General features: G+C 44.9%; 34 protein-coding genes and 1 pseudogene. 18 read left to right on the top strand and 17 right to left on the bottom strand.

The window, feature by feature from the left end:
• Nucleotides 1–130: 130 nt before the first annotated feature.
• From KSW37_RS09255 to KSW37_RS09245, 3 genes are all read right to left on the bottom strand, one after another.
• On the bottom strand, nucleotides 131–337 hold the full coding sequence (locus KSW37_RS09255; RefSeq protein ID WP_022111675.1) for a helix-turn-helix transcriptional regulator: 207 nt from the start codon (nucleotides 335–337) through the stop codon (nucleotides 131–133).
• Between the two features lie 220 nt (nucleotides 338–557).
• Nucleotides 558–2,495, bottom strand: coding sequence for a membrane protein insertase YidC (yidC, locus tag KSW37_RS09250; RefSeq protein ID WP_217315037.1), 1,938 nt, complete (start codon nucleotides 2,493–2,495; stop codon nucleotides 558–560).
• Between the two features lie 55 nt (nucleotides 2,496–2,550).
• Complete coding sequence (locus tag KSW37_RS09245) at nucleotides 2,551–4,155, bottom strand: CTP synthase (RefSeq protein ID WP_217315035.1); 1,605 nt, start codon at nucleotides 4,153–4,155, stop codon at nucleotides 2,551–2,553.
• A gap of 138 nt (nucleotides 4,156–4,293) precedes the next feature.
• Here KSW37_RS09245 and KSW37_RS09240 point away from each other — a divergent pair, with 138 nt between their 5' ends.
• Nucleotides 4,294–5,577, top strand: a complete 1,284-nt coding sequence (locus KSW37_RS09240) for a DUF3078 domain-containing protein (protein ID WP_217315033.1) — start codon at nucleotides 4,294–4,296, stop codon at nucleotides 5,575–5,577.
• 69 nt (nucleotides 5,578–5,646) lie between these two features.
• Here the strand turns inward: KSW37_RS09240 and KSW37_RS09235 are convergent, their stop codons facing one another.
• Both KSW37_RS09235 and rlmD read right to left on the bottom strand, forming a co-directional pair.
• On the bottom strand, nucleotides 5,647–6,864 hold the full coding sequence (locus KSW37_RS09235; protein WP_217315031.1) for a porin: 1,218 nt from the start codon (nucleotides 6,862–6,864) through the stop codon (nucleotides 5,647–5,649).
• 25 nt (nucleotides 6,865–6,889) lie between these two features.
• A complete protein-coding gene (gene rlmD / locus KSW37_RS09230) occupies nucleotides 6,890–8,341 on the bottom strand; it encodes a 23S rRNA (uracil(1939)-C(5))-methyltransferase RlmD (RefSeq protein WP_217315030.1) in 1,452 nt (483 codons plus the stop codon).
• A gap of 877 nt (nucleotides 8,342–9,218) precedes the next feature.
• Between rlmD and ppdK the strand changes: the two are divergent.
• The 3 genes and pseudogenes from ppdK (at nucleotide 9,219) to KSW37_RS09215 (ending at nucleotide 13,099) form a co-directional block, all read left to right on the top strand.
• Nucleotides 9,219–11,939, top strand: a pseudogene (ppdK, locus tag KSW37_RS09225) (pyruvate, phosphate dikinase).
• 173 nt (nucleotides 11,940–12,112) lie between these two features.
• Nucleotides 12,113–12,340 (top strand): hypothetical protein, encoded by a 228-nt coding sequence (locus KSW37_RS09220; protein WP_217315205.1) that lies wholly within the window; start codon nucleotides 12,113–12,115, stop codon nucleotides 12,338–12,340.
• A gap of 90 nt (nucleotides 12,341–12,430) precedes the next feature.
• Complete coding sequence (locus KSW37_RS09215) at nucleotides 12,431–13,099, top strand: DUF3256 family protein (protein ID WP_217315207.1); 669 nt, start codon at nucleotides 12,431–12,433, stop codon at nucleotides 13,097–13,099.
• Nucleotides 13,100–13,306: 207 nt separating this feature from the next.
• Here the strand turns inward: KSW37_RS09215 and KSW37_RS09210 are convergent, their stop codons facing one another.
• Both KSW37_RS09210 and KSW37_RS09205 read right to left on the bottom strand, forming a co-directional pair.
• Nucleotides 13,307–13,879: a chromate transporter gene (locus KSW37_RS09210; protein WP_022121159.1), complete on the bottom strand. Its 573-nt coding sequence runs from the start codon at nucleotides 13,877–13,879 to the stop codon at nucleotides 13,307–13,309.
• Nucleotides 13,880–13,903: 24 nt separating this feature from the next.
• Nucleotides 13,904–14,437 (bottom strand): chromate transporter, encoded by a 534-nt coding sequence (locus KSW37_RS09205; protein ID WP_217315209.1) that lies wholly within the window; start codon nucleotides 14,435–14,437, stop codon nucleotides 13,904–13,906.
• A 173-nt stretch (nucleotides 14,438–14,610) separates the two neighbouring features.
• Between KSW37_RS09205 and KSW37_RS09200 the strand changes: the two genes are divergently transcribed.
• The 8 genes from KSW37_RS09200 to KSW37_RS09165 all read left to right on the top strand — a co-directional run bounded on the left by KSW37_RS09200 (nucleotide 14,611) and on the right by KSW37_RS09165 (nucleotide 27,878).
• Nucleotides 14,611–15,912: an MFS transporter gene (locus tag KSW37_RS09200; RefSeq protein ID WP_217314367.1), complete on the top strand. Its 1,302-nt coding sequence runs from the start codon at nucleotides 14,611–14,613 to the stop codon at nucleotides 15,910–15,912.
• 85 nt (nucleotides 15,913–15,997) lie between these two features.
• Complete coding sequence (locus KSW37_RS09195) at nucleotides 15,998–16,558, top strand: hypothetical protein (RefSeq protein ID WP_217314368.1); 561 nt, start codon at nucleotides 15,998–16,000, stop codon at nucleotides 16,556–16,558.
• Nucleotides 16,559–16,618: 60 nt separating this feature from the next.
• Nucleotides 16,619–17,374 carry a 16S rRNA (uracil(1498)-N(3))-methyltransferase gene (locus KSW37_RS09190; RefSeq protein ID WP_217314369.1) on the top strand — a complete coding sequence of 252 codons (756 nt, stop codon included), beginning with the start codon at nucleotides 16,619–16,621 and terminating at the stop codon, nucleotides 17,372–17,374.
• Nucleotides 17,375–17,430: 56 nt separating this feature from the next.
• Nucleotides 17,431–18,828 carry a DUF4836 family protein gene (locus tag KSW37_RS09185; RefSeq protein WP_217314370.1) on the top strand — a complete coding sequence of 466 codons (1,398 nt, stop codon included), beginning with the start codon at nucleotides 17,431–17,433 and terminating at the stop codon, nucleotides 18,826–18,828.
• A 121-nt stretch (nucleotides 18,829–18,949) separates the two neighbouring features.
• The gene (locus tag KSW37_RS09180; RefSeq protein ID WP_022121165.1) at nucleotides 18,950–19,594 is read left to right on the top strand and encodes an ATP-binding cassette domain-containing protein; all 645 of its coding nucleotides are present in this window, start codon (nucleotides 18,950–18,952) and stop codon (nucleotides 19,592–19,594) included.
• Complete coding sequence (locus tag KSW37_RS09175) at nucleotides 19,591–20,790, top strand: FtsX-like permease family protein (RefSeq protein ID WP_217314371.1); 1,200 nt, start codon at nucleotides 19,591–19,593, stop codon at nucleotides 20,788–20,790. The genes KSW37_RS09180 and KSW37_RS09175 overlap by 4 nt, the downstream gene beginning before the upstream one ends.
• A 276-nt stretch (nucleotides 20,791–21,066) precedes the next feature.
• Nucleotides 21,067–24,399, top strand: a complete 3,333-nt coding sequence (locus tag KSW37_RS09170; protein WP_217314372.1) for a TonB-dependent receptor — start codon at nucleotides 21,067–21,069, stop codon at nucleotides 24,397–24,399.
• Nucleotides 24,400–24,671: 272 nt separating this feature from the next.
• The gene (locus KSW37_RS09165) at nucleotides 24,672–27,878 is read left to right on the top strand and encodes a TonB-dependent receptor (protein WP_217314373.1); all 3,207 of its coding nucleotides are present in this window, start codon (nucleotides 24,672–24,674) and stop codon (nucleotides 27,876–27,878) included.
• An 82-nt stretch (nucleotides 27,879–27,960) separates the two neighbouring features.
• On the opposite strand, the gene KSW37_RS09160 is transcribed toward KSW37_RS09165, so the two are convergent.
• Nucleotides 27,961–29,274, bottom strand: coding sequence for a serine hydrolase domain-containing protein (locus KSW37_RS09160; protein ID WP_217314374.1), 1,314 nt, complete (start codon nucleotides 29,272–29,274; stop codon nucleotides 27,961–27,963).
• A gap of 130 nt (nucleotides 29,275–29,404) precedes the next feature.
• On the opposite strand from KSW37_RS09160, the gene KSW37_RS09155 reads away from it, so the two are divergent.
• Nucleotides 29,405–30,538 (top strand): metallophosphoesterase, encoded by a 1,134-nt coding sequence (locus KSW37_RS09155; RefSeq protein WP_217314375.1) that lies wholly within the window; start codon nucleotides 29,405–29,407, stop codon nucleotides 30,536–30,538.
• Nucleotides 30,539–30,800: 262 nt separating this feature from the next.
• The gene (locus tag KSW37_RS09150) at nucleotides 30,801–31,406 is read left to right on the top strand and encodes an epoxyqueuosine reductase QueH (protein ID WP_217314376.1); all 606 of its coding nucleotides are present in this window, start codon (nucleotides 30,801–30,803) and stop codon (nucleotides 31,404–31,406) included.
• Nucleotides 31,407–31,470: 64 nt separating this feature from the next.
• Here KSW37_RS09150 and KSW37_RS09145 read toward each other — a convergent pair whose 3' ends face one another.
• Nucleotides 31,471–33,135, bottom strand: a complete 1,665-nt coding sequence (locus KSW37_RS09145) for a formate--tetrahydrofolate ligase (protein WP_217314377.1) — start codon at nucleotides 33,133–33,135, stop codon at nucleotides 31,471–31,473.
• A gap of 192 nt (nucleotides 33,136–33,327) precedes the next feature.
• On the opposite strand from KSW37_RS09145, the gene KSW37_RS09140 reads away from it, so the two are divergent.
• The 4 genes from KSW37_RS09140 (at nucleotide 33,328) to pflA (ending at nucleotide 37,852) form a co-directional block, all read left to right on the top strand.
• Entirely contained in the window at nucleotides 33,328–34,017 is a 690-nt protein-coding gene (locus KSW37_RS09140; RefSeq protein WP_217314378.1) for a thiamine phosphate synthase, read from the top strand.
• Between the two features lie 376 nt (nucleotides 34,018–34,393).
• On the top strand, nucleotides 34,394–36,640 hold the full coding sequence (pflB, locus tag KSW37_RS09135; protein ID WP_217314387.1) for a formate C-acetyltransferase: 2,247 nt from the start codon (nucleotides 34,394–34,396) through the stop codon (nucleotides 36,638–36,640).
• A gap of 161 nt (nucleotides 36,641–36,801) precedes the next feature.
• On the top strand, nucleotides 36,802–37,020 hold the full coding sequence (locus tag KSW37_RS09130) for a DUF6722 family protein (RefSeq protein ID WP_118062908.1): 219 nt from the start codon (nucleotides 36,802–36,804) through the stop codon (nucleotides 37,018–37,020).
• Between the two features lie 103 nt (nucleotides 37,021–37,123).
• Nucleotides 37,124–37,852 (top strand): pyruvate formate-lyase-activating protein, encoded by a 729-nt coding sequence (gene pflA, locus KSW37_RS09125; RefSeq protein ID WP_217314379.1) that lies wholly within the window; start codon nucleotides 37,124–37,126, stop codon nucleotides 37,850–37,852.
• Here the strand turns inward: pflA and KSW37_RS09120 are convergent.
• The 8 genes from KSW37_RS09120 to KSW37_RS09085 all read right to left on the bottom strand — a co-directional run bounded on the left by KSW37_RS09120 (nucleotide 37,849) and on the right by KSW37_RS09085 (nucleotide 50,420).
• The gene (locus KSW37_RS09120) at nucleotides 37,849–38,232 is read right to left on the bottom strand and encodes a response regulator (protein WP_217314380.1); all 384 of its coding nucleotides are present in this window, start codon (nucleotides 38,230–38,232) and stop codon (nucleotides 37,849–37,851) included. The two genes, pflA and KSW37_RS09120, sit on opposite strands and share 4 nt — an antisense overlap.
• Nucleotides 38,233–38,275: 43 nt before the next feature.
• Nucleotides 38,276–39,532, bottom strand: coding sequence for a nucleotide sugar dehydrogenase (locus KSW37_RS09115; protein ID WP_217314381.1), 1,257 nt, complete (start codon nucleotides 39,530–39,532; stop codon nucleotides 38,276–38,278).
• Nucleotides 39,533–39,619: 87 nt separating this feature from the next.
• Nucleotides 39,620–40,936 (bottom strand): glycosyltransferase family 2 protein, encoded by a 1,317-nt coding sequence (locus KSW37_RS09110; protein ID WP_217314382.1) that lies wholly within the window; start codon nucleotides 40,934–40,936, stop codon nucleotides 39,620–39,622.
• A gap of 26 nt (nucleotides 40,937–40,962) precedes the next feature.
• Complete coding sequence (locus KSW37_RS09105) at nucleotides 40,963–42,582, bottom strand: hypothetical protein (protein WP_217314383.1); 1,620 nt, start codon at nucleotides 42,580–42,582, stop codon at nucleotides 40,963–40,965.
• A 3-nt stretch (nucleotides 42,583–42,585) separates the two neighbouring features.
• Complete coding sequence (locus KSW37_RS09100; protein ID WP_217314384.1) at nucleotides 42,586–43,767, bottom strand: multidrug transporter; 1,182 nt, start codon at nucleotides 43,765–43,767, stop codon at nucleotides 42,586–42,588.
• A gap of 18 nt (nucleotides 43,768–43,785) precedes the next feature.
• Nucleotides 43,786–45,189 carry a hypothetical protein gene (locus KSW37_RS09095; RefSeq protein WP_217743443.1) on the bottom strand — a complete coding sequence of 468 codons (1,404 nt, stop codon included), beginning with the start codon at nucleotides 45,187–45,189 and terminating at the stop codon, nucleotides 43,786–43,788.
• Nucleotides 45,190–45,309: 120 nt separating this feature from the next.
• Entirely contained in the window at nucleotides 45,310–47,808 is a 2,499-nt protein-coding gene (locus KSW37_RS09090; protein ID WP_217314385.1) for a hypothetical protein, read from the bottom strand.
• A 143-nt stretch (nucleotides 47,809–47,951) separates the two neighbouring features.
• Nucleotides 47,952–50,420: a hypothetical protein gene (locus KSW37_RS09085; RefSeq protein ID WP_217314386.1), complete on the bottom strand. Its 2,469-nt coding sequence runs from the start codon at nucleotides 50,418–50,420 to the stop codon at nucleotides 47,952–47,954.
• Nucleotides 50,421–51,640: the final 1,220 nt, after the last annotated feature.

The raw sequence follows: 51,640 nt of genomic DNA, 5'->3' as shown, positions 1-51,640 counted from the left end.
TATGCAACTTTTGGGTACACTATTTCAAAGATCGAATGTTAAACTAACATAACCCATGAAGGGACTTTTTCAGTGCCCTCCCTGGGCTAGGAGCTTCTGCCCTTTCAGGGCGTGTGGGGCATACCTAGTTTTATTCTTTTTTGATAGGAACGGGTCCTATTTCCTGACCAAACAGCAGGAGGACCTGGTTTACCTTGTCGAGTCGTAGTGTTTCCTTTCCCTGTTCCAGTTCTCTTACGAATCTGAGTCCTACGCCCGATTTCGCCGCCAGATCTACTTGCGTCAATCCGAATTGCTTGCGCATTTCCTTAACGTATGATGATAATGTATTGCTCATGTTCTTGTTGTTTTATACCCTATCGGGTAATATTATATATGGAATAATATTATATTATACCCTTTCGGGGGCAAATATACGAATAAAAAATGAAAATACCCCCGAAAAGGTATAATTTATAATATCATTTAACTAATTATACCTTTTCGGGGGCAAAAAAAGCGTAACGAATACCTTTACTGGTGGTAATCATTACGCTTTCATTTTTATCTGGTGATCTTTATTTTCCGAGATTGTTCTTTTTCTCGTTCAGTTCTGCCTGCTTGCGCATCATCTCAGCCTGCTGCTGGCGCTGCATCTCCTGGAGAGCCTGCATTCTTGCCATCAGGCCGCTTGCCTTCTTAGGGTTGTTCTTGTTCTCCTGATAGCGCTTCTCAAGGATGGCGAGGAGTTTCTCGTCGTCGGTAGTCTTGCGCAGGGTCCACATGATAGCGGCACTGAAGAACAATGAGATGAAGTAGTAGAAGTTCAGACCGGCTGAGTAGTCATTGAACATGAAGAAGAACATCAATGGCATGAGATACATCATCCACTGCATCATCTTCATCTGCTCTGCCTGCTGACCTACCATCTGGTCGCGCTGCTGGCGCATGGTCATCCAAGAGTACAACAGGTTGGCTACACAGAACAGGATACAGGTCAAACTCAAATGGTCGCCAATCAGCCAGATGTTGGTGTTCCATTCGAAGATTGGGTCGAAGGTACTCAAGTCGCTCATCCACAAGAACTTCTCACCACGAAGCTGGATGGCATTAGGCACGAAGTTGAACATCGCAACCCAAACCGGCATCTGAATCAGCATAGGCAAGCAACCGGATAATGGGCTTACACCATACTTGGCATATTCTGCCATCATTGCCTGCTGCTTCTGCATCTGGTCCTCAGGCTTGTTATATTGAGCCGTAGCTGCTTCGAGTTTTGGTTTCAGCACGCGCATCTTGGCTGAACTCATATAGCTCTTCTTTACCATAGGGTAGGTGATGAGCTTCAGGAGCAAGGTGATGAGAATCAATACGATACCCATTGGGAATATCTTGCTCAACCAGTCGAATACGTAGAGTGTGAAGAAACGGTTGATCCAGCGGATGACAGGCCATCCCAGGTATACGAGCTTCTGAAATTCCAAGTCCTTGCCAAAGGTACTTTCCTTCTCGGTATTCTTCAGGATCTGGAAGTCGTTAGGACCGAAGTAGAACTCAAACTCAGATGCCTTCTTACCGGTTGGGTCGAAAGCTGTCTTCATCTTAGCCTGGAACTGCTTCAGATAGCCAGAACCCTTCTCCTGAGGGATAGAGGTCATGAAGGCATCCTTCTCGAAGTTATCCTTTGATACGATGATGGCAGAGAAGAACTGGTTCTTGAATGATACCCAGTCGATGGCTTCTTCTATTTTCTCGTCAATCTTCTCGCTGCCCTCGCTCAGATGGTCGGTACCGCCTTCTGCATTATGGTAGGTGAGGGTAGTGTAACGGTTTTCGAACATGAAACCACGTTCCTGCTGGCGTGCCTTGTCGCTCCAGTCAACATCCATCTTATTATAATTAGGTGAGAACAGACCAGCCATACCATTTGCCTGCAGGCTCATGTGCAGCATGTAGTCATCGCCCAATGTATAAGTCAGGGTGAGCGTCTTGCCTTCACCAGCCACAGCGGTCATGGTTACAGACTTGTCGGTCACGTTGGATGGAGTGAAGTAGAGATCGCTGGTGATGATGTTGGCCTCCTTAGCCTCGAGCATGAACTTGAGGCTCTGGTCGTTACCGTCGAAGAGGGTTACGTCCTTGGCATCAGCCGAACCATCTTTCACCTGCAGGTTGTGTCCCACATAGCCCTTGATGACAGCCTTCTCTACAGTAGCACCCTTGGTGTTGAGTGTTAATTCTACCTTCTTGTTTTTCAATACAATCTTCTTAGCCTGGCCTTTGAGTGCCGAATAGAAGAGGGCGGTTGAGTCTGCCTCAACCTTTGCTTTGGCATCAGTCTGGCGCTTAGCAGCGGCAGCCTTGCTAGCCTTTTCCATCTCGGCATGTTTAGCCTTGGCGATGGAGTCCTGAACGAATGCCGTTCTCTGTTCTTCGGCAGATGGCTGGTTGTACCAGCTAAAGCCAATCAGCACTACGGCAATCAGGAGGAAAGCGATAATGTTGTTCTTGTTCATTTTTAAAATTTGAAATTAAAGGAGTAAAGGGGATCACTCCTTTAACTCCTAATATTTACTTTTTGTTTTCTATTGCTGTCTTTACGAAATCCATGAACAGTGGATGTGGTTTCAGCACCGTACTCTGGTATTCCGGATGATACTGTGTACCTACGTACCACTTCAAGCCTGGGATTTCTACGATTTCTACCAGGTCGCTCTCAGGGTTTCTGCCTACGCACATCATGCCGTTCTTCTCGAATTCCTGCTGGAACTCGTTGTTGAACTCATAGCGGTGGCGGTGGCGTTCCTGAATATGCTCCTTCTTATAGATATTGAACACGCGTGAACCCTGTTTCAGCACACACTCGTAAGCGCCGAGACGCATGGTTCCACCCATGTTTGATATGTTCTTCTGCTCCTCCATGATGTCGATGACATTGTGTGGAGTCTTCTCGTCCATCTCGCGTGAGTTGGCATCCTTGTAACCCAATACGTTGCGGGCAAACTCGATGACTATCATCTGCATACCCAGGCAGATGCCGAAGGTAGGGATGTCGTGGGTGCGGGTATAGTGGGCGGCGATAATCTTGCCCTCGATGCCTCGCTGGCCGAATCCTGGGCAGATGACGATGCCGTCCTGTCCCTTCAGCTGTTCAGCCACGTTCTCTTCTGTGAGATATTCTGAGTTGATGAAGGTAATCTTCACCTTATGGTCGTTGTAGGTGCCGGCATGTGAGAGACTCTCGCGGATACTCTTGTATGCATCCTGCAGGTCATACTTGCCTACGAGACCGATGTTTACCACCTCTGTAGCCTTGTTTCTGCGGTCGAGGAATGTCTTCCAAGGCCCCAGCGCTGGTGTCTCGCCGATAGGCTCGCCCATCTTGCGGAGGATGGCGGTGTCGAGGCCCTGGTTCTGCATGTTTACAGGCACCTCGTAGATGCTAGGAAGGTCTTCGCTCTGAATCACGCAGTCCAAGTCTACGTTACAGAAGCTGGCTACCTTCTTCATGATTCCTTCTTCGAGATGTTTCTCGGTGCGGAGGATCAGAATATCTGGCTGAATACCTACGCTCTGCAGTTCCTTCACAGAGTGCTGTGTAGGCTTTGTCTTCAACTCGCCTGCTGCCTTCAGATAAGGCACATAGGTAAGGTGAACGTTGATGGCGTTCTTGCCCAGTTCCCATTTCAGCTGTCGGATAGCCTCCATGTAAGGGGCGCTCTCGATGTCGCCGATGGTTCCGCCAATCTCGGTAATCACGAAGTCATAGTGATACTTCTTGCCGAGCAGCTTCACGTTGCGCTTGATCTCGTCGGTGATGTGAGGCACCACCTGGATGGTTTTGCCGAGATAATCGCCACGACGCTCCTTGTCGATGACTGCCTTGTAGATACGACCAGTGGTGAGAGAATTCGCTTTTGTAGTCTGAATGCCGGTGAATCGCTCGTAGTGTCCGAGGTCCAGGTCGGTCTCCATACCATCTACCGTTACGTAGCACTCACCATGCTCATACGGGTTCAGCGTACCCGGGTCGATGTTGATGTATGGGTCAAACTTTTGGATAGTAATGTTGTAACCTCTTGCTTGAAGAAGTTTACCGATGGATGAAGATATGATTCCTTTACCCAAAGAAGAAACCACACCACCAGTTACGAAGATGTACTTTGTTTCAGCCACGATATTTATAATTTAAATTAGAATTATTTGGGTGCAAAGTTACGACATTTTTGTGAAATGAGCAAAAATATTCCTAATAAAGGGCTGAGATTTATGAATTATTTATTACCTTTGTGCCCAAATTTATAAAATTAAGGTATGAAAATAAAATTTGGATTACTCGTTCTTGCGTTCCTTTCGGCTCTGACGCCTGTTTCGGCCCAGCGCAAAGTGAAAAAGGTTGAGGTGGAAAAAGTGCCGCAGAAAACGGTGGCTGACATCTATGCTGATTCGCTTATGAAGACCCGGCAGCGCATCGATTCCATGAAGATGGACTCTAAGGACATCAGATATGCCCAGCTCTTTACGCCGCTCACGTTCTATCATGGGCCGGCAGCCCGCATGTTGCGGCTTAAACCTCAGGATGGGGTGAAGGATTCGCTCGGTACAATGCTCGACCAGACTCTGATGGAGGTTTATCTCACGCGTCCCGACCTGGTGCGCGATACCGAGACTCATCTCAAAGAGGTGGGAGCACCGCTGGCTACTCAGAGCAAACCGAAGAAGAATCATCCTGACATCGTAGAGCTGGTGGCTCCGAAGGCGATTGAGGTGGATGCGGCACCGATGGATATCATCATCACCCGTCCTAACTTCTGGACCATAGGTGGCGATTATTATCTCCAGTTCCTGCAAAACTATGTTTCTGACAACTGGTATAAGGGTGGTGAGAGTAATTATTCGGTGCTCGGAAGAGTGACGATGTTTGCCAACTACAATAACAAGCAGAAGGTTAAATGGGAAAATAAGGTGGAGATGCGCCTGGGTTACCAGACTTCGAAGGGTGATACGGTTCATACGCTGAAGACGAGCGATGATATGATCCGATACACCGGAAAACTCGGTCTGCAGGCTTCAAAGAAGTGGTATTACACCATCCAGGTTGTCGGCCAGACCCAGTTTACGCATGGTTACAAGAACAATGACAAGAAGGTTTATTCCGATTTCTTCTCGCCATTCAATCTGAACCTCTCTGTCGGTATGGATTATAATGTAGACTGGTTCCATCATCGCCTGAAGGGTAGTGCTCATCTGGCTCCTCTGGCTTTCAACTGGAAGTATGTGGGCAGAGAGTCGCTGGCTACGCGATACGGACTGGAAGAGGGACAGCATGGTATGACCGATTATGGTTCTGAGTGTACCTTCGACCTGTCGTGGCAGATAGCGGATAATATCAAGTGGAAGACCCGTCTCTGGGGATACACCACTTACAAGCGTGCTGAAATAGAGTGGGAAAACACCATCACCTTCCAGTTTAACCGTTATATTTCTACCAACATCTTCCTCTATCCGCGTTTCGATGATGGTGTGAAGCGCAAGGATGATAAGAGCTATTGGCAGTTTAAGGAATTCATGTCAGTAGGTTTCTCTTATTCGTTCTAGTATAAGCTGTTGACTGTAAACACAATGAAGGCTCGTTCCTGTAGTAGGAGCGAGCCTTTGTTGTATCTGTTAGAATCGGAAGCAAACCTCGGCATCTGCCATGGAGTAATTATGCTTCGCAAGTGTCTTGTCGTTGATAAGTGCATACTCGGTAAGGATAGAGATTCGCTTGCCGATGTGGAAGTTCAGACCAGCCTCATACTGGGTTCTCTGCATGTTGCTCTTGCCGTTAGGCTGATACATGTCGTAACGTGCCTTGATGTCGATTCGGCTGTTCTTTGGCAGCTGAGCCAATGGGGCGATAACCAGTCCATATACACCCTGTGCCTTATCGCCTATTTTTGCATTCAGATTGCAGTCCTTGGCGTTGGCATCGTTGAAATTGGTGATGCTCTTGGCAAAAGCCTTGCCGGTAGAGTGGATATACTCAGAACGTACGGTCCAGCCGTCTTTCTTATATTCGAAAGAGAAGGCGTAGCGGTTTTGGTTCAGGCTGCGGGTGCCGCTGAATGTCTCTTTTACAGGTTTTCCTTCCTTGTCAAGAACGGAATTTCCAGCAGCATCTTTCTTGTAGATGATGTTTCCCTGTTCATCATCGGTCCAAGTTCCCTTTCTTGCATAAGAACCGGTCCATCCGAAGGCACCGATGCGCATGCCGCTTACAGGCATTACCCATACACCACCAATCACATTCTTCTGCTGGTCAACGTCCTTGGTATTGATTCCCTGTCCGTTGAACACACCAATCTGATAGTGCAGCAGGTTTCTGCCATTGGCATTCTTGAGGAAATCGCCCTGGAACTGAAGACCGATGTCACGGCCGTTGGATGCATGTTCTCCGGCACGGTCGCTGAAACCAGCCAGCTTGCTCACGTTCTGTGAATATCCCATGAAGCCCTGGTCGATAGGGTGCATCGGATTCTCAAAGGTGAACGGGTTCTTGAACTGACCGATCTTCACCTTGAAGTATTCATATTTCTGCCATTCAGCAAACAGATCCACCATTCTCGGACTGGAACCGAGGGTAGAGGTGTTGCCGTTGAATTGAATCTGAGTCTTCCAGTAGAAGTCGCCTGCTATGCGACCTTCGAGAGAGATACGCGCCATACGGATGTTGAATGAGTTGGATTCAGCATCTTTCTGTCCGTTGTACTGATACTGGGTCATTCCATAACCCGACAATTTCACGTTGCTCAACCATGATGGTATTTCGATGGTCTGCTTCTGCTGGGCGCTGGCTGAGACCGAAGCTACAGCCATGAGCGCCATGATGATGGTTTTCTTCATCTTGTTTCTATTTTGATTTCTAGGTTTATCTCTTTTCGAGCAATACCACGTTCTCTACGTGAGGGGTATGAGGGAACATGTCCACCGGCTGTACGGCAGCTACCTTATACTCCGCATCCATCAGCTGCAGGTCGCGTGCCTGGGTAGCCGGGTTGCAGCTTACGTATACGATGCGCTTTGGTGCTGCATTCAGGATGACGTTTATTACGTCTGGGTGCATGCCGGCACGTGGAGGGTCGGTGATGATGACGTCAGGACGACCGTGCTGCGCGATGAAATCATTGGTCAGGATATCCTTCATGTCGCCTGCATAGAAGAGGGTATTCTCGATGTTGTTCACCTGAGAATTCACCTTGGCATCCTCTATGGCCTCTGGCACATACTCGATACCGATAACCTTTTTTGCCTTGTGAGCCACGAAGTTGGCGATGGTTCCGGTTCCGGTGTAGAGGTCGTAAACCAGCTCGTCTCCGGTGAGGTCGGCAAACTCGCGGGCCACGCAGTAGAGGTGGTAAGCCTGCTCGGTATTGGTCTGGTAGAAACTCTTAGGACCCACCTTGAATTTCAGGTCTTCCATCAGTTCGTAGATATGGTCGTTGCCCTTGAAGAGGCTGAGTTCCAGGTCGTTGATGGTATCATTTCCCTTCTGGTTGTCCACGTACATGAGTGATGTAATCTGAGGGAACTTGTCAGCCACTTGCTGCATCAGTTCCAATGCTCTCTGCTCATCGCCCTCCTCATCATAATGGAACTGGAATACGAGCATCCACTCTCCGGTGTTCGAATTGCGGATCATCATGTTGCGGAGCAAACCGTGCTGCTCACGCAGATCGTAGAAGGTATAGTCGTGAGAATCAGCGTATTCGAAGACGAAGTTGCGGATTTCGTTGCAGAGGTCATCCATCAGCCAGCACTTCTTGATAGGATAAATCTTGTCGAAGGCTCCGGTGATATGGAAACCGATGGCGTTCTGGGCGTGGCGCTCCTTGAGTGATGTTACGGTATCATCCTCTTTCTGAGGGAGCTGAGCCAGTTCCTCGGCGGTGAACCATCGCTTGTTGCTGCATCCGAACTCAATCTTGTTGCGGTACTCCTGGGTCTTCACGCTACCCATGATAGGGCGAAACTCAGGGAGTTCAATCTTTCCGATGCGAGTGAGCTGGTCTTCCACCTGCTTCTGCTTCGCCTTGATTTGCTCCTCGTAAGGCAGGTTCTGCCATTTGCATCCGCCGCAGATGCCGAAGTGCTCGCACATAGGCTCCTGTCGCACCTCGCTCTTCTTGATGAAGCGAACCACCTTGGCTTCGCAATACTTATGTTTCTTCTTTACTACCTGCAAGTCGACAACATCTCCTGGCACACAGAAAGGTACGAAGATGACCTGTTCATCTACGCGTGTGATGCACTTACCCTCGGCTGCTACTGCCTCGATGGTGATGTTCTCTAACAGAGGTAATGGTTTACGTTTTCTTGCCATAATAATGTTTTGTATTTTTTTATGGGTGCAAAGATACGGCAATTTTATGAGAAATGCAAGAGTTGTCCCAAATTATTTTCATCCTTGTCCTGAATCACGTGAAGGTGAAAAGGCTTTTGAAGGTAAAAAAGTAAAAAGGTAAAAAAGTAAAAAGATTGTGAGGCGATAACAAAAGTAACAGAAGTAACAGGTAATATTCTGTGGTTGTAAAGGGATGAAATGTGAATGTGAATGTGAATTTGAAATGTAAGTGAAGAAAACGGACTGTCATGTGTATCCTTTTGTCAAGGCTGTTTATTGATGATTTTTGATAGTATATATTTTAATTGTTCGTACGCGCGTACCTTATTATATATGAATTAAATGATATTAATATCATTACATGCATTCTTTTTTCTTTGCATTTACATTTCAAATTCACATTCACATTCACATTTTTACATCAGAAGTCACCTGTTACTTTTGTTACTTTTGTTATCGCCTCGCAATCTTTTTACCTCTTTACCCTTTAACTTTTTTACCCTTAAATTACGTCCCGACGCAGCCGTTGCTACATCGCGACGCAATCTTTCGTACGTCCCGACGTAGCCATCGCTACGTCGGGACGCAGTTTCAGATGCATCGGGAGGGAGTAAAAAACACCGAAAATCCAGGCTGCAATTCCGAGAGACGCACTTTCAGATTCGTCAAATATCTTCTTGTCGTATTCGGGATTGTTAATTTTCTGCCCGTGTGTGCGTCAACAGTATAAAATGTAATCTCGGGATAGCAAAAAAGCGTATAAAAGTTTGGTGGTATCAAATAAAAATCGTATCTTTGCATTACAATTAATAATTAACAACGTTAAACGGAATAAAATATTATACCTATAATAATTATGAACGAAAAAAGAGTTTATACATTCGGAAACGGAAAAGCAGAAGGCAATGCCCAAATGCGAGAAGTACTTGGTGGTAAAGGCGCAAACCTTGCCGAAATGAACCTGATTGGTGTACCTGTTCCTCCAGGTTTCACCATTACTACAGACACTTGTAATGAATATTATGAAGTGGGTGAGGAAAAAATCAAAGAACTTCTTCAGGACGAAGTGATGGCTGCAGTGGCTCATACAGAGGCATAGATGAACAGCAAGTTCGGTTCTGTTGAGAATCCACTCCTCGTATCAGTACGCTCAGGTGCACGCGCATCTATGCCTGGTATGATGGATACCATCCTCAACCTCGGTTTGAATGACGAAGTAGCTGAGGGATTGGTCAAGAAGACCGGTAACCCTCATTTCGTATACGATTCATATCGCCGTTTCGTACAGATGTACGGTGACGTCGTTATGGGACTGAAGCCTGTAAACAAGGAAGATATCGACCCATTCGAGGCTATCATCGAAAAGGTAAAGGAAGAGCAGGGCGTTACACTTGACAAGGACCTCTCTGTAGAGTCGCTCAAGAAGCTCGTTGAACTCTTCAAGGCTGCCATCAAGGAGCAGACCGGTCAGGATTTCCCTACCAACCCTATCGATCAGCTCTGGGGCGCTATCTGCGCTGTATTCCGTTCTTGGATGAATGAGCGTGCTATCCTCTACCGCAAGATGGAAGGTATTCCTGATGAGTGGGGTACTGCCGTATCTGTCATGGCGATGGTATTCGGTAACATGGGCGATACATCTGCTACAGGTGTTTGCTTCTCACGTGACGCTGGTAATGGTGAGAATCTCTTCAATGGTGAGTATCTTATCAACGCACAGGGTGAGGACGTGGTAGCTGGTATCCGTACTCCGCAGCAGATTACAAAGATTGGTTCTCAGCGCTGGGCTGAGCGTGCCGGTATCTCTGAAGAGGAGCGTGCTGCCAAGTATCCTTCTATGGAAGAGGCTATGCCTGAGCTTTACAAGGAGCTCGACGCTCTCCAGGATAAGCTGGAGCACCACTATCACGATATGCAGGACATGGAGTTCACCGTACAGGAAGGCAAGCTCTGGTTCCTCCAGACTCGTAATGGTAAGCGTACTGGTACAGCCATGGTGAAGATCGCTATGGACCTCCTTCACGAGGGTATGATCGACGAGAAAACTGCTATCCTCCGCTGTGAGCCTCAGAAGCTCGATGAGCTTTTGCACCCAGTATTCGATAAGTTGGCTCTCTCTAGAGCTAAGGTCATCACACAGGGTCTCCCTGCTTCTCCAGGTGCTGCCTGCGGTCAGATTGTATTCCACGCTGACGATGCTCAGGAGTGGCATGATGACGGAAAGAAGGTTATCATGGTTCGCATCGAAACATCTCCTGAAGACCTCGCTGGTATGTCAGCTGCCGAGGGTATCCTTACCGCTCGTGGTGGTATGACTTCTCACGCTGCCGTTGTAGCCCGTGGTATGGGTAAGTGCTGTGTATCAGGTGCCGGCTCTATCAACGTTGACTACAAGACTAAGACTGTTGAGATTGAGGGCGTTGTTTACAAGGAGGGTGATTACATCTCTCTGAACGGTAGTACAGGTCAGGTTTACGCAGGACAGATTGAGACAAAGGCTGCAGAACTTTCAGGCGACTTCAAGGAGTTGATGGACCTCTGCGACAAATATACAAAGATGGAGATCCGTACCAATGCAGATACTCCACATGATGCTGAGGTAGCTCGTGCATTCGGTGCCAAGGGTATCGGTTTGACACGTACAGAGCACATGTTCTTCGATGATCAGAAGATTGTAGCTATGCGTGAGATGATTCTGGCAGACTCAGTAGAGGGTCGCGAGAAGGCACTTGCCAAGCTCCTTCCATATCAGAAGGCTGACTTCTACGGCATCCTCAAGGCTATGGATGGCTGCCACGTGAACATCCGCTTGCTCGACCCACCTCTCCACGAGTTCGTACCTCACGATTTGGCTGGTCAGGAGACCATGGCTAAGGAGATGGGCGTAAGCGTAGAGGAAATCAAGAAGCGTGTAAACTCTCTGGCAGAGAACAACCCAATGCTCGGTCATCGTGGTTGCCGTCTCGGTATCACATTCCCTGAGATTACAGCTATGCAGACCCGTGCCATCCTCGGTGCAGCTTGCGAGTTGAAGAAGGAAGGTTACAACCCATGTCCTGAAATCATGGTTCCGCTCATCGGTACCGTTCAGGAGCTCAAGCAGCAGAAGGCTATCATCCTCGCTACTTCTAAGGAGGTATTCGCTGAGTATGGTGTAGAGGTAGAATTTGAGATTGGTACTATGATTGAGATTCCTCGTGCTGCCCTTACAGCAGGTCAGATTGCAGAGGAGGCTCAGTACTTCTCATTCGGTACTAACGACTTGACACAGATGACCTTCGGTTATTCTCGTGATGATATCGCTTCATTCCTCCCTGCATACATGGAGAAGAAGATCTTGAAGGTAGACCCATTCCAGGTTCTCGACCAGGAGGGTGTTGGTCAGCTCATCAAGATGGCAGTAGAGAATGGTCGTGCTACTCGTCCTAACCTCCGCACAGGTATCTGCGGTGAGCATGGTGGTGAGCCATCATCTGTTAAGTTCTGCGCTAAGGTTGGCATGAACTACGCTTCATGCTCTCCATTCCGCGTGCCAATCGCCAGACTTGCGGCGGCGCAGGCTGCTGTTGAGGAGTAATTCTCTTTTGAAAGAAGATTGTACGATTAATGATTAGATAATTAGAGGAAAGTGTTTCGTAATGAAGCGCTTTCCTCTTTTTCGTCTTTTTTAGGTTAAATTTCGAAAGAAAATGAGCAAATCATTTGCAAGTTACATTTATTTTCCGTAATTTTGTCGGAAAATAGAGAAATATGGCAGCAAAAGAAGAAAAGGAAAAGGCAAAGTTTGTCAGAGAAACAGTAGTGAAGTATTTCTTTGATATGAGTAAATCCACTTTTACTGTAATGGTATTAGGTGGGATGGCGGCTCTGTTTGGGATAGTTCAGACCAATCAGGAAGATTCTTACTGGGCGATATTTTGGGGTATCTTCTTAACTGTCATTTTATTTATAATAGGTTTGTTAATTTCTAAAAGGTAGATATATGAATACATTAGCTTTAACTTTTGCCGTTTGCTCAATAGTAGCATTGGCCTTTCTTGCATGGCTCTTTACTCCTTGGGGAAAGAAATGGTCGAAGGAATTGTAGTGATGAAGAAGATAAAATATATATTATGCGCTTGCCTGATGATGGCAAGCTTGGGCATGGAAGCCAAGTCGATGAAAGACTTGCTGGTTTCGATGCCCGATTCTGTTGTGCCTTATCTCAACCACAACCTGCGGCTGGAATTTGCTGAGCTGCAGGAGATGGGAGTGAAGGCAGAAGTGAAGAATCTGTTAGGCGAAACGAGTGTGATGGATACGCTGACTGCTGATTTCGCCCAGTTGAGAACAAGCAAGAGCGCTACTTTGCAGATGAAGAAACTGCCATCGGCTAACGGCGATTCGCTGCTTTGCGTGGTGAAGACGTTTGCCGGAGTAGAGAAGGAGAGCGAACTCTATCTCTTTAATCAGGATTGGCAGGAGCAGGATGCCAGCAGAATTTTCGATGGAAAATCTTTGCAGGAACTGGCTTCCGGACTTGTTGCCAAACCCGATACGATGAGCGAGGCTAAGTTTGATGAACTCAAGGGGAAAATTGAACTCAAAATCGTGAGCGCTTTGCTCCTGCAACACGAAAACAGTCTCGTAGTGCGCTTGGCTTTACCTTTCCTGTCTGCTGACGATAAGAAGGCTGTAAATGTAATAAAAGTGCAAAGAAAATTTAATTGGGATGGTAAAACTTTTAAGGAGAGTTAAATTCTTGAAGTTTTTTACTATAAACTATTGCAGGTTACAAGATTATTTGTACCTTTGCATCGTGTTTTTCATGGTATTAGATTATTAAGGTTAATAAAAGATTGGTTGTCGTGAGACAATCAATTTTTTTTTGTCCCTATCTGAAGGCATCAGCCCCTTGTCTTACCCATCGGCTGGAGGTCGTTGGTTCAGACCGCAGGGCGATGTTTAGAAGATAACCATTCCGATGATACCGCAGATGAAAAGCAGCAGGATAGGGTTGGTCTTTCTGAATTTTGTGAAGTAGAAAGCAGCCAGAAACAGCACGATGCTTGCTCCGAAGACAAACGGATTGTCGGTTGGTGATCCGAAGTTCTCTTTATTCATCAGGAGAACAGCGGCAGCAGCTATCAGTCCGATGATGGCAGGGCGGAGTCCCGCAAAGATATCCTTTACGATTTTAGAATCCTTGTGCGTAATCAGATAGCGGCTGATGAGAATCATGATGATAAAAGGCAGCCACATGATGGAGAGCGAAGCCAATACCGAACCCAGACAGGCTGCCCAAGTAGGATAGCCGTCGTGAAGGCAGGCGGTATAACCTACGTAGGTGGCACAGTTGATGCCGATAGGTCCCGGCGTAGACTGGCTGATAGCCACTATATCCGTAAACTCAGCATTGGTAAGCCAATGATTCTTCACTACCGTCTCGTTGTGGATGAGCGAAAGCATCGCATATCCGCCACCAAAATTAAATGTACCAATCTTGGTAAATATCAGAAATAACTTGAGAAATAACATATCTTTTCTGTAAACTGTAAACTATTAATTTTTAACTATAAACTTTCCATAAAGCCAGCCGAGCACACCGGCAGCAATGATGATGTAGATAGGGGAGATGCCGAAAGCTGCAATCAGCAGACAGCAGACAACGGGAATCCAGATGTTGTAGCGGTTGATGTTTGCCGTCTTTGCCATCTTGAAGCAAGGCGCAGCAATGAGCGCTACCACGGCAGGGCGCACACCCATGAAGAACTTGCCCACCCAATAATTGTCCTTGAAATGCTGGAAGAACATGGCGATGATGAGAATGGCGATGATAGAAGGCAGGGCAATGCCTATGGCACCCACAATGCCTCCCCAGACTCCCTTCAGCTTATAACCGATATGACTCGCCATATCGATGGCGAAGATGCCCGGAGTGGTCTGCGCCACTACCATGATATCCATGAACTCCTGCTTGTCCATCCACTTGTTCTTGTCTACAAATTCCTGTTCCATGATCGGTATCATGGCGTAGCCTCCGCCTAGCGTGAAAGCCCCGATTTTATTGCACGTGATGAAAAATTTTACTAACATATCAGTTGCTTCTATTTTATTTTTCTCTTATATCTGTTGAAATCGACTGCAAAAATACACATAATTTGTTAAATATGTTAGCTTTCATGCGGATAATCTTCAAAATCGTGTGCTTTTTTCCCGAATTTTTGTATCTTTGCAGCTAATATTTTATAATAAAAAGACATTAAACTATGAATCTGAAAGTACGCCTAGCAGTGATGAACTTCCTGGAGTTTGCAGTTTGGGGAGCTTATCTTACGTCTATGGGCAACTATCTCGGCAAGGCTGGGATGGGTGCAGAGATTTCCTGGTTCTATACCATCCAGGGAATCGTATCTATTTTTATGCCTACATTGATGGGTATTGTTGCTGATAAGTATATCCAGCCGCAACGTCTTTTGGGCTATTGTCACCTTTTGGCAGGAGCAGCCATGATAGGTCTGTTCGGTATGGGACAGGCTAGCCAGACTCCTAATGAGGCAATGTTTATAGCTGTTTACACCTTCAGCGTGGCATTCTATATGCCTACATTGGCATTGTCAAATACTTCTGCATTCAGTATATTAAAGAGCAATGGGCTTGACACCGTGAAGGCCTTCCCGCCAATTCGCGTGTTCGGAACCGTGGGTTTCATCCTTACGATGTGGATTGTGAACTGTGCTACCTGGGACAACGGTTCATTCTCGTTCCTGTTGAGCGAGAACGCCCATAAGTTCCAGTATACCCATTATCAGTTCCTGGTATCGGGTGTGCTCAGCATCCTTCTCTTCCTCTATTGCTTCTCATTGCCTAGCTGTCCTGTAGTGAAGAAAGAGGCTAAGAGTTGGGTTGAAACATGGGGTTTCGATGCCTTCAAACTCTTCAAGAGCCGTGAGATGGCGATGTTCTTCATCTTCTCTTGCATGCTCGGTATGAGTCTGCAGGTAACCAATGGCTATGCCACTCCGTTCATTACCAGTTTCAAGGGCGATCCAACGATGCTTGATACCTTTGCAGCTAACAATGCTACGCTCCTGGTATCCATCTCTCAGGTTGCCGAGGCGCTCTGCATCCTTCTCATTCCATTCTTCCTGAAGCGATATGGCATCAAGGTTGTGATGCTCATCGCCATGTTGGCATGGGTTTTGCGATTCGGTTTCTTCGGATTGGGCAATCCTGCATTCCCGGGTGTTACCTTCTTCATCCTCTCATGCATCGTTTACGGTGTAGCTTTCGACTTCTTCAATGTGTCGGGCGGTCTGTTCGTAGACCAGAAATGTGATGTGAAGGTAAGAGCATCGGCTCAAGGTCTGTTCATGCTGATGACCAACGGTCTGGGTGCATCTATCGGAACCATTCTCGCAGGTATGGTCATCAACCATTACTGCCACTGGACAGACGATGGCTATCTGATGGGTGACTGGAAAACCTGTTGGTTCATCTTTGCCGGTTATGCGCTCGTGGTAGCTGTAGCCTTTGCTGTCCTTTTCCGTCCGAAGAAAGAACAGAAATAAGGAAGAAAAAGGTCATACTCAACGCGAGAGTAAAAACAGATAATAACGTAAAAAATAAATATAAATAAAGAAAGGGTACTTAATAATGTTGTACAAACTTAAACTCGCTGCCTGCTTTGGCATCCCGGAAGGTTTCGGGACATGTATTATTAGTCTGGTAGACGAAGCCGAAAAAAGAGCTTTATCTATCCTGACTCAGGAATATGTAGCAGAGCAGCTGAAGGCATGTAATTCGAAAACTTCTGACTTTAATAATGATGTGATCTCTGTACTTTGGACACTATTTGACAGGCAAAATGTAGACGATTTCTATCTCGAATTCGATGCTACGCCAGAGAGGGGAATATATGCTACTCTTGTGAATAAAATCACAAATGAGCGAATGAGTATCAAACCTGACCAGGCTGTGTTGCTGGCTATGGCTGCGGATATGGAAATGTATACAACAGAGATGGTTATGAAGGAGCTTTCTACTCCTTTTAATAAAGAGAACGTGACTTCGACAGCTTGTTCCGTTCCACTCTTGGCCTTGCCAGACCAGATGCTCGAGAAAGCATTGGATTGTGCTATTAATGAAGAAGATTACGAAGCAGCCTCAGCCATTCGCGATGAGATAGAGCGCCGCAAAGCCAAAAAAGGTGAATAATTAAAGGATATTTTTACGTAATAACAGAAAATAAAGAAGAAAAAGTAACAATAAGAGGAAATGAAAGAAGTTAGATTTTTCTATGTGCCAGATGCGGCTACGCAGACAGAACTGCCTCAGGAAGAGGCCACTCATGCACTCAGGGTTTTGCGTATCCAGGCGGGGGACGAATTGTTCCTGATGGATGGCAAGGGGGTATTCTACCGCGCAGAAGTTTCGCTGGCTACCAACAAACGCTGCATCTATGAGGTGAAGGAGGTTATGCCGCAGCAGCCTGCCTGGCGCGGACACATTCACCTGGCCATCGCCCCGACAAAGATGATGGACCGCATAGAATGGATGACCGAAAAGGCTACGGAAATCGGCTTCGATGAAATCTCTTTCCTCAACTGCAAGTTTTCTGAACGAAAGGTAATCCGCACCGACCGCGTAGATAAGATTGTGGTTTCTGCCGTCAAGCAGAGCCACAAGGCGTGGAAACCTGTAGTCAACGAACTGCAGAACTTTAAAGATTTTATTACTACTCCCCGCAATGGCAGAAAGTTTATCTGCCATTGCTATGAGGAGATTGAAAAGAAAGACTTTTTTACCGAGATTTCCAAGTCATGTCCAGCTGATGATTCCGCCGGAGCAGCCCAGGAGGGTACTGATGACATCACCGTGCTGGTAGGACCTGAGGGCGATTTCTCTATCGATGAGGTGAGACTGGCCCTGGAAAACGGATATGAGAGTGTTTCGCTTGGCACCAGTCGCCTCCGTACGGAAACAGCAGGATTGGTGGCTGTCAACATGTGCCATCTGGCAAGAAGAATATAGCAAGTTATATCCATACGCCCTTGAAGGGCTGAAGCTTTAAAATATTTACTAGTGTGATGAAAAGATTGTATAAGAGTTTGATGTTCATGTGCTTGGCTGTCGTATTGGGATTGCTGAGCTCATGCTCGGGCACTGACTATCTCAATGCCATTCCAAAGAAAAGTACTGCGCTCATCTCTGTTGATATGCAGCAGATGGCATCCGGCAAGAGCGATGAAGACAAGGCGGGAATGCTCAAGTCTCTGTTGCACGTTGAAGATGCATCGAAGTGTGGCATCGACATCTCAGAGAAGATATTCCTCTTTGAGAGTGCTGATGGTAACCTCGGACTTTGTGCCAAGGTGAGCGATGAGGGCGATGTGGAAGACTGGCTTGCCTCGCTTGCCAAACAGCATATCGCTACAGAGGTGAAAGAGCGCAAAGGCTTTCATTTCTCTGTATTGAAAAATTCGTGGCTGGTCGGCTTTTCTGATCAGGCACTCCTCGTTATGGGACCGGTTGTAGCCGATGCACAGGCCCAGCTCCAGCAACAGATGGTGAAATATCTGAAGGCTGATGAGGGCGAAGGTATTACCGCATCGCCTATGTTTGAACGGCTGGAAACCATCACCTCGCCTATGGCTATGGTGGCTCAGGCTCAGGCGTTGCCGGAGAAGTTCGTAGCTCCATTTACCCTTGGCACGCCTAAGGATACCGACCCTTCGCAGGTAGTGATTGCTGCCGAGATGGACGTGAAAGACGGTATTCTGCAGGTGAAGGGAGAAACCTTCTCCTTTAATAAAGAAATAGATGAGGCTCTGAAGAAGGCGGCTCAAACCTATCGTCCGGTCAAGGGCTGCTACGTCAAGTCGATGCCTGCTGATGCACTGGCGGGTATCTTCATGAACGTAAAGGGCAATCAGTTCCTGCCGATGATGCAGAGCAACCGCAGCCTACAGACCCTCCTGATGGGTATCAATCAGGCCATTGATATGGATAATATCATCCGTAGTGTGGATGGAGATATGGCTATCGTGATGCCTTCGCTTACAGATAACAATATGCAGATGACGATGGCTGCTAAACTGTCGCATGCCAATTGGTTGGGCGATGTTGATTATTGGAAAACTTCATGTCCGGCTGGTGCGAAGATAGCCAATTGGGGAAAGAATGCTTACTTCTATACCGATGGCAAGACCTCGTTCTATTTCGGTGTGACGGATGACAAGCAGTTCTTTAGCGGAAGTGACCAGCTGATGGCGCAATATGCCGTGAAACCAAGTAATCATCCGATAGATGCAAAGATTCAGAAACTCATCGTCGGTCAGAAACTGGCAATGGTCATCAATCTCGCCAAGAGTTCTGATAGTGACGGCTCGGGCAAGAATGATGCCATCTCTACCGTAACCGGTCTGCTCACCCCAGTCTTCGGAAATCTTACTTCGGTGGTCTATACTTTAAAGGTAAAAGGATAAAAAGGTAAAAGGGTAAAAAGAACCTCCCTCCTCTGCGCCCCCGTTCCTAGCGATTCTATCGCTAGTCCCCCAAAAAGTCCTAATTTTAAAGGTAAAAGATTAAACATTAAACATAAAAAAAGTGGAAAAGATTCAGCTTCATTCCGTTCTCCCACAGGTTTTTGCCCAGCGCAACGACCTGAATTCGGAGATATGGAAGCAGGATGTTACCTTCGAGAAAGGTCATCTTTATCTTATCGAGGCAGAGAGTGGCAGCGGAAAGAGTACTTTCTGCAGCTATGTGCTCGGCTATCGTCACGACTACAGCGGAAGCGTGATGTTCGACAATGATGTTACCGCCAACTATAAGGTGAAAGACTGGGTAGAGATGCGCAAGCGTCACATCAGCCATCTCTTTCAGGAACTCCGTCTCTTCCCTGAGCTTACTGCCCTGGAGAATGTAGAAATCAAAAACAAGATAACCGGATTCAAGACGCGTGAGCAGATACTGAAATGGTTTGATATGCTCGGTATTGCTGATAAGGTAGATGCCAAAATCGGCAGAATGTCGTTCGGACAGCAGCAGCGTGTGGCAATGATGCGTGCGCTCTGTCAGCCTTTCGATTTCATTCTGGCTGATGAGCCTATCAGTCACCTCGACGACAACAATTCGCGCATCATGGCAGATATCATGATGACCGAAGCGAAGGAGCAGGGGGCTGGCGTTATCGTAACCAGTATAGGTAAACACATGGACTTAAACTATGAACATATATTTAGATTATGAATTTGGTTTGGAAATTATTGCGTCAGCATATCAGCATACCTCAGTTTGCGGGCTTTGCCTTCGCCAATCTCTTCGGTATGCTCATCGTTCTTTTCGGCTTTCAGTTTTATAAAGACGTGCTGCCTGTCTTCACTCAGCAAGACAGTTTCATGAAAGCCGACTACCTCATCATGAGCAAGAAGATAGGTATGGGAAATACCATCAGCGGCCGTTCCAATACCTTCTCGGGTTCTGAAATCGATGAAATCGGCGACCAGAAGTTTGTAAAGAAGATAGGAAAATTCACCTCTACTGAATATAAGGTAGATGCCCAGATGGGTGTAAACGGCGTGAACGTTCTGAATAGCGAACTCTTCTTTGAGAGTGTGCCTGACGGTTTTGTTGATGTGCCGCTCAAGGACTGGAAATATACGCCGGGAACTCAGGAGGTGCCAATCATCCTCCCGCGTACCTATATTAATATGTATAACTTCGGTTTCGCCCAGAGTCATTCGCTCCCTAAAATCAGCGATGGACTGATGGGCATGATTGATTTCAATATCCAGATTCAGGCTGGCGGCAAGAAAGAGCAGTTCAAGGGAAAGGTTATCGGTTTCTCTTCGCGACTCAACACCATCCTCGTTCCACAGGCTTTCATGGACTGGAGTAACCAGGAATTTGCGCCAAACCAGAAGAGCGATCCTAACCGCCTCATCGTAGAGGTAGGAAACCCGGGAGACGAGAACATCACTAAATACCTGGATGATAACGGTTATGAGGTAGAGACAGACAAACTGGATGCAGAGAAGACTACCTATTTCCTCCGCATGATGGTATCGATGGTGATGATTATCGGTTTGGTTATCTCCGTTTTGAGCTTCTACATTCTGATGCTCAGCATCTATCTGCTGGTACAGAAGAACTCTTCTAAGTTGGAGAATCTTCTTCTGATAGGTTACAGTCCGAACAATGTAGCAAAACCATATCAGGTGCTCACCATCGCGCTGAACATCGTGGTACTTGTTATCGCGTGGATCATCCTCTTCTTCCTCCGCGATTACTACATGGGCTTCATCGAAACCCTCTTCCCTGATATCGACGAGGGCACCATGCTCCCAGCCATTGCTCTAGGTCTGCTCCTGTTCCTGATAGTTTCTATCCTGAACATCGTAGCCATCCGTCGCAAGGTGATGAGCATCTGGCAGCGGAAGGAGTAAGGCATCTAGCCTCCGTTCCAGGCGATTCCATCGCCTGTCATAAAAGCTCAGTCCCCGCTTTTAGCCCCGAAAAAACTATAAGCAACCCCTCGCTATAAATAACAAATTAAAAGAAATCTGCGTTATTTGCTTAACGCAGATTTTTTTTATGTTATAAAACACTATTTTTCATGTTTTTGTAACAAATAAAAGCAATTTTTTTATTACTTTTGCAACCGATAACAATATAAGAGGGGGCATATCCCCAAGTTTTAATAATTTTATATAATAAAAGGTATGCAGAAAAGATTGCATTTATTAGTGGCTTTGCTGGCCTTTATGGTATCCACAGCAATGGCGCAGATAACTACATCTAGCGTTAGTGGTAAAATTACAGCTAATGGCGAAGACGTCATTGGCGCAACAATTAAGGCTGTTCACCAACCTTCTGGTACAGTCTATCGTGCAGTGACCAACATCGATGGTCGCTATTCTATTCAGGGTATGCGCCCGGGTGGACCTTATGTTCTGGAAGTAACCTACGTGGGTTACAAGAACAAGCAGGTAAAGGGCATTTCTCTTTCTCTTGGTCAGAACACAGTCTTGAATGAAACTTTGGCTGAAGATGCTGCTCAGTTGGAAGACGTAGTGGTCGTGGCTGATCGCAACAACAACATGCGCACCGACCGTGCTGGTGCTACAACAAGTATTAATGCTGACCAGATTGAGGCTGTTCCTACCGTATCTCGTAGCATGAACGACCTCTTGAAGTTGACTCCTCAGGCTTCTACCGTAGGTGGTTTCTCTGTTGGTGGTGGTAACTTCCGTCAGAGCTATGTAACTGTAGATGGTGCAGCATTCAACAATGCTTTTGGTATCGGTTCTAACCTTCCTGGTAATGGCTCACCAATCTCACTTGATGCATTGGATCAGATTTCTGTATCTTCATCTCCTTTTGATGTCCGTTTGAGTGGTTTCACTGGTGGTGCTATTAATGCAGTAACCAAGAGCGGTACCAATCAGTATAAGGGTTCTGCTTATATGTATACTACCAATTCTCATCTTAAAGGTAACAAGGTGGATGATTACGAGTTGACCCGTCTTCAGTCTCATACTACTACTTGGGGTGCAACTGTTGGTGGTCCTATCATCAAGGATAAGTTGTTCTTCTTCGTAAATGGTGAATATGAAGTTCAGATGGCTGCTGGCCCTTCGGCTGTGGCTCGTGCTTCAGAAAACGATGCATGGAACTTCTCTTCTGGTACAGTACATCGCCCTACAGTAGGTGATATCAGTACATTGACAAATTTCCTTTCCAGCAAGTATGGATATAACCCAGGCCGTTATCAGGGCTATTCATTGGATACTCCTGCCTACAAGATTTTGGCACGTTTGGATTGGAATATCAATGAGACAAACAAGTTGAATTTCCGTTTCTCTCGTTCACATTCAAAGGATTCTAATGCTCCATCGTCTTCAACCAGTCCTTTCTCAACCAATGCACTCTATTTGGGAGGTGAAGGAATTTCTGCAGGCAAGGGTAATCGTACTTCTAATTCGGCAATGTATTTTGAAAGTGCGCGTTATTGCAAAGACCGCAACTTTACCTCTTTTGCAGCAGAATGGAACTCAAAGTGGGGCATCGTCAACAATGCTTTACGTTTGACATACTCTTTTCAGGATGAGCCTCGTTCTTACACAGGTGGTGTATTCCCTACAGTAGATATTTTGCAGAACGGCTCAGATTATCTCTCATTCGGTCCTGATGTCTTTACTGCCGGAAACTTAGCTCAGGTGAAGACTTTCGTTGCCACCGATGAGGCTTCTTTCATGATTGGAAAGCATAATTTCCTGGCTGGTGTTCAGTATGAAACCAATGAGGCTCTGAATGGATTCGGTGCTGCCATGAATGGTTACTATGTTTATAATTCATTAGATGAATTCATGGCTGGAGGTCAGCCTTTTGCCTATGGTATTACCTATCCGTTCAATGGTACAGAACCTTTCCATGCTAAAATGAAGTATAATCAGTTCTCTGCGTATGTACAGGATCAGATTAACTTCTCTGACAGATTCCGCATGACTGCCGGTATCCGTATGGAGGCTCCTATCTATCCTGAGTTGAAGAACAATTATAATGCTAAGTTTGCTGACCTGAAGTTCAAGATGGCTGATGGTTCTGAAGTAAGCTATACAACAGATCAGTTGCCTGATGCTCCTGTCACAGTTTCTCCTCGAGTAGGTTTCAACTGGGATGTTCTCGGCAATCAGAAGGTCGTACTCCGTGGTGGTACCGGATACTTTATCGGTCGTTTGCCTTTCGTATGGCTCGTTTCTGCTGTGTCTAATTCGGGTTGTGGTCAGTATCAGTACTCCTATATTCAGGGGGATGGTAAAGCAACTCCAACTTTTGGTGAGATTTCTAAGTTCTATCCTACAGTTGCAGAGCAGTTGTCTGACAGCGGCTTATCTCTGCCTAAGGAGCCAAATGCTGCACCTCAGACTCCAACCATCATCGATAAGGACTTGAAGATGAATGCAACATGGAAGTCATCTCTGGCTGTTGACGTGAAGTTGCCATACGATATCAATTTCTCTGTTGAGGGAATCTATAGCCGTGATTTCAACCCATCTGTAGTTACCACTCAGAACTATTACTGGGATGGAAAGAAGACCATTACTTTGAGTCCAGAGGATACTCGTCATTATCTTACATGTTCAAATAAATCGGTGACACCATATTTGATTACAAATGCTGGTCACAAGGCACATTATGAATCTTTGACATTCTCTTTGGCAAAGAAGTTTGACTTTGGTCTCGACCTCTCGGCTTCTTATACCATGGCACAGGCGAAATCATATGGTGACGGTATTGGCGACCAGGTAACTTCTGCCTATAAGAACAACCGTTATTCTGTGAATGCCCATAATGATAAGGAAATCGGTTTTGCAAACTATGTTGCTCCTAACCGTTTGCTGATTACTGCCAGCTATTCTAAGGATTATGCTAAGCATTTCGGTACAATGGTTGGTTTGGTATATGAGGGAACTAATTTTGGCTATGATCCATATGCTGCAACAAGATTCTCATATACATTTGCTGGTAATGTAGTGAACGATTATAAGGGCTCTAACAGCTTGCTTTATGTTCCAGCAAGTCGTGAGGCGCTTGATGCCTGGAACTTCTCTGACTATATTTATACTGATGCTAAAAAGCAGAAGCAGACTTATACAGCAGAACAGCAGAAGGATGATTTCTGGAACTATATCAATCAGGATTCTTACCTGAAGGGACGCAAGGGTAAGTATGCTGAGCGTGGTGGAGCCAAGATGCCTTGGCATCATCAGCTGGACTTCAAGTTTGCACAGAACTTCTACATGAATGTAGCTGGTCAGCGCAATACATTGCAGTTTGGAGTTGATATCAAGAACCTGGCAAACTTGCTTAATAGCAACTGGGGTCTTTACAAGAAGGTTGTTAACAGTTCTTTGTTGAAGTATGACTCTAAGAAAGAGTCTTTCCAGTTCCAGCGTAATGGTTCTGAGGCTTTGACCAAGACATTCACCAACTACACAAGCTTCAACTCTACCTATTCTATCCAGTTCTCTATCCGTTACATCTTTAACTAATGGGTGAGTTTTGGAAATCAGAATCTGTGTAGATTATCGTACTATACATTAGTATAATATCATTCCGATGCACTTCTCTTTTTCGAGGGAAGTGCATCTTTTTTTTCGTTTATTTGCATCTTTTTGGTATATTCTATCATTTTTCTCTGTTTTTTGCTTGTTGTTTCAAAAATAATGTTTATATTTGCAACATATTTGTTTATAAGAGTGAATGCACACGGTACGAGGTGCGCGGTTCTCTCTTTATTTATTCACAAAAGAATCTAAACAACATGCAGAAAAGATTGCAACTACTTCTAGCTTTGCTCGCCTTCGTGGTGACTTCAGCAATGGCTCAGATTACCACTTCGGGCATTAGTGGTAAGATTTCTTCCAATGGCGAAACCGTTATTGGGGCTACAGTTACTGCTACACACCAGCCATCTGGTACAGTGTATCGTGCTGTAACAAATGTAGATGGTCGCTATACTATTCAGGGTATGCGTCCAGGTGGTCCTTACAAGGTAAGTATCTCTTATATCGGATATAAGGACAAGGTTTTCAACAATGTCAGTCTGAACTTGGGTGAAAGCCAAAATCTCTCTTGCTCTCTTCAGGAAGATGCCAAGCAGCTTCAGGAGGTTGTTGTTTCGGGTAAGGCTGGTCTGAATGGTACGAAGACCGGTGCGGCCATGAGTATCAATGCTCAGCAGATAGCTGATATGCCTTCTATCTCGCACAGTATTGCGGATGTGGCTCGCCTGAATCCACAGCTTACTACAAACGGACAGTCTGGTTCTATGTCATTTGCCGGTATGAACAACCGTTATAATTCATTCCAGATTGATGGTGTGATGAATAACGACGTGTTCGGTCTTACTGCTAATGGCAGTAATGGTGGTCAGGCAGGATCTCAGCCTGTTTCTATGGAGACTATTGACCAGATTCAGGTAAATATCGCTCCTTTCGATGTTCGCCAGGGTGGTTTTACCGGTGGTGCCATCAACGCGGTAACCAAGAGCGGTACCAATGAATTCCATGGAAGTGGCTATTTCTATGGTAACAACCAGGATTTGGTAGGTCGTCATTATAAGAACATGGACGGAACCTATGCTCAGCCTTATGATGATGAGAAGGAAACTTTGTTCGGATTTACGCTCGGTGGTCCAATCATCAAGAACAAACTCTTCTTCTTCGCAAACTATGAGAATTCAGAAAAGTCGTACCCAACTCAGTATACCATCGATTCTCCAGATGTTAAGTTTAATCCAGATCTGGCTAAAGACCTGATGTCTAAGATTTACGACTTGGCTAACCGTCAGGGTTATGATTATGCTACTTCATGGGCAGATAAGGATAAGAACGTGAAGAGCCAGAAAGCTGGTTTGAAGTTGGATTGGAATATCAACGAGTTCAACAAGTTCTCTGTACGTTGGAGTTATGTTGATGCTAAGCAGACGCTTGGTCTGGGTGGTATTGCTACATTGAATACTACCGACCACTTGTATGATTTCACATCTAAGACTCATTCTTTCTCAGCTGAGTTACAGAGCCGTATCTCTCCAAACCTGAGCAATGAGGCACGTGTATCTTACGTTCGTGTTCGTGATGAGCGTACTTCTGGTCAGCCAGCGCCATCTATCACTATCTATAAGGTAGGAAATGGTACCGTGAATATTGGTAATGAATATTCTTCTATGGCTAATGGATTGAATCAGGATATCTATACCCTCGAAGATAACTTTACATGGTACAAGGGTAATCATACACTGACATTCGGTACACATAACGAGCTTTACAAGTTCTCTAACCTCTTCCTTCAGAATCTCTATGGATGCTATTATTTTGATACTCCAGACGATTTCCTGAATTATTACAATGGTTGTGGAGCTGATGGCTTGGGAGGTGATGGTAAGTATATCAAGAACTTCTACTTCACACAGGCTAATGTTGAGGTGACAGGTAATCCTCGTTGGGCACCAGAGTTTAGCGCAGCTCAGCTGGGCTTTTATGTACAGGACAAGTGGGATGTAACAGACAGTTTCCAGCTTACCTATGGTCTCCGTATGGATATGCCTCTGTTCTTTGATACTCCTGCCGAGAATGCAAAGTTCAATGAGTGGGCAGCAGGTAAGGGATATGGTTTCAAGACAAATCAGAAACTTGCCAGTACACCAATGTGGAGCCCTCGTGTAGGTTTCCGTTGGGATATTGAGAAGAACCGCAAATATATCCTTCGTGGAGGTATCGGTGTATTCACTGGTCGTATTCCTTTCGTTTGGTTGAGCAATAACTTTACGAATACTGGAGTACAGACTTCTTCTTATTCTGCATCTAAGAATTCAGCTGTGCAGCTTCTGCTGGATCCTAACAAGCAGATACAGAATGCAAATAATCTGAAGGCTACCGGTAGCCAGCTGATTAATGTGTTTGACAAGGATTTCAAGTTCACTCAGACTATGCGTGTTAACCTTGGTTTCGATTTCAATCTCCTGGGTATCGAATGGACTGCTGAGGGTATCTTCAGCAAGAGTCTGAATGATGTTTATTACAAGAACTTGGCTTATGAGGAGTCTGGTAAGACCTTGTCTCAGACCTCTTACATGAACTGGGATAACCGTCCTCTTTATACAAAGGTGGCAGATGCTAAGTCGTTTACCAACATTTATGCAATGTATAATACCAGCAAGGGCTACAGCTACAGCCTGTCTTTGTCTGCAGCTAAGCACTTTGCGTTCGGTCTTGATCTGAATGCATCTTATACATTCACTCACTCAGAGTCTGTAAGCAGTATGACCTCATCTGTTGCTCAGAGCAACTGGCGTAATACTCATACTTATCGCTTCTCAAACAACCCAGAGTTGGCTAATAGTGGTTATAATGTGCCTCATACAGTGAAGGCTTCTGCTTTCTATCACTTCAACTGGGGAACCAACAAGTTGTTTACCACTACAGTAGGTCTTATCTACCAGGGTCAGAGCGGTTCTCCTTACTCTCTCGTTTATAGTGGAGATATCAACGGAGATAATGGTACAAGTAATGACTTGATTTTCATTCCTACAGATGCGCAGGTAGACCAAATGCAGTTCTTGGGTACTGATGCTTATACTGCTGAGCAGCAGCGTGCTAATTTGAAGCAGTGGCTTGCTACTACTCGTTATGTGAAGGATCATCGTGGTGAGTACTTCGAGCGTTATGGTGCTAACTTGCCGTTCGAGAGTCATTTCGATTTCCACTTCGGTCAGAAGTTTGGCATCCGTACAGGTAAGTATGTACATGCTTTGGAACTTACTTTGGATATCATGAACGTGGCTAACCTCCTGAACAAGGATTGGGGGCGTACCTTCAGTAGTGGTTATAACAGCGAGTTTATTTCTCCGATCACGTACAAGGGTGATGGTGTATTCCAGTTCGCTAACCCATCAGATATGCCTCTCAAGTATCCTAGCTCATACTACAGCCGCTGGCGTGGCCAGGTTGGTTTGAAGTATACATTCTAAGGTATATATGAATCGGGATTAACAAAGCATTAATATAAAAAGAGGGTGAATCATTAACTTATGATTCACCCTCTTTTTGGTTTTATAAGAACAAGTCTTTCTTTGGCATGTTTGCCATATATTTCTTTCTCAGTTTCTCGAAGAAAGCCATTGTATCGTTAGAGAAACCATGTCCCTTCCAGGTGGATGTGTTCGTGATGAGAATCCAGCATTGGTTATCCGGATATTTCAGAATGATAGCAGATGTGCCTGCCAGCGAACCTGTACGAATCCATGGCTTGTTGCGCTTAGGTGTATAGTTCCAGCCGATGGAATACTGATGGTCGGGCTGATCGGTTGTCATAAACTGGATGCTCTTTTTGCTCAGGATATCCTTGACATGTGGCAAACCATCGATGCTGGCAATAAAGCGGCTCAACTCTGCAGCCGAACCACACCAAGCACCTGCACCCGAGAGACGTGGAAGGTCGGTATCTCCATAGCATTTCTCTACCAGTCGTCCACTGTTGTTGTATTCATACACAGGAATGCTGCCCTGGTGCATGTAGTACTTCGTCTCGTTAGGTCGGCGGTCCTTTAAGTAAGTGCCGGCAATGTGCATGTCGTAGCATCCGGCTGGGTTGAGCACATACTTCTGCATGAAGTTTTCATATTTCATTCCGCTCTTCTTCTCGATAATCATGGAGAGAATCATGTAGCCCAGATTGCTGTAGCATTTGCCTTCGCCAGGAGTATAACCCAAGTGGCGCTTCAAGAGAATCTTGAGCAGAGTAGGGTGATCAGGTGGCGTTTTGAGATGGTTCTGCATCATGATGTAGCGGGTGGAAGATACCGGGTCGCCGGCATAATTGTTGAAACCAGCCTGATGGCGCAGCAGCTGTTCTACGGTGATGTCGTAATATCGCTGGTCCTTGATACTGTTGTTGTAAACGGTATCGCGCAGGATTCCCTTTTCGCCAAACACCTTCTCGTTCAGTTTGAGTTTCTTCATCTCCTGCAACTTCATGATACCTACGGCTGTAATCAGTTTCGATACCGAGGCGAAGCGCATCAGCATGTTAGGCTCCATTCTGATGCCTCGCTCCTTATCAGCCATTCCGAATCCGCGGGCATAGAGTAGCGAGTCGTTGCGGGTGATGACGAGTTGGGCTCCATTGATTTCCCATCTCTTGAGATACCTTTCTATTACCGAGTCCATCTCATGATATTCCTTCCCCTCTGTCAGGGCATTTGAGATGGAATCGTTGATGTGAGCCTTAGGGAGCGAATCTGCCGCCTTGTTCTTGTCTGATGCTGATGTACAGCGAGATACACAGCTGTGTGTAGTCCATCCTACGATTGCCGTAAAGGTAAGCAATATGATTGCTATGCGTTTTTTTCTTAGTCTTCTTGCCATTTTATTTAATTTTTCATGTGCAAAGATACTGCAATCTTCTCAAAAAACAAAACATTGAAAATATATTTAAATTTATTTTGTATTGTCTCTGAATTATCGTACCTTTGTACCCAGTTTATAAAGAAAAACAATGAAGAAGATAATAAAGAAGGTATTAAGATCCATATTCTATATAGTAGTCATGTCGGTTCTGGCATTCCTGCCCGACTTCTGGCTTTGGCACATTGGGGTGAGTGAGTGGCCTTTGCTGCTAGCCATCTTATGGTGGGTTCCCTCGTTGTTACTTGTTCTTGCCGAAGTGGGGTTGCAGATGGGGTTCTTCCATAAGTTGTCAGTCCGTGTACTCTTTACCACGATACTTTTCTCGGCATTCCCTAAGGTTGTCTTCATCCTGTTCGATGCATTTCTTCCTTGGTTCTTTGCTCTGATTCCTGCTTTGGGTGTAATGGGTTGGTTTGCCTTCGGCTTTATAGAGGGTTGGAAGCGGTTGGAACTGAAACATATTACCTTTACCTCGCCCGACTTGCCACCTTATTTTGATGGTTACCGGCTGGTGCAGATTACCGACTTTCATCTCGGCTCGTTTCCTCCCGGCAATGATTTCGTGCAGAAGGTGGTGGATGCGGCCAACAATGAAGAACCCGATATGATTCTCTTCACGGGCGATCTGGTCAATAACCAAGCCAGCGAAGTGGAGCCTTATCTGAAGACGTTGGGGCAGCTTCATGCCCAAGATGGTATCTATTCTATCTGGGGCAATCATGATTATTGTGAATATGGCAACAATCATTCTATAGGCGCTTTGAAGAGAAACCGACGTATGCTATATGGTTATCAGGAAAGTTTGGGGTGGCATCAGCTGATGAACGAACATCATGTGGTGAGTCATGGTATGGCATCTATTGCTGTAATAGGCGTAGAGAATCCCGGTCAGCCTCCTTTCACCAATCGCAGTAATCTGAAGAAAGCGATGAAGGGGGTGGATCCAGATATGTTTAAAATCCTCTTGAGTCATGATCCTCATCATTGGCGCAGAGAAGTAGTTGGTAAGAAGATACAACTTACGCTGGCGGGACATACGCATGCCGGACAATTGAAAATAGGTAAATGGACGCCTGCCCGTCTGGCTTTCAAAGAGTGGGGTGGAGCTTACCGCATTGGTGAGCAGATGCTCTATGTATCATCGGGTATTGGTGGGTCTTTTCCTTTCCGCCTAGGCGCATGGCCCGAACTGACCGTTGTCACGTTAAAGCGTGATTTATGAGGCAAGTAGATGACATAACTGGTGCTAAAGTGTTAAAACATAGTTAAATATTAGCTGTTTGAACCATTGTGAAGAAAATAATGAGTTAAAAATTTGGTGGTTCGAATTAATGTTGTAACTTTGCACTAGTTTTCGCATATATTTGGGCAAATGGGGGGTGTCGTGAGATTGTACTCCATTTGTTTTTTTGAAGCAAGGCGAAAATACTTCGTAACAGAAGTAGCTGTTCACATTTTAAATTTTACATTTAATATTGATAATAATGAAGATTCCTGTAGAAGAACAATATAAATACGTAAAACTTACTCTCCCGGATGGAAGCAAGGCTGAAGGTCAGGCTGTCTTGTTGCACGCCTGTTGTGCACCTTGTTCGTCGGCCATTGTAGAATGTATGCTTCGTAATGGCATGAAGCCTACAGTATATTTCAGTAACAGTAATATCTATCCTCAGCAGGAGTATGATGTGCGTAAACATGAACTGAAACGATTTCTGGAAGCCCAGAATGTACCCTATGTAGAGGATGAGTATGATCATCAGGAGTGGCTTTCTGTTATCAAGGGCTTAGAGGATGAACCCGAACGTGGCAGCCGTTGTTCTGTCTGCTTTCTGTTCCGCCTCTCTCATGCAGCCAAGTATGCGCAGGAGCATGGATTTCACCTTCTCACCACCACGTTGGCATCTTCGCGCTGGAAGAATATCAAGCAGATTGATACTGCCGGCCATCTTGCCGTTGAGGCTTATCCTGATGTAGAATGGTGGGATATGAATTGGCGGAAGGGTGGTTTGCAGAATCGCCGAGGTGAACTCTTGAGAATCAATGAATTCTATAATCAGTTATATTGTGGTTGTGAATTCAGTATGAGATAAATGAAAAAGCCCAGGACATCACGCCCTGGGCTTTTTTTATATGAATCTGTGAAATTTGTAGTGCTTATGAAAGACCTGTAATCTCACCGTTTACTACATCAATGCGCTCAGCCTGTGGGCTCTTTGGCAAACCTGGCATACGCATGATAGGACCAGCGATGACTACAATCATCTCGGCACCCATATTCACTGTGATGTCGCGAACGTGAAGCTCGAAGCCTTCTGTAGGACCGTATGCCTTGGCATCAGTAGAGAAACTGTACTGAGTCTTGGCAATACAGATAGGGAACTTTTCGGCACCCAACTTCTTGATTTCTTCAATCATCGCCTTGGCAGAATCGCTCAATGTTACGCTGCCTGCACCATAGAGGTTGAAGGCAACATCCTCGATTTTCTTCTCCACTGGCTCATCGTCATCGTAGGTGAAGTAGAGAGGAGCAGATGGATGCTCATCGATGGTCTTCACAACGAGCTCTGCCAATTCCATCGCACCCTTGCCACCTTCGGCAAAGGCACTGTTGACTGCGAATCCGCAACCCATCTCTTCGCAATGCTTGCGCAATACATCGATTTCCTCATCGGTATCAGTAGCAAACTTATTGAAAGCGATGACTACAGTTTGACCAAAGCTCTGGAGATTCTTCACATGCTTGTCGAGGTTCCAGTAACCGGCTTCCATACCAGCTACGTTAGGCTCCTTGATGTTCTCCAGAGCTACGCCACCATGCATCTTCAAAGCCTGGAGAGTAACGACGAGAACAGTAAGGTCTGGTTGCAAACCAGTCTTGCGGCACTTGATATTGTAGAATTTCTCTGCACCGAGATCTGCACCGAATCCTGCCTCTGTAATGGCATAGTCGCCATACTCAAGAGCAGCAGCAGTAGCCATGACGGAATTGCAGCCATGAGCAATGTTGGCAAAAGGACCGCAATGAACAAATGCCGGTGTACCCTCTGTTGTCTGAACCAAATTTGGCTTCAAAGCATCGAGAAGGAGAGCAACGATACTGCCACCTACACCCATATCCTTTACGGTAAATGGCTTGTCATCCTCGGTGATGCCCAGGAGGATGTTATCTATACGGCGACGAAGATCATCGATGCTTGTTGCAAAACACATGATAGCCATGATTTCAGAAGCAGGAGTGATATCGAAGCCTGACTCTGTCTCGATGCCGTTCTTATCGCCGATACCGGTGATGATGCGGCGGAGACCACGGTCGTTTACGTCCATCACACGGCGCCAGAGAATCTTCTTCAACTTGAAACCCTCTGCCTCGTGCTGGAAACGATAGTTGTCCAGGAGGGCAGCAATCATGTTGTTGGCCTCTGTAATGGCATGGAAATCGCCAGTGAAATGGAGATTAATCTTATCCATAGGCAAAACCTGGGCGTAACCGCCACCTGCAGCACCACCCTTCATGCCGAAGCAAGGTCCGAGAGATGGTTCACGCAAGGCAACGACAGCCTTCTTGCCAATCTTCTGCATACCCAGGGCGAGACCCACGGATACGGTGGTCTTGCCATTACCAGCCTTGGTAGGACTGATAGCGGTAACGAGGATGAGATGATGGTTCTTAAACTTGTTTCTGTCAATTCTGTCCGTAGTAATCTTAGCGATGTAACGGCCGTAGTTTTCCACTTGGTCTTCGTGAATTCCAAGTTCTGCTGCCACTTCATTGATAGGGCGCAATTTTACTGATTTAGCTATTTCAATATCTGTTAACATAAAATAAATAGTTTTATGGTGCAAAGGTACAGAAAAGTATTCATATATTAAAATAAGAAAGTATAAAAAAACAAAATAAAAAAAAGGAAGACTTTCCCCATTTCCAAATGACGAAGTTTAAAAAAGGTAAATTGTAGGATTTTGTCGTGTGAATGTAGTACCTTTGCAAGCGGATTTTAGATTTTAGAACGTATGAACAAGTCTTTAGCATTAGCTCATTTTCAGACGAGCTTTCAGTTTATCACGCATCAGAACGAGCGCTTCTCTTATCTCGAAGGTGCCTATCTGGCACTTATCGGGGGATGTAGTTGGGTTCAGCTTCGTATGAAGGGTGCTACCGATGAAGAGGTAGAGCCTATTGCCCGTAAGTTGAAGTTGGCTTGTGAGGGTGCCGGTGCAACCTTTATTCTCGACGACCGCGTAGAACTGGTGAAGAAGTTACAGATAGATGGTGTACATCTTGGCAAGAACGATATGCCGGTTGATGAGGCCCGTAAGTTCCTGAGTGATGAATTCATTATCGGAGGCACAGCCAATACTTTTGATGATATTCGCCGTTTACATGAACAGGGGGCTGATTATATCGGTTGCGGTCCGTTCCGCTATACCACTACCAAGGAGAAACTCTCTCCGGTGTTGGGCATAGAGGGTTATCACCAGATTGTTGAGCAGATGAGGGAGCATAAAATCTCTCTGCCAATGGTAGCTATCGGAGGCTTGACTCCAGACGATATAGATCCGCTTGCAGAATTGGGCATCGGTGTAGCTATGAGCGGTACAATTCTGAATGCTGAGAACCCTGTTACCATGACACGTCAGGTTCATGAGAAGTGCTTCGGATTATGTCTCGAAAATTTCAATCATTTCTTTGAGAATCAGTAGAATGATACTCATAAATGATGATTTTGCATAGAAAAGAGAAGAAATTTTAGGTTTTTCTTCTCTTTTCTCATTTTATTGTTGTAACTTTGCATCCGCATTGCAAAACTGTTGCAAGCCAATTACAAATAATGAATTTAAAAGACATGAAATTAATAGTGGGAATTAACTTAGGAAATATAGGAAAAACAGATGCTGTCGGAAAGAACGATAACATCATGATATACGCACCTTCAAATAAAGGTGCTTAAAAACCCGGGCACAAACGTGTTCGGGCTTTTTTATTTTACTATATATAATAGGTGTAAAACCAACTCAAAATAGATAGTGTGTGCAAAATATATAATTATTAACTTTATAAAAAAAAGGTATTAAAATGATGAAAACAGAATGGAGAGGTTTCAAAGGAAACATGTGGCAGAGTGAAGTGAATCTTCGTGATTTCATTCAGAACAACTACACTAGCTACGACGGCGATGAGTCGTTCCTTGCAGAACCAACTCAGGCAACTAACACCCTTTGGGGTATGTTGAAAGAACTCCAGAAGGAGGAGCGCGCCAAGGGTGGTGTGCTTGATATGGAAACAGAAATTGTTTCAGGATTGACAGCTTATGGTGCTGCTTATATCGGTGAGGGTACCAAGGATTTGGAGAAAGTGGTAGGTCTTCAGACTGATAAGCCTCTGAAGCGTGCCTTCATGCCATACGGTGGTATCAAGATGGCGGAGCAGGCTTGTACTACATACGGCTATCAGCCATCTGAGAAGCTTCACGAAATCTTCCACAAGTATTGCAAAACTCATAATGATGGCGTATTCGATGCTTATACTCCAGAGATGAAATCCGTTCGCCATAACCACATTCTTACCGGTCTTCCTGATACTTACGGTCGTGGACGTATCGTAGGTGACTACCGTCGTGTGGCTCTCTATGGTATCGACTTCCTCATCGAGGAGAAGAAGAACGACCTCGCTAACATGGGCGATCGTGAGATGATTGACGAAGTAATCCGTCTTCGTGAAGAGGTTTCTATGCAGATCAAGGCGCTCAAGGGCTTGAAGGAGATGGCTCAGTTGTATGGTTACGACATCTCTCAGCCAGCTAAGAACGCTCGCGAGGCTGTTCAGTGGTTGTACTTCGGTTACCTCGGAGCTGTGAAGACTCAGAATGGTGCTGCGATGTCTGTAGGTCGTATCTCTACATTCCTCGACATCTATATCCAGCGCGACTTGAACGAGGGTACTCTTACCGAGGATGAGGCTCAGGAACTTATCGACCACTTGGTCATGAAGTTCCGTATGGTTAAGTTCGCCCGTATTCCTTCTTACAACGAGCTCTTTACCGGTGACCCAGTTTGGGCTACTCTCGAGGTAGGTGGTATGGGTCAGGATGGCCGCTCAATGGTTACCAAGAACGATTTCCGTTTCCTCCACACATTGGAGAACATGGGTCCTTCACCAGAGCCAAACTTGACCGTACTCTATAGCTCTCGCTTGCCAAAGGCATTCAAGCACTACGCTTCTCTGATTTCTGTAAAGACAAGCTCTATCCAGTATGAGAACGACGATGTAATGCGCCCAGTTTGGGGTGACGACTATAGCATCTGCTGCTGTGTATCAGCTACACAGACAGGTAAGGAGATGCAGTTCTTCGGTGCACGTGCCAACTTGGCTAAGTGCTTGACCTACGCTGTTTCTGGCGGTGTTGACTCAAAGACACGCGAGCAGTGCGGTCCTAAGTATCGCGCCGTTGAGGGTGATGTATTGACATACGAGGAGTTCATGCCACGTTTCATGGATATGATGGACTGGTTGGCTGGCGTTTATGTGAAGACATTGAACCTCATCCACTACATGCACGATAAGTACTTCTACGAGGCGGCAGAGTTGGCGCTCATCGATACTGATGTTCGTCGTACTTTCGCTACAGGTATCGCAGGTTTCAGCCACGTAGTTGACTCTATCTCAGCTATCAAGTATGCCAAGGTAAACATCGTCCGTGATGAGACCGGTTTCCCTCTCAGCTTCAAGACCGAGGGCGACTTCCCACGTTACGGTAACGATGATGAGCGTGCTGATGAAATTGCAGTATGGTTGCTCAAGACCTTCATGAACATGATCAAGAAGCATCATACATACCGCAATTCTGAGCCTACTACATCTATCCTGACTATCACATCAAATGTAGTATACGGTAAGTACACCAGCAACATGCCTGATGGTCGTCCAGCCGGTGCTCCTTTGGCTCCAGGTGCTAACCCATCTTACGGTGCAGAGAAGAACGGTCTTTTGGCTTCATTGAACTCAGTAGCTAAGTTGCCATACGAGTATGCTCTCGATGGTATCTCTAATACTCAGACCATCAGTCCAGGTGCTCTCGGCCACAACGACGAGGAGCGTGCCCAGACATTGGTAGGTGTATTGGATGGTTACTTCAACCAGGGTTCTCACCACCTGAACGTGAACGTATTCGGTATCGACAAGCTCAAGGATGCTATGGAGCACCCAGAGAAGGAAGAGTACCAGAACTTCACCATCCGTGTAAGTGGTTACGCAGTTAAGTTCATCGACTTGACACGCGAGCAGCAGCTCGACGTAATCGCTCGTCAGGCTCACGAGAGACTCTAAGGAAGTGAAGAATGAAGAGGGAAGAGTGAAGAATTCTCTTGTCTCTTTGTAACATATAGATTGCCCGCTAGATTTTCTTTCCGAGGATATTTAGCGGGCAATTTTAGCTTATTTAACTGCAAATTTAAACTTGGTATTGAAAAAAGTGCTATCTTTGCGGTATGAAACTAAATAATGAACAAAAGAAAGCCCTTTATGAAGAGGGTTACAAATTCTGTTTTGATGTTGTCAAGCTCATTCTTGGTGGTGTCATTTTTGCAGGAATTATGCAAGATAATATAGATAGAACTAGGTTGTATGCTTGGGGCGTTTTCTTTATGGTCTTGATAGTTGCATTAGGAATGTATTTTATAATAAAGTCTAAAAATAAAAAGAAATAATTATGGATTTAGTTGATTTTTTGGGTGTCGTCACTGCTCTTATAGTCGTTCCTGGGCTTGCTTTTATTCTTTGGGATAATTACCAAGAAAAGAAAGTTGGCGCATGAAGGGATTTGTTCACAGCATAGAGAGCTTTGGTTCTGTAGATGGACCAGGCATCAGATTTTTGATCTTTCTGCAAGGTTGTCCCATGCGCTGCCAGTTCTGCCACAACCCGGATTCCTGGAAGATGGGGGTAGGAGAAGAGTGGAGTGCCGATGACCTGCTGGATAAGGCAGAGAGATTCAAGAGTTATTGGGGAGATAAGGGTGGCATCACCGTAAGCGGCGGAGAAGCCCTGATGCAAATAGACTTTCTCATCGAACTTTTCGAGAAAGCCCATCAGCGTGGCATCAATACCTGTCTTGATACATCAGCGCAACCCTTCCGAAAAGAGGGGGCTTTCTTCGATAAATTCGAGTGTCTGATGGCCGTCACCGATACTGTTCTTCTTGATATCAAGCATATCAACGATGAGGAGCATCGTAAACTCACCCGCCATTCTAATGTAAACATACTGGATTGTGCACGTTATTTAAGCGAGATACACAAACCAGTATGGATTCGTCATGTCCTGATTCCAGGTATTACCGACAAGGATGAATACCTCAATCAGTTGCGCGATTTTCTTTCTACACTCTCAAACATTGAGCAAATAGATGTCTTACCCTATCATACGATGGGTATCTACAAGTATGAGAAACTAGGTATTGCCTACCCGCTGGAAGGCATAAATCCTCCTACTAGTAATCGTATAGCTCATGCAGAAGCAATCTTGCAAGAGGCACTTTAGCCTCTTGCAAGACTGCTTAGATGAGCGTCTAGCGAACTGGTGAGACGGGCTTTGATGATAGGCTTTGTGATGTAGTCGTTTACTCCAAGCTCGTAGCATTCATCCACATTATCCTTGTTGTTTAACAGGGAAACCACGATGATGACCATTTCGCTTTTCGAGTATTTAGAGCGTACATGGTCTATTACGTCCCACCCATTTACATGTGGCATCATCAAGTCGAGCAGTATCACGTCCGGCTTGAATGAGTCAATCAGTTCAATGGCTTCTTTTCCGCCATTGGCAGTTTTCACGTCGATGTCAAAGTCCTTTATCATTTCAGAAATCGTTTCAATGTTTTCTGGAATATCATCGACGATTAGCACTTTGTTCTTTTCCATCTTTCACTGGTTTATTATATAGGTTCTTTCTGATCTTGAAGATCTAGCTTCTTGGCTTGTGAATGCCGTAGATGTCGCACATAAATCCTTTATCTGTGATAATCTTGTTCATATCGATGTTGTCAAACACCTTGTGATGGGTACCGATGACTACAATCTGATACTCTTTTTCTAGAACTTTAGGATCATTTGTCACCTTGATGTTATATTCTTTCTTCACTTCTTCTGTATCTACCAGCGGATCGTAGAGTGTAGTCTTGTATCCCGCACCTACCAGGTTGATGTAGAGATCGGCTACTTTTGTATTTCTCAAGTCATCGCTGTCAGGCTTGAACGAGAAGCCGAGAATCAGCACGTTGGTTTCTGGAGCCTTGAACTTTCTGCTTTCAGATGCATTCTTTATCTTTCCTGCCATCCATACCGCCATCTGCTCGTTAACTTCGCGGGCAGTAGAGAGCAGCGATGGTACTACGTCTACCTCCTGTGCCTTGTTGATCAGATAGTATGGGTCTACTGCGATGCAGTGGCCTCCAACGAGTCCTGGAGTAGCTGGCACGAAGTTCCATTTTGTGCTAGCTGCCGCCGTTACGTCTTCGATGTTGATGTTCATCTTGTCGAAAATCTTTTCCATCTCGTTGAAGAAGGCTATCTGTATGTCTCTCTGGCAGTTCTCCATCAGTTTGCATGCCTCTGCTATTTTGATGCTCTTTGCCTTGTAGGTGCCATGAGTAAGTACTGAAGCATAGAGGCTGTCGATGATAGCTGCTGCTTCGGGTGTAGAACCGCTGGTAACCTTCACGATGTTCTCGATGGTATGAACCGTATCGCCTGGGTTGATGCGTTCTGGCGAGAAGCCTACAAAGAAACTCTGGTTCAATTTCAATCCTGATGTAGATGCCAGTAATGGGGCACAAACCTCTTCTGTCAGACCTGGGTAAACGGTACTTTCGTATACCACGATATCACCTTCTTTCAGAATCTTGCCAACCTCAGCAGTTGCATTGCGCACGCAGCTGATGTCTGGTTTGTTCGATTTGTTCACCGGTGTTGGTACAGCGATGATATACACGTTACACTTCTTCAGGTCATCAATGTTGTTGGTCAGTTTCAGTCCCTGTTCCAATGCCTTGCATACAATTTTGTTGTCTGTCATTGTACTTTTGGCTAACTTGGCTACCTTTTCTGCTTTGATGTCATATCCCCATGTATCGTATTTCTTTGAGAATAAGCATGCTAGTGGAGTACCTACATACCCCAAACCTATTACTCCAATCTTAAACTCAAAAGACTTGTTTATCATATACTATATTGTTTATGTTTTATAATGTTATTTCTTTTATTGGGAGCTCCCTGCTGTGTTTGCGTTACAGCAAGTAACCCGGGTCTTTTAGATTCCTTCGAGCTGAGCATAGCGCGAAGTCTTCTCAGGGTTCCATGCGTCCTTGTAAGAACGGCGGAAGAAGAGCTCTTGCAGATGAGCCGACAGACGGGCGATACGCAGGAAATAACCTGTATAAGGCGACATCAGTGGCAGATATCTGTAGAGGAACCATACGTCTCTCTTTCTTTCTGAAACCATCAGCACCAGGATGAAGGCAAGCTGCGAGAAGCATACTCTGATAAAGTAGCCCAGCGCCAGCACCTCGATGATGTGTGTGTTAAACGTGATGGCGAGCTTGATGATGTACCACAACCACAGGAAATTGAGGAAGCAGTCGAAAACCACACTCTCCATGTTGGATATCCAGTTAAGGATACTCCAATTCTTGGTAGGCAGCAGAATGTCGGCATGCTTGCGGAGACGGAATCTCACGAGCGAGCGCGACCATCTGATGCGCTGATGATACAGCTTGTACCATTTGGTAGGAACATTGGTCATACAGATGGCATCTTCGGCAAATTTCACTTTATATCCGGCTTTGCGGATCTTCTGTGTCAGGTCACCGTCCAGTCCCGGTCCTATGTCCCAATAGCCCACTTCCTTCAGTGTCTTTCTTTCGAAGGCTCCGAATGCTCCCGAAATGATGTGGTAGATACCCAGTTCGCTGGTTACGATACGTCCCACCTGTATTCGCTTCAGGTATTCGAAAGCCTGCAGCGATGAGCAGATGGTCTCCTTGTAGTTGCGTACCTTCACGCATCCGCCTACACCCTTCACCATTCCATCGATGTAGAAGGGGAGTAGGATTTTCTCCAGCGCATCACGGTCGAGCGAAGAGTCGGCATCCAGACATACGATGTATTTGCCTCTTGCCATCTGGGCTCCATAGTTGCTGGCGGCAGCTTTACCGCCTCTTGTATCCAACCTCAGGTAGTGGGTGATATACCCGGCTCGGTAGAGGTCGTTGCAAATCAGTTTGGTGTCGTCGTCGCTACCATCGTCTACCACGATGATTTCGTAGTTGCGGTAGGTTTGCTCAGCCAGCGAGTTCACCATTTTGAATATATGTTTGCCTTCGTTTTTTCCCGGTACGAGGATGCTGATAAGCGGATTCTCGCGGTACAGGAAGTATTTGGCATATTCTTTCTCTTTTTCTAACCGGTTTCTCTTCATCAGTCGGTTTCCGATTACGAGATATTCCAGGATATAATATCTTGGCATCTCGATGAAGAAGAGGAACCAGTAGGTATTCACGATACTGGTAAACGATAGCGTGCTGATCCAGTCGAAGAAATCGTTCAGATGTTCTGCTATGCTAAACATACGCTTTTCCCTTTCTTCTTGATGGCTTATCTCAGCACGGTGAGTGCCAGGAGGGCCATGATTATGAGTATACCTGCGATGGTGACAAGGATGGCAACGAGTTTCTTGTAGAGCACGATGCGCTTCTGTATCTTGTCGTTTTCATCTTCCTTCGGCTCCGTATCGAGCAGCTCTTCCTGCGGCCGCACCTCTTTCTCTTCTTCCTGCATCAGAGGTTCCTCTGAGTAGCGGCAGTAGTCGTCTGGAGTCATATCCACATATTGCAGTTTGTTGAAGAACTCGTCATAGTTGTTGGCGATGGTCTTCGTCTTGGTTTCCAGCATGCTGCAGATAATCTCGTCCGGTTCTATCGAGTTGGCCAGCTTTCTGATGGCTACCGACATCTCCTTGCTCAGTTTCTGCTGGGCTTCTTCCACCGTTTCTCCCTGCTCATAGAGGGTAGAGGATACGTAGAAGATATTGTTGTTGTAAGACACCTTGTGATTGGAGAAGATTCTACAGAGCTTGCCCTGTATGCTTTCCTTTATCTTTACGGTATCCTTGTTTTCATCTATAATCCATATCTTGCCTACCATGACCGAGAGTTCATCCTTGCGGTAGGTTTCCATCAGCTGGCGGCGCAGTCGGTTCATCAGCAGATAATATTCCATGAAGTTATCATAGATGTTCACCATGTTGTTGAACATGATGTTGCCGCTGGTCAGCGTTCTGATTCCTTCTTCCGTTATCTCGTAGTCCTCTACGTCTCGTGGCACCAGGGCATTTACCGGAAAGGTGCTCTGGCAGTAGCAGCAGGTTGACTTGGTGATAGGCGAGGTAAACGAATTCTCGCAGTCTTTGCAGGTATATACCACGGCTGGTCTGTCATAGTCAACACCGATGTGGCGCAGTTTCTTGTGGCACTTCGGACAGATGAGCATACCGCCCACATTATAGCTGCTTTCCGGCGATACGTTGGCGCAGCTGAAGTGGTGGATGATGTTCTGAATCTTCAGGTTCGAACTTCCGCACTTCGGACAGCACTCTGTATAGAGCAGGTGAGAGTGGTTACACTTAGGGCATAGGTGCTCCTTGAGCAGGAAGCGGTGAATGCGCAGTGATCCGAACTCCACCATAGTGTCGATGAACATGAACATCTCGTTGAGATGGAAGAGACCCATACTGTGGTAGTGCTCGAAGATTGGGTTGATATATCCCAAAGATGATTTCTCCAGCAGTCGGTGTCCTATGATTCGCTGGTCTCTTGAGAGCAGGTATTTCAGGATGTTGGCAAAGAGCTGGTTGGGTTGTGTAGGGCGTGCTGTTTCGTTTTTCACGCCATACTTCTGTCTTGCCTGCTTGATTTTGTCTATAATCTCATATACCTTTTCATTGTTCATGTCGCTCACATAGGCATCGATGATATAGTCGATGATCTGTTCCTTTCCTGATACTGCCGTATTGACGAATATCGGTTTGTAGCTACATTTCCACGATAAGATTGGACTGGCTCCATACAGTATGGCATGGAACGCGCGCTCACTCTTCGTATTGATGTATATACAATCGAAGTAGTCGGGCTGGATATCCGGTGTCGAGTCGATATCTATAAAGCTATCGATGGTGAGCACCATGTCTCCACGTTTGTTTCTTCTAAGTCCAATCATTCTTTATTTCTTTTGTTCTTGATGATTATTGGTGTCGCTCGAAATCAGGTTGCTTCGCTTCACGTTTTCGTTCTTGCCCACTGGGACGGTGTACATCGGCAGCGGCTTCGGATCGAGCATGGCACTAATCTTGTTCACTCTTATTCTTACCGGCAGTCTGTTGCTCATTACCCATGCCGGAACTCTCTGGTTCGGGTTCAGGGTGAAGACGGCAACCACTGCGTTGGCATCATGCGAGAAGTTGCTCTGCAGATGCTTTGGTATTTCTTCTACTCTCAGACCTACCATCTGCAACTTAGCCTGCAGTTCCAGGTCTTTGTTGATGATGATGTCTGCATCGTCAGGGCTTTCCATATACTTCACCATGTCGTTGGGTACGTATGCGATTACGCCCAGATGACAGTCAGCATAGTCGGTGTGCTGGATAACCATCACCTCCTCGCTTTTGAACACCAGTGTCTTGTCGCTCACATTGATTTTTGAGATGTAAGCATCAGCTGGTGCACAGCAGTAGTGTATAAGTCCCGGGTTGTAGATGCTGGTGCTGGAGTAAGGCATGGAAGCATTTGCTCTGCCGGCTCCTCTGCGGCTCATGAAGTTATAGGTGGTGTTCTTTGCCTGTGCATAGATTTCCACCTTGTTAGCCTGCTTTCTCAATTCCTCTTCTACCTCGGCAATCTCAGCATCCAGTGCATTTCGCTTGGTGTTGTCGGTAAGACCGTAGTAGATGTCCGAACTTTCAGAGGCTTTCTGTTTCCTCAGTTCGGCAAGGCGGGTGCGCAATACAGGAATCTCCTGCTGTGCGAGTTTAGCCTGTACCTCCATGTCGTGAGTCTCCTTTACGGCAGAAGGCAGGATGTTCGGGTCGTATTGGTTCACAATGTTACCTAGCAGTACATAAGAGTAGAGCGTATCTCCCTTATGCACCACTTCACCCATTTCTTTGTTCACCTTAAGGATATAGATGTCATCAACGGCACTGATATGGTTTTCATCGAGGGTTATATAACCGTCGAAGGTAGCCCATATCATACGAGTGACAATATAGTAGGCGGCAAGCACGATAACCAGCAGGAAGATCAGGGCAAAGATGATCTGCTGTCTGGCTAGGCGGTGACTCTGCGTCTTCAGCAAGTCTGCCATCGCCTGTTCTTGTGGCGTGCCATTATATTGGAATTCATTCATATTCTAGTTTCCTTACATTCAAAGTTCTATTTCTTTGAAGATGTTGTTGTTGTCATAGATGCTCACGGCTTTCTCTATATTGATGATAGCGAGGGCGCGGTTCTGCATCAGTTTATACATTCGCTCCATACTTTCCAGAAGTCCCGTATATTCGTCCATACGCATCAGATAGTTGTATCCCTGCTTCTGGTTCATGTAAGCAAACCGCCGCATTTCGATATATTTGCCGGTCTGGTCTATATGGAAAGCCTCGGTGGCTATAGCCTTGTTCAGGTTGTCTATCTTCTTGAGCAGGATGCCTACCGACTGTTTTATTTCCTTTACATCGGTACCACGGCTGCTGCGTATGATTTCCTTCTGGGTCTCCAGTGCCTGTCGTTTGCGTGGCGTTTCGTTCCAGATAGGAATGGTGAATCTCACGCCCACGTCGGCATTGTTCGAAATCTTGTTGTTGCTCTGCCAGTAACTCGACCATCTTGCGAATGGTGTGAGTCGGGTAGTGCTTAAGTAGTTGGTCAGCTTGCTGTCGTTGTCAGCAATCTGTTCTTTCACCATCATGATTCGTGCATCCAGACTTTCCTGGTTCAGATGGTTCCAGAGGGCTGTTGTATCTACCACAATTTTGGTTGGTTTGATGCGGTAGATAGGCTTGTTGGTGATATCTCTGTCTGTACAGAGCACGGAGATGTCGTATTCAGCCTCCAGCTTATCGTTCATCACTTTCAGCATCTTGTCGTTGCTGATTCGGTCTTTTTCCAGCATAAACTGGTACGCTTCGTTCATGATGTCGAGGTTGTCCAGTCTGTGTGCTATGACAGTACCGATATAGAAATTATATTGTTCGGTCAGCTCATCTGCTGCCTTTTCATAGATGTCTGCAGTTTGGCGCTTTTTTATTTGCAAGCGGTCGAGTTCATTGGCAAGAGCAATCTTGGTTCTTTTCTCCTTGCCTTGGTAGAACTTCGAGTTGATGATGTTCCATCCCAGTTCGGCTTGAACCTTCATCTTATATTTTGATACCTCTTTTGCGTCGTCTTCATCAGAATCGAAGTACGAGTCAGGTCGGGCATAAACCTGTCCGGTCACTTCCAGACCGTTGTGTCTGTTGAGCGCTAAGTGCTCATGTGCAGTTTTCGACCAGAACAGAGAGTCGGTCTTATTGATATCAGCGTGATGCTGTTTATTGAGTCCCAGTTCTATGACTGGTGCTTTTACCCATATAGGGTTTTTGATGAGAGTGTCGAGTTGTGCGAAGCGCTGTTTGAAGTGTCTCAGTACATTATTGTTCTTCAGGTTCTCATATACGAGCATCTTAGGGCTGAAACTTTTCGGCTTTTTGCCTTTCGTCTGAGCCATAGCGCTTTGTGCTGCCATGAGAAGGAGCAGAACAGTAGTTGAGTATAGTATTATTTTTCGCTTCATTCTATTTTTTGTTTAAACACAAAGAATGCAGCTGCAAACTTTTGCAGCTGTATTCCTTTAGTGTTCTTTGTATCTTAAATGTATTATGTCTTTTATCTTTATATAATACATTTGTTATCTTTATTCAGCTTTAAGCTGGTATACCTGCAATCGTTTCTGGCCATAAGCTACGTAGATATAGTCCTTGTAGACAGTGATGTAGTTAGCAGACTTACCTTCGCAAACATGTGCAAGAACCTCTGGATTACCAGCTTCCAATGTACCAGCCTTCAAAACTACCACGCCATATGAGCCATAAGCGATATATACTTTGCCGTCATCTCCAACGAAGCATCCGTTGGCGTAGGCTTTGTAATTGCCGTTTTTGCCATCTTTGCTATTTGTAATAATAGGGCTTGGCATTTGATAGTGACCCAGATTTTCTCCTGTATTCATATCGTAGCAGTAAAGTCCTGCTGCACCAAGGCAAACGTATATCTTGCTCTTTTTAACCGCTATAGCATTCTTGCCATAGTGAGGCAATACTGCTGGAGTCTTGATAGTCAACTTTGGCTCAGATTCCATTTCTGCAGATTGGTCTCTAACTTCCAACTGAGCATTGATGGCTTCTTTTGAAGCTTCTTCAGGATTGTCAGTCTCATTATATTGGGCTTTTTCTGTAAATACTAATGTGACAATCTTACCATCACCAATGGCAACATGCTTTGCTTTGCCAACCTTATTAACCTTTTCTAGTTCGTTGAAAGTTTCAGGGTCGTAAGTAACGTATCCCTTAGTTGTCATAACGATGAATCTGTTCCTTTTGTCATCATAAACAATACAGTTTTCATCCGTAGCTTTCTCTTTTGCGTTCAGCGGGAGAATCTGGAAAGGCTGAATGGTCTTTTCTGAACCGTCTTCTGTAACGATTGTCTTGGAATCTGTGTTGAGTAATCCACCTTTGGCAATGTCGATAAATCCGAGTGTACCAGCTTTTTTGTAATGATTGCCCACTACATATACTTGCTTTTTATCACCCTTGTGATATACCATCAAGTGATTCCAGTCCAAGTAGCCATCCTTGTCGTAAACATACTGCAAAAGTTTTACTTGACGATTCGCATCTACCGGTTGGAATACTTCAACACAAGAACCGAGATCCTTTCCACGTGTGTGGTAAGACATATACATCTTATCGCTATATGGCTGTACACATGTAGCTGATATGTTGTGTGTGTGGTCTGGCTCTATTACGCTGATAGGAACGATTGGCTTTTTCGGTTCTGGGTCAGGATTCGTTGGAGTCCAGCCCTTGCCACCATTACATTCTGTTGCATTAATGGTCACATCCGATGTGTTGTCCTTGTCTGTTGCCCAATAAATACGTGCGCCTGGGAAGTATGGTTCAATCTCAGTTGTTAAATCATCCTTTTTGTAGAACTTACCATCAAGGACAATTTTTGCATAATCACCAGGTGTTCTAAACATAAAGCAATTATACTTTTTGTTTTCAGTCGTGTTGTCTATTGCTGTACCATTGCTGAATGCAAACTTTTTTGCTTTGATAACAGCAACTGCAGGATTTGCTTCTGTATCACCACCCTCTAATGTACTTACATTAGTTTGAGTATTTTTCCAGTCATAATTATCACAATTGTTGTTTTCGAAAACATCACATTCAATATAGCTTTGGTTGGCAAGTCTGATATTGGCTCCAGAACTTTCTATAATCTTGTTGCACTTTATGTATTTTAAGTAAAGTGTACTGCCAGAGTTAATATTTAATTCTCCGCCATCATTCTTGATAGCACAACCGCTATTTACTACAGCACTATTGTTTATATTGATGCTTCCTCCAATGTTTATTGTCTTGTCTACATTGATTACGCCACCAGGAATGCTAAGATAATCATTTTCCTTAACAGTCATGTTGCCTTTAACGTTTAAGTAAGGATAGTTACAGCTGAAATTTGTAGTAGTTAAGTTTCCACCAATATAACATTTTCCCTGTACATTAAATGTCTTTCCTGTTAAATCAAAATCTCCTTTTATGTATAAAGGTTTATTGACTAACAAGGTTGAGCCTTTGAATTTGAATGAACCATAGCAGACAATTTCTGTCATTTGGTTAATGTTATCAAGACTCGTGTCGAATTCTCCACCTTCCAATACAACTACTTTAGCGGTTTGTGTATATGGACCGTTAGACCAAGTAAGGTGAGCTCCTTTTTCTACATATATTGTAGTGTTGTTCAAATTCAAATTACCAGCTATTTCGAAGGACTTGTTCTCAGGAAGATACCATTTTCCATTACTTAAATCATCACTTGTTTTAGCTGTGATATCTTTAGCGTCTGCTTCAATCTCTGCTTTTGTTGGAGCTTTAGGCATTTCAAGGATATCCTTTATTGTATTTGTGTCAAATGCTCTTGTTTTGGTTGTAGAAACAGAATTTTTATAGTTGAAAACTCTACTGGCCAATTCTTGAGCATCTGTGCTAGATGCTACTTCGCTACCGACAATCTTAGTGTTAACTAATGGTGAAGGATTAGTTACTTCATTATTATTGCTATCATTACAAGAAGCGAGGAGCATAGCTGCGAAACTAAAAGTAGCAAGCTTTATATTTATAGCTTTCATGTTATTCTATATTATTCGTTAATACTTTAGTCACTTTTTACGCATACCTTATAATTGTTTAATAGCTAGTTAATTTAGCTTTTATAAGGTTTGTTCTCCCTCACGATAGAGTGAGGGAGAACAAGAGAGATTTTATTTATAACTTAGTTCGTCTTTGTGAGCTTGTAAACCTGGATACGGCTCTGACCGTAAGCAACATAGATGTTACCATCGGCTACTGCTACGTAGTTAGCTGACTTGCCGTTAGATGCCTTGCGGTGGCAAACTTCCTTGCCTGTTGTCTTGTCAAGAACAACAACACCATAGCTACCACATGCAATGTATACATACTTACCATCTACAGCTACACCATTAGCATTACCTTCAGTCTGACCTTGCTTATCTCCAGAAGAGATAGTTGGGCAAGTAAAGAAATCTGTTACAGTATTACCTGAAATCTTAGCAACACCATTCTTACCTTTGCAGACGTAGATATCACCATTAGGTTCGTCAATAGCTATTACCGCCTTGTTACCCTTAGGTGCTACTGCGCCAACTGTGTAAGTTGTTTCAGGATTAGTCATATCAGAACTATTGTATACGTTCAAACTGCCTGTTTCTGTCAATGCATAAATCTTGTTGCCTTCACTGATAACATGCTTGGCTACTGTGCCTGACAGGTAGAGGTCAGCATTATCATCCTTATCGATTACGTAGAATCCCTGGGTTGTTGCCAATACATGGTCTGTACCATATGCTGCAACGCAGTTTGCGTCTACCTTGTCGCTCTTCTTATCAACAGAATGGAGAATCAGGTTGTCGCTAATGCCTGAAGCTGTAATAGCAACTTCACCCATGAAAGCACCTACAGAATGACCACCTTCTACATCTTTACCATTGCCCTGCTGGCTACCTGCGAGGAAGAGCTTGTCGCCTTCAATAATCAGGTGGTTATAGTCGATATCAGCTGCCTTCTTACTCTGTTCGATAGTCAAAGTCTTGCTGCCTTCTGTCATGCTTGCAACCTCGATACTACCACCAACCTTATTGTTTCCGTTAGTATGATATGAAACATACAACTTGTTATTTGCAGGCTGGATACATGTTGCAGACTCACCGTCCTTAGGATCTTCTGCAGAAGCAATCAAGTCAAGTTTCTGAGTTGCAACCAGCTTAGAAGCGTCTCCCGTCCACTTGTAACCGAAGCTTACGTGGTTGTCGTCTTTGTATTCAACCTTCTGGTTCTGGTCTGTCTTATCGTAGTCGATGTATGTAGCCTGAAGAGTCAGGTCATCGAATGAAGACAACTTGGTTTCACCCTTATAGTTGGTTGTGAACTGGAACAGGAAACAAGCGTTGGTACCTGAGGTAGAGAAAGAAAGGATTCTATCTTCACCATTGTTAACGAACTTGTCAGCCTTGATTACAGCAATAGAACTGTCATCAGCCAACTCAACCTGACCCTGAGTGTTGTCTGTAACCAGGTTGTTGACGTTCATTACGCTCTTGTTGGTCAATTTGATTTTGCAATTACCATTCAATTTAAGCGTAGCATCGCCAGGAATGGTATTGCCCTTATCATCTGTAGCCTGGTTCTTTCCGTTCTTCGGATTGTTTGTTACATTGATGTAATTAGCAACAATCTTAGAATCCGCATTAGCATTGAGAGTACCTGTTACCTTTACGGCAGAGTTTGCGCCTGTCTCAAGGTAGCCATTTACAGTCATGTCAGCAGCAGTTGCTCGATTGTCTTTTGTCAAGGTAGTGAAGTCACCTACTCGTACAAAACCATCAACCTTCAAACTTCCATTCAAGTTAAATCCTTTAGAATCGAATACATTTTCTGTGGTGTATACAATTGCACCCTTATTTATGTTCAACTCTGTAGCACGGATAGAACCATTAATGTAAGCTACTGCCTTCTCACCGAAAATAATCTTCTGGGTAGGAGTAATGTGCTTATTCTTATCTTCTGCAGATGTTTCTTTGATAGCTCCAAGACCTGTCATCAAATCTTTACCTGTTGAAGCAGAGGTACCTTTGAAGTTAGCGTAGAATTCACCGTTGATGTTGATTTCGCCAGAAGCAACAACATTGTTTCTTACATCTGTGCAGAATACAGTGTTGGTTGCAGGTACCATTTCTCCAGTACCGGTATATTTCAAAGTTGCACTACCATTCAATACGATGACACTGTTGGTTATCTTGGTAGTGTTGTCGTATTCGAAAGTAGAACCGCTATGTACAAAGATTGTTGCGCCGTTAATAGTCTTTCCTGCGAAGTTCAGACTCTTTTGACCGCTAATCTGGTAACTCTTGCCTACAACTTCGAGGTCGGCAGGATTGTTAAGCTGCTTTGCGTTTTCCTCTACAGGAGCTTTCTTGAGAGTAGGGAATGTAACTCCGTCCTCAGCTCTTGTGCTCAGGAAAAACTTTCTAGCCTTGGCTGTTGAGTTTTTGTAATTGATTACACGGCTGTTGTCTACAGTCTGTGATTTAAGTGTAATGTTGGTAATCTCTGCAGGATTGATTGCTGGTGAACCATCTGCAGGATCACTGTTACTGTCGCTACATGATGCGAATACGAATGCCGCCAAACCGATGGCAGCAAGAGTAGAATTGAATACTTTCATATCTATTTAAGTTTAAATTGTACTTTCAGTTTCTTTAATATCACTTACTTATATTCTTGTCCTCCAGCTCGTTGTTTTTTTGGTAGTTTGACTATCGTTTTGGTAGTTTGACTATCATCATCTTGCGTACACTTACAAGTGGAGCTCTTAGACGCTGCAAATTTAATGTAATTTTTTCATAATCAGTTGATTCTTGCCGTTAAATAAAGTTAATCCGTTGTTTTTCGCTCTGATGGTCACGAGGTTGGCTTGGTGTGGGCGGTAACGAATTGGCTCTTCCACTTGTCAAATGATAACTATTTCTGAAATCAATAACACGAAAATTACTCCGATAGATAGCAGAATATCTCCGAAGAATACGAAAATATCTCCGAAAGATAGCAGAATATCTCCGAAGAATATGAAAATATCTCCGAAAGATAGCAGAATATCTCCGAAGAATAAACCAGGAAAACAAATGTTGGGAATACGATGATGGATATGTGTTGTGGTGACGAGGTGAAGGGTGAAGGGTGAAGGGTATATTTAAAATCTCTATATTATATTCTTTTTTTAGGATTTTTGGAAAAAACAGAAAATCAGAAAAATGAAAAAACGGATTTTTTCCCTTGCCGCGCGTATATATAAAAAAGAGTTTTCAAACCTTCACCCTTCACCTTTTTATTTAACGTTTTATGTGTCAAATAGTTACGGGTGAAGGGTGGTGAAGGGTGTTTTTCGCTTTTTATAAACATATTTTAAGGGTTTTGCCCGTTTTTACATATTTTAAGCGTTTATTTTTGGTTCCGAAAGAGGTGCCATTTTTTTAGGGTCCCATTTTTTCTCTTTTCTTACCGCTGAAATCTTTGAAAAGCGAGTGGGGTAGGTTATCCCGTCTTATGTTGTGTTAAACAATTATCAGATAAAAGAAGTTAACGATACCGAAAAAGGACTGATTTTTAAACAAATATTAACGCAGAAAACTTGAAGTTTCGTATATTAGATTATTCAAGTTTCAGGTAAGTTCAGAAGTTAAAAGGGTTAAAGAAGTTTAAGCGGTTAAAGAAGTTAAAGGGAAGTTAAAGAAGATATCACTCCCTACGGTCGTTCAGTAAACCAGGAAAACAAAGATTTCCGAAACAGAACGGTATTCGGTTTATCAATTATTTGCTGAACTTTCGCATGTGGTTCAAGAACGGGCTGAAGGCCCAAAAGCTCCTAGCCCAGGGCATCGCCCTGGG

The sequence above is a fragment of the Segatella copri genome, from assembly GCF_019127135.1.
Lineage (GTDB): Bacteria > Bacteroidota > Bacteroidia > Bacteroidales > Bacteroidaceae > Prevotella.
This window is presented reverse-complemented; position numbering and strand designations above follow the sequence as displayed.

Bases quoted from the DNA above. Each gene is read 5' to 3' on its own strand.
- KSW37_RS09255 (WP_022111675.1), bottom strand. From the start codon at position 337: ATGAGCAATACATTATCATCATACGTTAAGGAAATGCGCAAGCAATTC.
- yidC (WP_217315037.1), bottom strand. From the start codon at position 2,495: ATGAACAAGAACAACATTATCGCTTTCCTCCTGATTGCCGTAGTGCTG.
- KSW37_RS09240 (WP_217315033.1), top strand. From the start codon at position 4,294: ATGAAAATAAAATTTGGATTACTCGTTCTTGCGTTCCTTTCGGCTCTG.
- KSW37_RS09235 (WP_217315031.1), bottom strand. From the start codon at position 6,864: ATGAAGAAAACCATCATCATGGCGCTCATGGCTGTAGCTTCGGTCTCA.
- rlmD (WP_217315030.1), bottom strand. From the start codon at position 8,341: ATGGCAAGAAAACGTAAACCATTACCTCTGTTAGAGAACATCACCATC.
- KSW37_RS09220 (WP_217315205.1), top strand. From the start codon at position 12,113: ATGGCAGCAAAAGAAGAAAAGGAAAAGGCAAAGTTTGTCAGAGAAACA.
- KSW37_RS09215 (WP_217315207.1), top strand. From the start codon at position 12,431: ATGGTCGAAGGAATTGTAGTGATGAAGAAGATAAAATATATATTATGC.
- KSW37_RS09210 (WP_022121159.1), bottom strand. From the start codon at position 13,879: ATGTTATTTCTCAAGTTATTTCTGATATTTACCAAGATTGGTACATTT.
- KSW37_RS09205 (WP_217315209.1), bottom strand. From the start codon at position 14,437: ATGTTAGTAAAATTTTTCATCACGTGCAATAAAATCGGGGCTTTCACG.
- KSW37_RS09200 (WP_217314367.1), top strand. From the start codon at position 14,611: ATGAATCTGAAAGTACGCCTAGCAGTGATGAACTTCCTGGAGTTTGCA.
- KSW37_RS09195 (WP_217314368.1), top strand. From the start codon at position 15,998: ATGTTGTACAAACTTAAACTCGCTGCCTGCTTTGGCATCCCGGAAGGT.
- KSW37_RS09190 (WP_217314369.1), top strand. From the start codon at position 16,619: ATGAAAGAAGTTAGATTTTTCTATGTGCCAGATGCGGCTACGCAGACA.
- KSW37_RS09185 (WP_217314370.1), top strand. From the start codon at position 17,431: ATGAAAAGATTGTATAAGAGTTTGATGTTCATGTGCTTGGCTGTCGTA.
- KSW37_RS09175 (WP_217314371.1), top strand. From the start codon at position 19,591: ATGAATTTGGTTTGGAAATTATTGCGTCAGCATATCAGCATACCTCAG.
- KSW37_RS09170 (WP_217314372.1), top strand. From the start codon at position 21,067: ATGCAGAAAAGATTGCATTTATTAGTGGCTTTGCTGGCCTTTATGGTA.
- KSW37_RS09165 (WP_217314373.1), top strand. From the start codon at position 24,672: ATGCAGAAAAGATTGCAACTACTTCTAGCTTTGCTCGCCTTCGTGGTG.
- KSW37_RS09160 (WP_217314374.1), bottom strand. From the start codon at position 29,274: ATGGCAAGAAGACTAAGAAAAAAACGCATAGCAATCATATTGCTTACC.
- KSW37_RS09155 (WP_217314375.1), top strand. From the start codon at position 29,405: ATGAAGAAGATAATAAAGAAGGTATTAAGATCCATATTCTATATAGTA.
- KSW37_RS09150 (WP_217314376.1), top strand. From the start codon at position 30,801: ATGAAGATTCCTGTAGAAGAACAATATAAATACGTAAAACTTACTCTC.
- KSW37_RS09145 (WP_217314377.1), bottom strand. From the start codon at position 33,135: ATGTTAACAGATATTGAAATAGCTAAATCAGTAAAATTGCGCCCTATC.
- KSW37_RS09140 (WP_217314378.1), top strand. From the start codon at position 33,328: ATGAACAAGTCTTTAGCATTAGCTCATTTTCAGACGAGCTTTCAGTTT.
- pflB (WP_217314387.1), top strand. From the start codon at position 34,394: ATGAAAACAGAATGGAGAGGTTTCAAAGGAAACATGTGGCAGAGTGAA.
- KSW37_RS09130 (WP_118062908.1), top strand. From the start codon at position 36,802: ATGAAACTAAATAATGAACAAAAGAAAGCCCTTTATGAAGAGGGTTAC.
- pflA (WP_217314379.1), top strand. From the start codon at position 37,124: ATGAAGGGATTTGTTCACAGCATAGAGAGCTTTGGTTCTGTAGATGGA.
- KSW37_RS09120 (WP_217314380.1), bottom strand. From the start codon at position 38,232: ATGGAAAAGAACAAAGTGCTAATCGTCGATGATATTCCAGAAAACATT.
- KSW37_RS09115 (WP_217314381.1), bottom strand. From the start codon at position 39,532: ATGATAAACAAGTCTTTTGAGTTTAAGATTGGAGTAATAGGTTTGGGG.
- KSW37_RS09110 (WP_217314382.1), bottom strand. From the start codon at position 40,936: ATGTTTAGCATAGCAGAACATCTGAACGATTTCTTCGACTGGATCAGC.
- KSW37_RS09105 (WP_217314383.1), bottom strand. From the start codon at position 42,582: ATGATTGGACTTAGAAGAAACAAACGTGGAGACATGGTGCTCACCATC.
- KSW37_RS09100 (WP_217314384.1), bottom strand. From the start codon at position 43,767: ATGAATGAATTCCAATATAATGGCACGCCACAAGAACAGGCGATGGCA.
- KSW37_RS09095 (WP_217743443.1), bottom strand. From the start codon at position 45,189: ATGAAGCGAAAAATAATACTATACTCAACTACTGTTCTGCTCCTTCTC.
- KSW37_RS09090 (WP_217314385.1), bottom strand. From the start codon at position 47,808: ATGAAAGCTATAAATATAAAGCTTGCTACTTTTAGTTTCGCAGCTATG.
- KSW37_RS09085 (WP_217314386.1), bottom strand. From the start codon at position 50,420: ATGAAAGTATTCAATTCTACTCTTGCTGCCATCGGTTTGGCGGCATTC.